This is a genomic window from Curtobacterium sp. MMLR14_010, assembly GCF_001865015.1.
Lineage (GTDB): Bacteria > Actinomycetota > Actinomycetes > Actinomycetales > Microbacteriaceae > Curtobacterium.
Genome location: NZ_MJGV01000026.1, coordinates 125,219 through 175,934, shown reverse-complemented (window position 1 = coordinate 175,934; position 50,716 = coordinate 125,219). Strand labels below are relative to the sequence as shown.

The window sequence follows — 50,716 nt, the reverse complement described above, 5'->3', positions numbered from 1 at the left end:
GGATGTCCGTGGCGCGAGCCGGTTTCGGTTGTGCGACGCCACGCGACGGCGCCGCCGGGCGCCGCGTGCGGGGGCGACGTACGCGGCGACGCCGCGTGCGGCCGGCGCCAGGCGCCGGGCGCCGCGCGCTCCGCGCCCACGCCGGGCGCGCCGCGCGCGCGTCAGCCGTCGCGCCGCGCGCCCTGCGCCGCGTTCACCGTGAACACGGTCGGCTCGCGGAACCCAGCGTCCGCGAAGGCAGAGGTGACGGCCGTCGCGATCGTCTCGCGGGCCTCCCGGTCGACCAACGCGATCGCCGCCCCACCGAACCCGCCACCGGTCATCCGAGCCCCGACGGCCCCGTTCGCCATCGCGGTCGCGACCGCCAGGTCGAGCTCCGGCACGGAGATCTCGAAGTCGTCGCGCATGGACTCGTGCGATGCGATGAGCAGGTCGCCGATCGCCCGGGCGCCCTGCTCGCGGAGGGTCCGCACGGTGTCGAGGACGCGCTGGTCCTCGGTCACGATGTGCCGCACACGGCGGAAGGTCTCGTCGTCGAGGAGCTCCTGCGCCCGCGGCAGGTCGTCCACGGCGACGTCGCGCAGGGCCTCGACCCCGAGGACCTGCGCCCCCTTCTCACACGACGCCCGACGAGCGGCGTAGCCACCGGTGGCGTGCGCGTGCTCGACGCGGGTGTCGACCACCAGGACCTCGAGCCCCTCGGCCTGCAGCGCCATGTCGACCACGGCGGTGTCGAGCGTCCGGCAGTCGAGGAACACGACGGCGTCCTGCTCGCCCAACAGCGACGCGGACTGGTCCATGATCCCCGTCGGCGCACCCACCGCGTGGTTCTCCGAGTACTGCCCGACGCGCGCGAGCTGCTTGCGGTCGAGGCCGAGCTCCCACAGGTCGTTGAAGGCCAGCGCGACACCGCACTCGATCGCGGCGCTCGACGACAGGCCGGCTCCGACGGGGACGTCCGACTCGATGTAGACGTCGAGGCCGGTCGCACCGGACAGGTCAGCGCCCTGTTCCTGCAGCGCCCAGGCGATGCCGAACACGTAGGCGGACCAGCCGTCCATCGTGTCGGGCGACAGCTCGTCGAGCGACAACGACACGACGTTCTCCGGGTCGAACGCCGAGGCGACCCGCAGCGTGCGGTCAGCACGCGGAGCGATCGACGCCGTCGTGCGGCGGTCGATCGCGAAGGGGAGGACGTAGCCCTCGTTGTAGTCGGTGTGCTCACCGATCAGGTTCACGCGGCCGGGGGCGGAGTACCGCACCGCCGGCTCGTGCCCGAACACCTGCTGGAACGTCATGCTCGTTCGATCCCTCCTCGGATGAACTCGGCCGCCTTCTCGGGCACGAGGTCCCCGATCCAGGCGCCCATGGCGGCTTCACTGCCGGCCAGGAACTTCAACTTGTCCGCCGACCGTCGCGGCGACGTGATCTGCAGCATCAGCCGGACGGTGTCGCGGCCGGTGTGCACCGGCGCCTGGTGCCACGCGGCGATGTACGGGGTCGGGTCGCCGTAGAGTGCGTCGAGCCCGCGGGTGAGTCGCAGGTGCATGTGTGCGAGCTCGTCCTTCTCGGCGTCGGTCAGCCCGGCGAAGTCCGGCACGTGGCGGTGCGGCAGCAGGTGGATCTCGATCGGCCAGCGTGCGGCGAAGGGCACGAAGGCGGTGAAGTGCTCCCCGGCGAGGACGACCCGCTCGGAGGCGCGCTCGTTCGCCAGGTGCTGCTCGAACAGGTCGGGGCCGAAGCGCTCGATCGACGCCAGCAGCCGCTGCGTGCGCGGGGTGACGTAGGGGTAGGCGTAGATCTGCCCGTGCGGGTGGTGCAGCGTGACGCCGATCGCCTCGCCGCGGTTCTCGAACGGGAACACCTGCTGGATGCCGGGCATCGCGGAGAGCGCCGCGGTGCGGTCCGCCCAGGCCTCGACCACGGTGCGTGCGCGCGACTCGGAGATGGACGCGAACGAGCCGGCGGTCTCGGGGGAGAAGCAGACGACCTCGCACCGGCCGACAGAACGCAGCTGGCGGTTCAGGCCGACGTCCGACAGGGCTGCGAGCGACTCGGGGGCGTCCTCGGCCTCGAGTACGGGGCCGAACGACGGGGACCGGTTCTCGAACACGGCGACGTCGTACCGGCTGGGGACCTCCGACGGGTTCGCCGGGGTCTGCGGGGCGAGGGGGTCCTGGTCGGCCGGGGGCAGGAACACGCGGTTCTGCCGGGCGCTCGCGATCGAGACCCACTCCCCGGTGAGGACGTCCTGACGCATCCGCGCGGTCTCCGGCCGCGGGTCGAGCGTCCGTTCGTCGACGTGCCGTTCAGCGGGCAGCTGCGTGTCCGCATCGTCGAAGTAGATGAGGTCGCGGCCGTCCGCGAGCTTCGTCGCGCGCTTGGTGATCACCGACCCAGCCTAGCGAACGAACGAAGGATTGCGAAAGTGATCGGAAGCAGACGAAACTGTCCCCGTGAGCGACGATGACCTCTTCCTCGCCGGCACGATGCCGGCGCCACTGCGGCAGGACCGCATCGTCGCCATCGTCGACGGCGCCCCCGGCCTGGTCCGGACCGCGTCGCTCGCCGCCGCGCTCGGCACCAGTGAGGTGACGGTCCGGCAGGACCTCGCCGTCCTCGACCGGGAGGCTCGGGTCCGGCGGGTGCACGGCGGTGCCGTCCGCCCCGGGGTCGGCTCGCCCGAGCGTCCGTTCGAGGAGACCGCCGTCGAGCACCAGGCCGCCAAGGCGGCCATCGGCCGCGCCGCCGCCGCGCTCGTGCGGTCCGGGGAGTGCGTGGTGCTCGACGTCGGCACGACCCCGGCCGCCGTGGCGGAGGCGCTCGTCGCCCGCGAGGACCTGGTCGACGTCACTATCGTCACGAACTCCCTCACCACGGCCCTGGTCCTGGAGCGCGCGGTGCCGCGGTTCACGGTGGTCGTCACCGGTGGCACGCTCCGCCCCCTGCAGCACTCGCTCGTGGCCCCGTTCAACGGCGCGGTCCTGCCGATGATCGCCGCCGACGTCGTGTTCCTCGGCGGCACCGGCGTCGACGTCGAGCACGGCCTGACGAACGTGAACCTCCCCGAGACCGAAGCCAAGCGGATGCTCGCGGCGACGGCCCGGCGTACGGTCGTGGTGGTGGACGGCTCGAAGTTCGGCCGTGCGCACCTCGGGGTCGTCCGCGGCCTCGACGACATCGACGTCATCGTGACGGCAGAGGCCCCGTCGGACCTCGTCGAGCACGTACGAGCCGCCGGCGTCCAGGTCGTCGTCGCCGACGACACCCCACCGGGAAGGAACCACAGCGCATGACCGCAGCACCCACCGGAGGCCAGTACCACCTCCGGCACGCCGGCCCGGACGGGGTCGTCGAGGCCGTCGTGACCGAGGTCGCCGCCGGCATCCGCCAGCTCACCGTGGCCGGGTTCGACCTCACCGAGCCGTTCCCGGCGTCCCAGGCGCCGGCCGGGGCGAACGGCATCGTCCTGGTCCCGTGGCCGAACCGCGTCGCCGGCGGCGTCTGGCAGCTCGACGGTGCCGCGCAGCAGCTCGACGTGTCGGAGCCGAAGTACGGCAACGCCTCGCACGGGCTGCTCCGCTTCTCGCCGTACCGCGTGGTCGACCAGACCGAGTTCTCCGTCCTGCAGCAGGCCACCATCCACCCGCAGCACGGCTGGCCCTTCACCCTCGAGACCCGGGTGCACCACGAGCTGGTCGACGCCGGCATCCGCATCACCCACGAGATCACGAACCGCTCGGACGTGCGGGCGCCCTTCGCCGTCGGTGCCCACCCGTACCTCCGCGCCGGCGACACCCCGCCCGAGGACCTCGTCGTCACGCTCGACGCCGCCACGGCCTTCACCGTCGACGACCGGAAGATCCCGAACGGCACCCGGCCCGTCGAGGGCACCGACCAGGACCTCCGCGCCGGCCGTCGTGCCGGCGACTCGGACCTCGACACCGCCTACACCGACGTGACCCCCGGCAGCGACGGCACCCGCCGGACGACGATCCACGGCCCGGAGGGAGACGGTGTCGAGCTCTGGCAGGACGCGTCCTTCCCGTACGTGCAGGTGTTCACCTCCCGCGAGTTCCCCCGGGGCGACGGCAAGGGCCTGGCCGTCGCGGTCGAGCCGATGACCGCCCCTGCAGACGCGCTCAACTCGGGCGAGGGCCTGCGCTGGCTCGAGCCCGACGAGACCTGGACCGGCTCGTGGGGGATCCACCGCGTCTGGTCCTGACCCGCTGTCCGACGAAGGCCCCGCCGAGTGTCCGGCGGGGCCTTCGTGCGTGTCGGGGAGTCGTCAGGCGCGGCGCATGCGAAGGGCCTCGACGGCGAGCGACTCGGTGGCGTAGCGGCCGATCTCCTGCGCCCAGGCCGGGTCGTCGCCGCGCAGGGCGAGGAACTGCTTGCGCTGCCGGCACACGTACCCGAGCACGCTCGAACCCGTGGCGACCTCGACGAAGTCGGTGCGGATGTGCCTGGTCGTGACCTGCGCCCGGCGGCGGAGCGTGTCCAGCAGCAGTCGGTCGCTCACGGTGGTGTTCGTCGCTGCGGCGAGCTCGACGATGCGGCGCGCTTCCCCGGTGGTGCTGGTGTGCGTGGCGTCGATGTGCTCGATCACGGTGTACCCCGTTCGTTTCGTTCCTGGTGGTGCGGATGACCCACGAGCAGTGGATCCGGGAACGACACTAACGGCGTGCGGCCGCCAGCCCGCTGTGGATCCGCCGGTGTGCGCAGAGGGTTCACCATGAGAACGCTGGGGACGGGTTGTACCCCGGGGAACGCGGCGGGCTCAGTGCGTCACTGCCGCAGTGTCTGGCGGGGGTACTCCCCGAACCGGTTGGCGTAGGTCGAGGAGAAGCGCCCCATGTGCGCGAAGCCCCAGCGCCGGGCGACCTCGGCCACCGAGGCCGACTGCGGGTCGAGCGACTGGAGTTCCTCGTGCGCGCGGCTCAGTCGGACGTCGCGCACGTAGGCCATCGGCGTGGTGTCGAGCATCCGCTGGAAGGCGTCCTGGACCCCGCGAACGCTCAGTCCTGCGGCTCGCGCGATGTCGGCGACGGTGAGCGGTTCGTGCACGTGCTCGTGGATGAACTCGACCGCCCCGCGGAGTCGTCGGTGGGCAGGGTCGCCCGAGTCGGCACCGAGGAGCTCGGCCTGCAACGGGTACAGGTCCAGCAGTGCCCGGGCGACGTCGCGTCGTGCCTCGTGCCAGGCGAGCGACGCCTGGCCGTCCTCGCGCAGCGCGTGCACGGCGCCGGACACGGCGGTCCGCCAACGGGCGACAGCCGCGGGGTCCTGCGGCGCGGTGCGGTCGAACGACAGTGTGCCGTCGACGAGCCAGCGTTCGGCGGCGACGTCGAGGACGAGGTCACGGTCGACGTGCACCAGGCGCTGGTCCCAGTCCTCGTACTCCATCTCGAAGCGACGCCCGACGGGGAACATCGTCGGCACGCCCGGCTGCATCCGGACCTCGTCGTGACCGACGTCGACCCGGGCCCGCCCACGTTCGAGCCACTGCACGACGACCTCGCCCTCGACGGCCACGTCGCCGCGGAGGTACCCGTGCATCTGCGAGCGGCGGATGCTGAGCTGGTCGTCACCGACGCCGACGTAGCGGTACCAGAAGCGCTCGTCGACCGGCCGGGAGTACCAGGCCTTGCCCGCGTACATGCCGGCGAGGGAGCTGATCGCCGAGTCGGTGTCCTGCCCCGCGACCGACACCAGGGGCCGCGGGGCAGAGGTCGTCGCTTCGCGGGGTGCGTGCGGCTCGGTGGTCATCGCGGCCTCCTCCCAGAGGACTCGATCCACGCTATGTCGCGTTCCGCCGGACTTCAACCGTGCCGCGGTCTGTGACCTTTCCGGCGCGCCTGGGACACTTTGCGCCGACTGGCCACGACCCACTCGCGTGAGATCGCACTTCGTGTCGCCTCGCCGATCCGGGACGCGACACGAAGTGCGATCTCACCGAAGGAAGTGGGCCCCGTGGGGCTCGAACCCACGACCCTCGGATGAAAAGTCGGGTGGGCGGTTCCAGTGGGCCCCGTGGGGCTCGAACCCACGACCCTCGGATTAAAAGTCCGGTGCTCTACCGACTGAGCTAGAGGCCCTCGTGCACCAGGGTATCGGGCGACGGGATGCCCGTGTCACCGGCGCCGCCTACACTGCCCGGGTGCCTCGCGATCACCACCGTCCAGTCCACTTCACCGACGCCGAGTTCGCCGCCATCAAGGGCGGCGAGGACCCCGCGCTGGTGAACCGCGTCGCGCACGAGACCGCCAACGCGCTGCTCCACCGCGTGCGGCAGGACCCGGACCCCGCCGTGGTCGAGCGCCTCGTGACGTACACCGACGTCCACGGCATCGAAGCCGTCGCCGAGCTCTGGGCCCGCGTCGGGGCACACACCCTGCCCGGCGCCCTGTGGCGGATCTACCTCATGCGCACGGTCATCCGGCAGAACCCGGACGAGGTCGCGTACCTCTTCACCCGCGGCACGGAGCGCATCCGCACGATCGACCAGGCCGTCGCCGGCGCCGAGGCCCCGACGGGTCCCGCCGAGATCCTGGCGCTCGCGGACAGCATCCTGCACGGGCTCTACACCGGCGACTTCGCCGTGGCGCTCGACCGCGGTGCCGCCTTCTGCCGTCTCGCCGCGGCAGGAGCCACGAGCGTCGCGGACGACTCCGACGTCACGGCCGAGGAGCGCGCGAGCGTGCTGACCGTCCGCGCCTTCCGCCTGGCCGAGCTCGCTGAGGACCTGTCGGCCGCAGCGGCGCTCTGGCGCCGCGACGCCCTGGACTGAGAACCAGCCCGATCGGACCGGCCCGCCGGACAGCAGCCGAGCCTCCAGGCAGGAACGGCAGCTCCGGCGTGCAGTGAGCACGACGAACGCGACCCGCGAGAGGGCAGAGAAAGACCGGGCCGCAGAAGCGCCTCTCGGCGCGAGGCCGCTCGAAGCGGCGAATTTTGGAGCCCGGGGCTTGCTGCGGCCCGGCGAAGTCAATTGTAGGAGACGCAGGCTGTGCGCGCTGCCCTGTTCACTCACGGTGGACAGAGCAACGCTCGGGCGTGCCCGATCAGCCGATCAGCTCGCGGCGGCGCAGGACGGCGGCGCTGATCATCGCCAGCACCGCGACACCCGCGCCGCCGGCTGCCAGCGGGTGCATGAGCGGTGTGTCCGCGACCACGATGTCGAGCTCGATCGTGGTGGGCGCGGCACCGGGGACTCGCTGGGTGATGGGTACGACGTTCCTGCCGGCCTGGAGCCCCTGCACGCGCGCGCTCCAGGAACCATCTGCGGACACTTCGGCCGTGACGGCACCAGATGGCCCCTGGACCTCGATGGTGGCGCGCGGATGTCCCGTTCCCGTCAGTTCTGCTGAGCCGGCTTGCGGATCGGACGACGCGACGTCCGCCGTGACAGCGATCGGCGTGACCGAGACCTTGGTCGACACGGTCTTCTCGTCGGAGTCGAACGTCTGTTGCGCGCTCACCTCGTGGTCACCCCAGGGGACGTCCTCGAGCACCAGTCGCCAGTCGCCGTTCGCCTGGACCGCGGTGGACCCGGTGCCAGCCGAGCCGGACACCGCGATCTCCGCGTCGGGTTCACCCGATCCGGAGAGGACCACGGTGCGGGCGATCGGATCTGCCGTGGCCTCGATCGTGGGGTCGACCGTCGGGATCGTCGCCGAACGCTCCAGCTGCTGGTCCGGCACTCCTGCGACGCTCTGCGTGACCGTCAGCGGGGTGCTGCCGGTCCGGAGGTCGCGGACGGTGAGCGTCCACGAGCCGGTGACCGGGATCTCCGTCTCGACGGGGTCGGCGCCGCCGGTCACCCGCACCGTCGCGCCGGGCTGACCGGTGCCGCTCAGGGTGGCGGTTCGCGTGGCGACGTCGGTGGCGACGCTCGCCACGAGCGGCTTGGCGATGACGTGGATGCCGAACGGGGTCTCGGCGACGAGGGTCCCTGCGTCCTCGAAGCGCACGCGTCCGCCGGTGAGGTCCGCGCCCAGCGGTGCGTCCTGGTCGACGACCAAGGTGATGGTGCGCGGGTTCACCCACTGGCTCCGGTTGCAGGTGATCTGTGTCCCCGCGGGGTTGGTGGTGCATGCCGCGTCGTCGACACGGACCAGCCGCGTGCTCTGGGGCGCATCCACGATGAGGTTCGCAGAGCGGCCGGGGATGCCGGGGCTGAACCGCACCGTCGTCTGCGCGCCCTGGGTGGCATTGGTCGAAGCTGGTGGGTTCGGTGCCGCCATCGCGGTGGTCGGGGCCCCGCCGAGGAGCAGCGCGAGGACCGCGCCGCTCCCGAGCATGGCCGCCTTCACGGACTTCGTGGACATGATTCCTCCTGTGTCGGTCCACAAAATGTTACATCTTGCGAGTGTCCGTCAGCAAGTATTGACGTTATGTATTTCACATGTCATGCTTACGGCGACCCAGGAGGAAGCATGTACGGAAACGGACTCGCGCTGATGCTCGGCGCCGGCACACTCACCACGTTGCTCATCGCCGAACCGGCCTCGATCGCCATCGGGCTCGGACTGCTCGTCGTCACCGGCGCTGGGCTGGCCGCTCTCCGCATCGCCGCGGTCCGCCGCGCACGTCGCCACGGCAGCTGTCGGTGACCCGGGGAGCGGTGGCCGGGGGAGCGGCGACCGGCCGGACCATCCGGTACGCCATCGCCGGGCTCCTCCTCGCCTGCGCGGTCGCTCTCGTCGCCGGCGAGCAGATCGGTCGCTCGGTGGAGTCGTCCATCGCGCGCTGGCTCCTCCACACCGTGTCGGGCATGGAGGTGCTCGGCATGCACGCCTCCACGGTGCCGGCCGTGGTCTTCAGGTCTGGGAACCTGCGGTGGAACGTGCTCGAGATCACCCTCGAGTGCGCGATCGCCCTCACGCTCGCCGGCCTGCTCGTCATCGGTGCAGCGCTCGTGTGCACCTCGCGCTGCAGTCCCGGACGTGTCCTGCTCGCGATGGCGGCCGGTACGTCCCTGCTCGTCCTCGTGAACCAGGTCCGGATCGTGATGCTGGCACTCGTGCTGGCCCACGGCGGAGTCGGCCCGTTCGAGTGGGCGCACTCCTTCGCCGGCAGCGTCGTGTCGCTCGCCGGGCTCGCGGGCACCCTCTTCGTGGTGTTCACGCTCGTCATCCGTCCCGGTGCTGTCCCGGGCCGGGACACACGCACCCGATCCCGACAGGAGGCCCACGCGTGAGCATGTTCGTCGCAGTCGTCAACACCGTCGCCGTGATGGTGATCGCACTCTCGCTCGTCTACTTCCTCGCCGCGATGATCGCGGGCATCCACGAACTCCGTCGGGCCGGAGCCTCGCTGCGTACGCAGGGGAACGCGGTCTACGACCGTCCCTTCAGCGGGGAACCAGCGTCGTTCGACGTGTACTTCCTCATCCCGTGCCTCAACGAGGAAGCGGTCATCGGACCGACGGTGAGCGCCCTCGCCGGTGGTCGCCGTTCGACGACGATCGTCGTCGACGACGGTTCGGACGACGCGACCGCGGCCATCGCCGAGCAAGCGGGCGGGGCGACGACCACGGTCATCCGGCGGCGTCTGCCGCATGCCCGCGCTGGGAAGGGAGCCGCCCTGAACGCGGCCTTCTCCACGGTGCTGGAGCTCGTCGCGGAGCGCGCACAGGACCCGGAGCGCGTGCTCGTCTGCGTGATGGACGCCGACGGACGGCTGTCGGACGGTGCGCTCTCGCACATCCTCCCCCTCTTCGAGGACCCGGCGGTCGGGGGCTCGCAGCTCGCCGTCCGCATCCGCAACCGAGACCAGAACTTCCTCACGCGCTTCCAGGACTTCCAGTTCTGGTCGATGTCGGCGGTCACCCAGTTCGGACGTCGGAAGACCGGGACGGTCAGCCTCGGCGGCAACGGGCAGTTCACCCGCCTCACTGCGCTCCGGGAGCTCGGGACCGAACCCTGGTCGGCTTCGCTCACGGAGGACCTCGACCTCGCGATCTCCCTCATCGCCAACGGCTGGCGGCTCGAGACCACGCCAGATGCCTCGGTCGACCAGCAGGGGGTCGAGTCCTTGCGGCGACTCGTCGTCCAGCGCCGGCGGTGGTACCAGGGCCACATGACCGCCGGGAGGCGCATCGGCGAGGTCTGGTCGAACCCGGACATCCCCCACGGCCGCGCCCTCGAAGTCTCCGCGTACCTGTCCGTGCCGTGGCTCTTCGACCTGCCGTGGTCGATCCTCTGGCACTGGACGCTCGCGACACTCGTCCTCCGCGCCGACGCGCAGTTCGCCTGGGCGACCTCGCCGGTCTCCGCATTGGTCGGCGGTGCCATCTGGTACCTCGTCACCTTCGCCCCGGCGATCTTCACGACGATCGTGTACCACCGCCGCGACCGACGAGTCGGGTGGCCGACAGCAGTCCTGATGGGACACGCCTTCGTCGTCATGAACTACCTGTCCTTCGTCTGCGCCTGGGGTGCCCTCATCCGCATGGTCCGCGGACGCACGGGGTGGGACAAGACCACACGCACCGTCGAGCCCAGCGCTTCCCCGGCCTGACCGGCTCCCACGCCAGCACAGCCGCTTCCGCGAACACCCGTACCGTCACCGATCAGAAGGACGCCATGACCATCACCACCCAGGCCCGACCGAGCGAGGCGACCGGATCCATCGCCGTCGTGCTCGGCACACGTCCGGAGATCATCAAGCTCGCCGGTGTCATCCAGGAGCTCGGTCCCCGGGCGCGCGTCATCCACACCGGTCAGCACTACGACGACTCGATGTCTGGACAGTTCTTCCGGCAGCTGGGCCTGGCGGCGCCGCACTGCGTGCTCACCGGCATCGGCGGGTTCGACCGGGGGTCCCAGATCGCCACTGCCATCGCCGCGCTCACCGAGGAGTTCCAGCGCTCCCGCCCGTCGGTCGTCATCGTGCAGGGCGACACGAACGCCGTCTCAGCGGGTGCCCAGGCCGCCAACTACCTCGGGATCCCGGTCGTCCACGTCGAAGCGGGACTCCGATCCGGGGACCGCGCCATGCCCGAGGAACTCAACCGCCTCGTCGTCGGTGCGCTCGCCGACGTCCACTGCGCACCGACCAACACCAGCCGCGACAACCTGCTCCGAGAGGGCGTCTCGCCGGAGCGGGTCATCGTCACGGGGAACACGGTGGTGGAGGCGACGCTGGCGTCGATCGAGGCAGCTCGGACCGACCCCGCAGCTGCGATCGAGGACGTCCCCGACCAGCCCTTCGTGCTCGCGACGATCCACCGGCCGGAGAACACGGACAGCGAACCGGCGCTCCGCCGCGTCCTCGAAGGGCTGTCGTCGATCGGCCTGCCCGTGGTCCTGCCGCTCCACCCCAGGACGGCGGCGGCGGTGGACCGCCACGGCCTCGGTGCGCTCCTCGACGGGCTCGTCGTGCTCCCGCCGGTCGGGCACGCGTCCTTCATCTGGCTGGCGACGCGTGCGGCGCTCGTCGTCGCCGACTCCGGTGGGGTGCAGGAGGAATGCACGGTGTTGAAGCGACCGCTGGTCGTCGTCCGTCGCTCCACGGAGCGCCCCGAAGCGGTGGACGCAGGGTTCGCGCGGCTCGTCCGACCCGCCGACGACCTGGCCGCGGCCGCGCGTGGACTGCTGGAGGACACCCGACGACACCCGCTGGCGGAGGTGCCCTCACCGTACGGAGACGGCACCGCGAGCCGGCGCATCGCCGAGGTCGCACTCGCCCTCATGCGGCAAACCGCAACGAACCGGCCAATCCGACAGGGCGAGGGTGCCGAATCATCAGCGTGACCGACTTCACGGGACGTCACACGGCGAGGGTCCTGTTCGACCCGGTCCGGCTCCACCAGCTGGTCAATTCCCTGCGGATCGTGCAGGCCCCCGCCGCAACCTGAACGAAGCAACCTGAACGCAGCACGAACGCACGACACCGGAAGGAGGAAAACCTGCAATGCTTGCCCTCGTGGAACGTGACACGGACAGCTGGAGCTCGGATGAGCCAGCACCAGCGTCGCCGGACCTCCTCCTCCTCCGGGTCGCCCAAGGTGACCAACAGGCCTTCTCCGAGCTCTACGACGAGCTCTCCGGACGGGTCCTCGGTCTGATCACGCGGCTCCTCAAGGACCGCGCCCAGTCCGAGGAAGTCGCTCAAGAGGTCTTCCTCGAGGTCTGGCAGCAGGCCGCCAAGTTCGACACCAAGCGCGGCAGTGCCGCGAGCTGGGTGTTGACCATGGCGCACCGCCGGGCCGTCGACCGTGTCCGGGCTGCACAGTCCTCCCGCGACCGCGACACCAAGATCGGCATCCGCGACTTCGAGTCCGGGTTCGACCAGGTGTCGGAATCGGTCGAGATCCGCATTGAACACGAACGCGTCAGCCGTGCCCTCGGCCGGCTGACGGAGTTCCAGCGCCAGGCAGTCCAGCTGGCCTACTACGGCGGCTACTCGCACAGCGAGATGGCCGAACAACTCGGAGTGCCGATCGGCACCGTGAAGACCCGTCTGCGCGACGGGATGATCCGTCTACGCGACGAGATGGGGGTGACGTCATGACCCAACGACACGACGACCCCGCGCTCCTGACCGGCTCCTACGCTCTCGACGCCCTCAGTGACGCGGAGCGCCACGACCTCGAAGAGGCCCTCGCGGCCTTCCCGGAACTCCGCGCCGAGGCCGACTCGCTCTCCGAGACCGCCAGGGCCCTGGCCTACGCGGTCGAGCCGATCGAGCCGCCCGCGTCCCTCAAGGCATCGCTCATGGCCGCGATCCAGACCACGCCCCAGGCGTCGGCCGGACCGGCGCACGCCCGCACCGAAGAGCAGGAACCCGTCCAGGAGGCCCCCGTCGCCCCCGTCACGGACCTCGCCTCCGCCGGTGGCTCGGCCAGTGCCACGGCGCACCGGCGCTGGTTCCAGCGTCCCACCGGGTACCTGGCTTCCGTTGCCGCTGCCGGTGTGGTGTTCCTCGGCATCGGACTCGGTGCCAACACACTGTTCTTCGACGGTGGCTCGAACCCCGGCCCGAGCAGCTCGCAGGCCGCGTCCGGCCTCGACCAGATCTACGCGTCCCCCGACTTCGCCCGGAGCACCTCCGACGTCAAGGGCGGCGGGACGGCCACGGTCGTCTGGTCGGACCAGCTCGGCAAGTCGGCCGTCATCCTCGACGGCGTGAAGGCCGCACCGAAGGACAAGACCTACGAACTCTGGTACATCGGTTCCGCGGAGTCCGGCGGCACCATCGAGTCCGCTGGCCTCATGAACGACGTCGACGGCGGTGTCCGTTCGGCGGTGCTGAGCGGCGCGAAGTCGCAGGGCGCCACCGTGGGCATCACGGTCGAGCCGGCCGGTGGGTCGAAGCAGCCGACGACGACGCCCATCGTCGCGGTCCCGACCGAGTCCGCGTAGTCGCCCCGTCCCGACTCGCCCCGTCCCGACTCAAAACGACAACGTTGCTGTCGTACGACAGCGACGTTGTCGTTCCAGGTCGAGAACGCAGGGGACGGCGACGCAACGCGAAGAGGCCCGGTGCCGTCCTGTGGGACGTGCACCGGGCCTCCTTCGCGTCCCCTGTCAGGAGACGGACGCGCAGCCGATCAACCGAAGCGACCCGAGACGTAGTCCTCGGTCGACTTGACGGACGGGTTCGAGAAGATCGTCGCCGTGTCGTCGTACTCGATGAGGTGACCGGGCTTGCCGGTGCCCGCGATGTTGAAGAACGCGGTCTTGTCGCTGACGCGCGAGGCCTGCTGCATGTTGTGGGTCACGATCACGATCGTGAACTCCTTCTTGAGCTCGCCGATCAGGTCCTCGATGGCGAGGGTCGAGATCGGGTCGAGCGCGGAGCACGGCTCGTCCATGAGCAGGACGTCGGGCTGCACGGCGATGGCGCGCGCGATGCAGAGACGCTGCTGCTGGCCACCGGACAGGCCCATGCCGGGCTTGTCGAGGCGGTCCTTGACCTCGTTCCACAGGTTCGCGCCCTGCAGGGAGCGCTCGACGATGTCGTCGGCCTCCGAGCGGCTGACGCGCTTGTTGTTGAGCTTCACACCGGCCAGCACGTTGTCCTTGATGGACATCGTCGGGAACGGGTTCGGCCGCTGGAACACCATGCCGACCTGGCGTCGGACGATGACCGGGTCGACGCCGGGGGCGTACAGGTCGTCGCCGTCCACCTTGACCGAGCCCTCGACGTAGGCGCCGGGGATGACCTCGTGCATGCGGTTGAGCGTGCGGAGGAACGTGGACTTGCCGCAGCCGGACGGGCCGATGAAGGCGGTGACGGTGCGGGGCTCGATCGTCATGTCGACGCCCTCGACCGCCTTGAACTTCGAGTAGTAGACGTTGAGGCCGTCGACCTCGATGCGCTTGGACACAGTGTGACCTTCCGGGGGGCTAGCGGGAGAGCTTGGGGGCGAAGAGACGCGTGACGAACCGGGCGAGCAGGTTCAGCAGCATCACGATGAGGATCAGGACCAGTGCTGCGGTCCAGGCCCGGTCGACGAACGGCACCGGGTTGGCGCCCTGCTGCGAGTACTGCGTGTACGCGAACACCGGCAGGGTCATCATCGGGTTGCCGAACAGGTCGTAGTTCATGCTCGACGTGTAGCCCGCCGTCACCAGCAGGGGAGCGGTCTCGCCGATGACGCGGGCGATCGCGAGCATGACGCCCGTCGTGATGCCGGCGAGCGACGTGGGGAGCACGACCTTGACGATCGTCAGCCACTTCGGGACGCCGAGGGCGTACGAGGCCTCGCGGAGTTCCATCGGGACGATCTTCAGGACCTCCTCGGTGGAGCGGACGATGATCGGGATCATCAGGACCGCGAGCGCGATCGAGCCGACCAGGCCGAACCGCGCGCCCGGGCCGAGGAACAGCGCGAACAGCGAGTAGGCGAAGAGCCCGGCGACGATCGAGGGGATGCCCGTCATGACGTCGACGAAGAACGTGATGCCGCGCGCGAGCGGGCCGCGGCCGTACTCGACGAGGTAGATCGAGGTGAGCAGCCCGATCGGGACGCTGATGACGGCGGCGAACAGGGTGATCTCGAGCGTCCCGATCAGGGCGTGCAGGGCACCACCACCGACCGAGATGACGCCGCGCATCGAGTACGAGAAGAACGCGACGTCGAACCGTGCCAGACCGTCCGCGAGGACCGTCCAGAGCAGCGACACCAGCGGGAGCACGGCGATGACGAACGCGGTGATGACGAGCGAGGTGACGAGGCGGTCGATCGCCTTGCGGCCGCCCTCGACGATCCGGGAGACGACCACGATGAGGACGTCGAACAGGACCGTGCCGAGGAACAGCGCCGCGACGACGTTGAAGTCCTTGACGGCGCCGCCGGCGTTGAGCAGGGCGAAGACGAGGGCCAGGGCGACCCAGCTGCCGGCGAGGAGCAGCCACGGCACGGAGGTGTGCAGCTTGCCGTTGGCGAAGACGTTGCCGCCGGTCGGACGGAGTGCGAGGGACATCGGGGTGCGACCTCTCAGCTGACGCGCTGGCGCACGACGTAGCGCGCGAGCATGTTGATGACCAGGGTGATGACGAAGAGGATCAGGCCTGTCGCGATGAGCGCGTTCAGGGCCGTTCCGGACGCCTCGGCGAACTGCAGGGCGATGTTCGCCGCGATGGTCGACGGGTTGAGGGACGTGAGCAGCTTGAACGTGATGTTCGTCGACACCGACAGCACCAGGGCGATCGCCATCGTTTCGCCGAGCGCGCGGCCGAGACCGAGCATGATCGCGGACACGATGCCGGACTTGGCGAACGGCAGGACCGACAGGCGGATCATCTCCCACCGGGTCGCCCCGAGCGCCAGCGCCGCCTCTTCGTTCAGCGTGGGCGCCTGCAGGAAGATCTCACGCATGATCGCCGTCATGATCGGGATCGTCATGACGGCGAGGACGATCGACGCCGTGAGGATCGTGCGACCGGTGCCGGACACCTGCCCGGAGAAGAGCGGGATCCAGCCGAAGTGCTCGTTGAGGAACGCGTAGAAGGGCTTCACGAACTGCGACAGCACGACGATGCCCCACAGGCCGTAGACGACCGAGGGGACCGCGGCGAGCAGGTCGATGACGTAGCCGAGCAGCGGGGCGATGCGCCGCGGTGCGAAGTGCGAGATGAAGAGCGCGATCCCGAGGGCGAGCGGGACGGCCATGACGAGCGCGAGGAGCGCCGACCAGATGGTGCCGAAGACGAGCGGCCCGACGTAGTCCCAGAAGTTCGCGGCCTGGTTGGGCAGCTCGCCGACCTTGGCGGAGAACGCGGGGATGCTCTGCCAGATCAGGAAGGCGGCGACCAGCGCGAGCACGACCAGGATGAGGCCGCCGGAGATGACGGAGGCGGCGGAGAAGACGCGGTCGCCGACGCGGACGACGGCCTTGGGCTTCGCCGGTGCGAGGGAGGCGCCTTGCTGGACGGGTGCGGAGGTCATGGGGCGTGGGACTCCTGTCGGGAGACGGGGAAGTGCCCGGGTGCCGGTCCGTTGGAGGACCGGCACCCGGGCTCTCGGTGAGGAGTTGTTACTTGATCGAGGCGACCGCGTCAGCGGCCTTCTTGCCGAGGTCGGTCGAGAGGGCGGCCGACTTGGCCTCCGACGCGGCGGCCTTCTGGGCCTCGTCCGACACGACGTAGGTCAGGTAGGACTTGACCAGGTCGGCCTTGTCCGAGTCCTTGTACTCCTGGCACGCGATGGCGTAGGAGACGAGCACGAGCGGCCAGGCACCGTCAGCGGTGTCCTTGCGGTTGATGTCGATCGCGAGGTCGTTGTCCTCGCGGCCGGAGACCGTCTCGGAGTCCGCGACGACCTTGGCGGCACCGTCAGCGGAGAGCTCGGTGGCCTTGTCGCCGACCATGAGCTTGGCCTTGTCGAGGTCGCCCGCACCGGAGTCGTCGATGTAGGTGATCGCGTTGGTCGCGCCCTGCATGGCCGAGGCCACGCCGGAGCCCTTCGCAGCGCCGTCGCCGACCTGGTACGGGAAGGTCTGGCTGGGCTCTTCGGTCCAGACGTCGCCGGCGTTCGCCGACAGGTACTCGGAGAAGTTCTGCGTGGTGCCCGAGTCGTCCGAACGGTGCACGACGGTGATGTTCGCGCTCGGGAGCTTGGCGTCCTTGTTCAGGGCGGCGATCTCGGGGTCGTCCCACTTCATGATCTTGCCGGAGAAGATGCCCGCGATGGTCTTCGCGTCGAGCGTCAGGTCCTTGACGCCGTCGACCTTGTAGGCGATGGCGATCGGGGAGATGTAGACCGGGATGTCGATGGCCTTGGAGTCCGCCGCGCAGTTCGCGAAGGTGCCCGAGAGCTCCTCGTCGGAGAGCGCTGCGTCCGAGCCGGCGAAGTCCGCCGCGCCGGACATGAAGTTCTTGCGGCCGGCGCCGGAGCCGTCCGGCGAGTAGTTGACCGTGACGCCGGAGGCCTGGTCCTGGAAGCCGGTGCCCCAGACGGTCTCGGCGGTCTGCTGTGCGGAGGAGCCCGACGCGGTGAGCGTGCCGGAGAGCTTCGAGTAGTCGACACCCGAGGCGGAGGCCGACGAGGTGCTGCCCGCGCCGCCTTCGTTCGCCGCGCACGAGGAGAGCACGACTGCGCCGGCGATCGCGATTGCTGCGATCGAACCGATTCGCTTGATGTTCACAGGGGTCCCTTCGGGGATGTGGAGTGCAGGTGGGACTGCTGATGCGTCCCGTGGGCCGGTGCCGACCCGCGAGCGACTGTAGGGACGCGAAGTGACCGGGATGACGCCCGCCGGTGAACGGGAGGTGAACGAGGGGGTGTCACGGCGCGGAACGCGGGCACGGGAGCGGTTCCGGGGGCAGGCTCGGGAACAGCGTGCCCGGTGGCGGACGGGAGGCTCGGCCTGGTTCCGGCGCACCACGACACCCCGCCAGGTGGCTGGCTCTCCAGCCGTGGCGCGCTCCGTGCTCCGCGGTGACGGCGCGGGGGTCGCGCCTGCCGCGCGCGGCGTGCTCGGCGCTACGCGGTGACGGTGTTGCGGTGCGTCTCGACGGCGACGAGCGTGTCGTCGGCGATGTGCAGCACGGTGAAGTCGCCCACCGACAGCATCGCGGCGCGGCGCAGGTCGAAGCGGTCGGTGTCGTCGGCGGTGTCCGTGGCGATGCGCGCGATGATGTCGGGCAGCACCGGGCCGTGCGAGCAGAAGACGGTGGACTTGCGCTTGGCGAGGCGCTTGCGCACGGCGCCCTTGACGTCGGCGGAGCCCTGCTCGTGGGCGTCCTGGCTGATGTCGGGCGTGCTCGAGACGCCGAGCTTGACCCGGTCGGACAGGGGTTCGACGGTCGCCAGGCACCGCGCGGCCGTGCTGCTGATGATCTTCTTCGGGCCGAACGCCGCGATCGGGGCGGCAGCGGCCTTCGCCTGCGCACGACCGACGGACAGGAGCGGCCGGGTGGCGTCGGGGCCGTGCCAGTCGGAGCCGGGCGTGGTCTTGGCGTGCCGCAGGGCGATGAGCGCGAAGGTGCGGTGCTGGCCGGTGGCCGTGCGCTCGGCGAAGCGCTCGAGGATCTCGACGTCGCGGGCGTAGGTCAGCCGGGCGCGGGCGTCGTCGATCGTCACCCACTCGATCGCGGCGACCTCGTGGTTCGGGCGGAACGTGCCGGCGCGCTCGAGCTCCTTCGAGGACACGCGGGCCGCCCAGTAGTGCACGACCTTGTCGCGGCGGTTCGGCAGGACGTACTCCGCGGTGCCGAGCGGGGCGCCGAGGTGGACGCGGTGGCCGGTCTCCTCGAGGACCTCTCGCACGGCGGCGGTGGGGACCGCTTCGCCCGGGTCGACCTTGCCCTTCGGGAAGGAGACGTCCTTGTGGTGCTCGCGGTGGACCAGGAGCACGAGCGGTTCGCCGTCCTGCTCGCGCCACACGACTGCCCCGGCCGCCAGCACGGGGCCTGCGGAGACGCCGCTCACCGCGTGGAACGCTTCCGCGCCGAGATCTTCCGCATGATCACATTCTGCACGTCGTCGAACGGGCGGCCGTCCTCGTCGGTGGAGTGGCGCGTCCACTCGCCGTCGGACTGGAGGTGCCACGAGCTGGTGGTCTCGGCCATGGCGAGGTCGAACACCTCGGTGACCTCGGCCACGTGAGCCGGGTCGGACAGGCGCACCAGGGCCTCGACGCGGCGGTCGAGGTTGCGGTGCATCATGTCGGCGCTGCCGATGAACACGAACGGGTCGCCGTCGTTGTGGAAGGCGAACGCGCGGGAGTGCTCGAGGTACCGCCCGACGACGCTGCGCACGCGGATGGTCTCGCTGACGCCCTCGAGCCCGGGCTTGAGCGAGCAGATGCCGCGGACCAGGACGTCGATCGGCACCCCGGCCTGGCTGGCGAGGTAGAGCGCGTCGATGATCTGCTCGTCGACCATCGAGTTGACCTTGATCCGGATGCCGGAGGGCAGCCCGGCGCGGGCGTTGTCGGCCTCGACCTGGATGCGCTTGAGCAGGCCCTTCCGCAGGTGCAGCGGGGCGACCAGGAGCCGCTTGAACTTCTTCTCGATCGCGTACCCGGAGAGCTCGTTGAACAGGCGGGTGAGGTCCTTGCCCACGACGTCGTCCCCGGTGAACAACCCCATGTCCTCGTAGATGCGCGAGGTCTTCGGGTTGTAGTTGCCGGTGCCGATGTGGCTGTAGTGCTTGAGCGTGCCGCCCTCTTGCCGGATGACGAGCACGAGCTTGGAGTGCGTCTTCAGCCCGACCAGGCCGTAGACCACGTGCACGCCGGCCTTCTCGAGCTTGCGTGCCCAGGTGATGTTGTTCTGCTCGTCGAAGCGCGCCTTGATCTCCACCAGTGCCAGCACCTGCTTGCCCGCGGCGGCGGCGTCGATGAGGGCCTCGACGATGGGGGAGTCGCCCGAGGTGCGGTACAGCGTCTGCTTGATCGCCAGCACGTTCGGGTCGGCGGCTGCCTGCTCGAGGAAGGCCTGCACGCTCGTCGCGAAGGACTCGTACGGGTGGTGCACCAGGACGTCCCTGGCCGCGATGGCACGGAACAGGTCGGGCTTGGTGTTCGGCTCGCCCGGCTGGAACTGCACCGGGGTGGTCGGCACGTGCTTCGGGTAGTGCAGGTCGGGCCGGTTGATCTTCGAGATCTCGAACAGGCAGCCGAGGTCGAGCGGGGACGGCAGCCGGTAGACCTCCTGTTCCGTGATGTCGAGCTCACGGACGAGCAGGTCGAGCGTCACCGGGTCCATGTCCTCGGTGATCTCGAGGCGGATGGGCGGACCGAAGCGGCGACGCAGCAGTTCGCGTTCGAGGGCCTGGATGAGGTTCTCGGCCTCGTCCTCCTCGATCTCGACGTCCTCGTTCCTGGTGACACGGAACACGTGGTGCTCGAGGACCTCCATCCCCGGGAACAGGTCGCCGAGGTGGTTCGCGATGAGGTCTTCGAGCGGGATGAAGCGCATGCGCCCGGAGTTGTCGTCGGGCAGCTTGATCAGTCGCGAGAAGTTCTGCGGGACCTTGAGGCGCGCGAACTCCTGCCGCTGCGACTTCGGGTTGCGCACGCGCACCGCGAGGTTGAGCGACAGCCCGGAGATGTACGGGAACGGGTGCGCCGGGTCCACCGCGAGGGGCATCAGGACCGGGAAGATCTGCTCGGCGAAGTACTCGCGCATCCGGGCACGGTCGTCCTCGCCCAGGTCGGACCAGTGCTCGATGTGCAGGCCGGCGGCGTCGAGGTCGGGCTTCAGCGAGCCGATGAACGCCTGCGCGTGGCGGTCCTGCAGCTCGTGGGCCTTCTTCGCGATGTCCCGGAGGACGTCACTCGGTGCGCGCCCGACGTTGGTCGGGACGGCGATGCCGGTGTCGATGCGGCGCTTGAGCCCCGCGACGCGGACCATGAAGAACTCGTCGAGGTTCGACGCGAAGATCGCCAGGAAGTTGGCGCGCTCGAGCAGCGGGACCGTGCGGTCCTCACCGAGCTCGAGCACCCGCTGGTTGAACCGGAGCCAGCTGATCTCGCGGTCGAAGTAGCGGTCCGACGGCAGCGACTCGTGCTCGACCTCGACGACCTCGTCGAAGTCGTCGAGGTCGTTCGAGACGGAGTCGCCGTCGAGCTGCGGTTCGGTGTCCATGCGCTCATCCTGCCACCCGCGTGCTGCCGTCGGAGGTCGCGTGGCGGCCCCTGTGGGAACCGGAGGTGAACGGGGTGGCTGTGGAGGAGGTCAGGCCGGGGCGGCGTACTGCACGTCGATCGCGTGCTGCGTGAACCCGGACCGCCGGTACAGCGCCAGCGCGGGCTCGTTGTCGCCCTCGACGTAGAGCGCCTGGGCGTCGAGGCCCCGTCCGACCAACCGGGCGGACCCCGCGCGCATGAGCACGCCCCCGAGGCCCTGCCCCTGCAGGTCCGGGCGCACGGCGACGGCGTAGAACTCCCCGATGCCGTCCTCGACCTTGAGCCAGCACGACCCCGCGAGTGCCCCGGAGGCGTCGCGCAGCAGGAGCAGGTCGTCGGCGTCGAACCACGGCTCGGCCTGCCGCGCGAGCAGGTCGTCCATCGTCATCGACCCCTGCTCCGGGTGCGACGCGAAGGCCGCGGCGTTCAGCGCGAGCCAGTCCGCCTCGTCGGTCCCGGGCCGGAAGGCGGCCAGCGAGTACCCGGACGGGAGGCCGAGCTCGTGGGGAGGCTCGGCACCGGCGGTTGGCACCGGCGCGCGGAGCTGCAGCAGGGTCCTCGTGGGTGCCCAGCCGTACCGGGTGGCGATCGCCCGCGCTGCCGGGCTGTCCCCGTGCGCCCAGGCCAGCCGCGGAGCGGCCCCGCCGCCCAGCGCGAGCGCCTGCTCGACGAGCCGTGTCCCGGTGCCGCGACCACGGGCCTCCCGGCGGACCACGAGTTCCAGCTGACCGTCACGGACCACCGCGACCCCGTCGGGTTCCTCGAGCACGACGGCGCGGCCGGCGCGCACGTCGACCAGGGTCTGGTCGGAGAAGGGCGGCGGTTCGCCGGGGACCACGAACGCGCCGAGGTCGGACACGGCTACTGGCCCACCAGGCGGTCGGCGTCGTCCTCGTACACGTTGAAGCGGTACCCGACGTTGCGGACCGTACCGATGAGCGACTCGAGGTCGCCGAGCTTGGCGCGGAGACGGCGGACGTGCACGTCGACCGTGCGGGTGCCGCCGAAGTAGTCGTACCCCCAGACCTCGCTGAGGAGCTGCTCGCGGGTGAAGACCCGCGACGGGTGCGTGGCGAAGAACCGCAGGAGCTCGAACTCCTTGAAGGTGAGGTCGAGCGGCTTGCCGCGGACCTTCGCGGAGTAGCTGGCCTCGTCGATGACGACCCCGGAGGCCTGGATCTTCGAGCCCGTCTGGTTCTTGGCGGCCCGGCCGGAGCTCAGGCGGATGCGGGCGTCCACCTCGGCGGGGCCGGCGGTCTCGAGCACGACGTCGTCGACGTTCCACTCGCTCGTGACCGCTGTCAGGCCGCCCTCGGTCACGACGAGCACGATGGGCGTCGTCGAGCCGGACGTGGCGAGGATCTTGCACAGGGCCTTCGCGCTGACCAGGTCGGTACGGGCGTCCACGAACATCAGGTCGCTCTGCGGGGCGTTGACCAGGTGCGAGGCCTCGGCCGGCACGTGGCGGATCCGGTGGCTCAGGAGGCCGAGGGCCGGCAGGACGTCGCCGGGCGCAGCCGAAGTGAGTACCAGGAGCTGTGCCACAGGACCTCCAGAGCGGGAAGACGTCGTGGACACATCCTAGTGATGCTCGACACGCCGCCCTGACCGCGCCTGACATGATGGGGACGTGACCGAGCCCGTCCCGCCCGCCGACCAGCGCCGCCTGCAGCTGACGTCGGTGCTGCCCGTCTGGCTGCTGTCGATCGTCGGCGCCGTGCTCGTCCTGACGCTGAGCGAGCGGGACTCCTTCGCCTGGCTGCTGCTGGTCTTCGTGGCGTCCGTGATGGTCAGCTTCGTGCTGCAGCTCATCACCGCGACGAAGGACGGCCTGGTCGAGCGGATCAGCATCGCGTCCTCCGGCTCGTTCGTCGTCGTGCTCGTGACCGCCGTGGTGCTCCTGGCACGTTGAGCCTGGCCGCGTAGACTCCTGGCATGGATTCGCTGCTTGCGCTCGAGCTCTTCTACGTCGGCCTCCTCGGCCTGGCGTCGCTCGCGATCGCGTTCATCTCGGTGACCGTCGTCGTGAAGCTGTTCAAGGGTCAGCGTTGATCGAACTGCCGGAGGGCCTGACCGCCGAGCTCGTCCCGCTCTCCTGGCTCGTCGGGGTCTGGGAGGGCACCGGCGTGGTCGAGTACCCGATCGGCGCTCCCGCCTCCTCCGACGGCAACGGTGACGACGTCGAGCCCGACGTCCGCTCGTACGAGTTCGGCCAGCGCGTGAGCTTCAGCCACGACGGCCTGCCGTACCTCAACTACACGTCGACCACGTGGCTCCTCGACGAGCAGCACACCCCGCTCGCCGCCGAGATGGGCTACTGGCGCCTGGACCGTCCGTCCGAGCCCGGTGACCGCGGCCCGGCGATGCTCATGGGCGAGGGCAACGCGCCGTTCACGACCACGCAGAGCGTCGAGGCGCTCCGCAACGCGAACGACGGCTTCGACGTCGAGGCCATGATCATCCACCCGACGGGCGTCAACGAGCTCTACGTCGGGCAGGTCCGCAAGGGCCGCATCGACCTGGCCACCGACGCCGTGATGCGCTCCGCCAACGCCAAGGAGTACTCCGCGGCCACCCGCTTGTACGGGCTGGTCGAGGGCAAGCTCTTCTGGGCGTGGGACATCGCCGCCCTCGGGCAGGGACTCACCTCGCACGCCTCGGGGCAGCTCGCGAAGGTCGACTGATGGCCGTCTTCGCCGCACGTGACGGCTTCGTCGCGTCCGCGGACGGTCCCGCCGCCCACTTCGGCAACCCCCTCGGAGAGCAGCGACTGCTGGCGCGGGGGACCGCCGTGGTCGAGCTCGGACTCGGTGTCGTCATCGTCGCCGGCCCGGACCGCCTGTCCTGGCTCAACTCGATCACCTCGCAGCTGCTCCTCGGCCTGGCGCCGGGTGTCAGCACCGAGACGCTCGTGCTCGACGCCTCTGGCCGGGTCGAGCACGCCGCCCGGGTCGTGGACGACGGCGAGACCACCTGGCTCCTCACCGAGCCCGCCGACGCTGCCCCGCTCGCCGCGTGGCTGACGTCGATGCGGTTCATGCTCCGCGTCGAGGTCGCCGACCGCAGCGCCGAGTTCGTCACCGTCGGGTCCTTCACCGACACCGGTGCCGTCGACGACGCGGTCATCGAGTGGGTCGACCCGTGGAGCGTCGTCGCGCCCGGCGGATGGGGCTACGCCAGCCTGGAGGCCCACCCCGGCTCCGACTGGACGCTGCGGATCGCGGTGCTCACCACGGACGCCGCGGCCGCCCTGGCCACGTCAGACCGGCCCGTCGCGGGGCTCCTCGCGATCGAGGCCCTGCGCATCGCCGCCTGGCGCCCCTCGCTCACCGACGTCGACGAGCGGACGATCCCGCACGAGCTCGACTGGCTCCGCTCGGCTGTGCACCTGAGCAAAGGGTGCTACCGCGGGCAGGAGACCGTCGCCAAGGTCCACAACCTCGGGCATCCGCCCCGCCGGGTCGTGATGCTGCACCTCGACGGGTCGGACGCCGTGCTGCCCGCTCCCGGTACCCCGGTGACGCTCGACGGCACCGAGGTCGGTCGGCTCGCGGCCTCGGCGGTGCACCACGAGCTCGGCCCGGTCGGGCTCGCGGTCGTCAAGCGCTCGCTCGACCCGACCGCCGTGCTCACCCTCACCGCGGACGACGTCGTGGTGACGGCCGCGCAGCAGACCATCGTCCCGCCCGGCGCAGGTGCCACGGCGAACGTGCCTCGGCTGCCCCGGCTCGGCGCGGTCAAGCGCTCCTAGCGTCGTCCTCCGGCGTCGCGCGGTCGCCGCGGCGGTCGAGCAGGTGCATCCAGATCGCCGCAGCGGTCATCATCACGAACACCATGGCGGCACCCGGGCCGTGCGCGACCACGAACGCCAGGGTCACCGCGACGACGGCGACGAGGACCTCGCGCAGCAGCGACAGCACCGACGTCCTGCCGCGCAGCTTCGGCGTGATCACGAAGCGGGCACGGCCACCGGCGGCGACCCGCACCATCGACGACAGCGTGAGCCAGAGCGTCGACGTGTAGAGCGCGCTCGCCTGCACGAAGAACACGACGGCGCGGAGGAACCCCCGGCGGCGGAACGTCCGCACGGCCTCGGGGAGCAGCGGCGCAGCACCGCAGAAGCCGAGCGCGATGGCCTCCTGCTGCGGCAGGAACCCGAGCCCGTAGGGCCCCGTCGGCAGGAGGTTCACCAGGAACAGCGCGATCGCCAGGCCGCTGCTGACCGGGGTCGCCAGGCAGTCGAGGAGCAGGTCGACCTTCTCGCGGACCCGGATCGGGCTGACGAGGACCCGGCCGAGGTACCGGCGGAGGAACTCGGCGCTGCCCTGGGCGAACTTGCTCTGCTGCTTCCGGAAGGCCGCGTAGTCGATCGGGTAGTCCTCGCTGCAGAGCGCCTCGGGGGCCCACACGATGTGCTGTCCGGCGCGGCGGGCCTCGACGCTGAACGCCAGGTCCTCCATGACCACCTCGGGGAACCGGCCGACGGCGGTGACGCACGCCGCCGTGATCAGCGCACCGCGCCCCATGAACATCGAGAACCCGAACCGCGAGCGCGAGGCCTGCGTGACGGCGATGTGCGTCCGCAGCAGCCCGCCGAAGCGCCGGGCGAAGGCGCTCGTGTCGTCGTGGATGAGCTGCCGGCCCTGCACGATGCCCACCGACGGTGACGTCAGCCGCGCGAGTGCCCGCTCGACGAAGTCCGGACGGAGCACCTGGTCGGCGTCGACGACGACGTAGGCGTCGTGGTCGATGCCGAGCGAGAAGAAGTGGTTGAGGTTCCCGGCCTTGAAACCGGTCCGCTCCGGGCGTCGGACGACCGTCGCGCCGGACTCCGCTGCGAACCGGTCGACCCGGGCGCGCACCTCGGGGTCGGTCGAGTCGTCGAGGACGAACGTCTCGACGTCGGGGTGGGTCTGCTGCATGGTGCGCGCGAGCCGGTCGGGAGCGAAGTCGTTCGCGGTGCAGAGCAGGATCGCGACGCGGGCGGGCACCGCGACGGTGTCGCCCGGGATCGTGGCGGTGCGCCGTGTCGCCTGTCGCTGCTCCACGCGCCGGAGCACCGGGTAGGCGAGTGCGATCGAGAGCGCTCGGATGCCGCCGAGCAGGACGAAGCCGAGGACCGCGGCGAGCACGACGCCGACGACGATCTCGAGCGGGGTCCCCGGTTCGCGGATGAGCCAGATGTGGCCCGCTGCCCAGAGGGTGATGGTCGTCCAGGCCGCTGCGACCACGAGCAGGGCGACGACGCCGGACGCCACGGCGGCGGCACCCGGCTCGCGGTGGTCATCCCGCCCGGCGACGGTCATCGGCGCCGCTCGGCGTGGTTCATCGAGTCGGAGCGGATCCGCCCGTGGTCGATGTGGACCGTGCGGTCGCAGCCGGCGGCCACCACGGGGTCGTGCGTGACGACGACCAGGCTGCCGCCGTTCCCGACGACCGCGGTGCGCAGGGCGTGCATGACCTCGAGCGACGTCGTCGGGTCGAGCGCGCCGGTCGGCTCGTCCGCGAACACGACGTCGGGGGCGGTCACCTGGGCCCGGGCGATGGCGACCCGCTGGACCTGCCCGCCCGAGAGCTGGCCGAGTCGGCGGTCCTCGAGTCCGGCGAGTCCGAGCGCGCGGAGCCACTCCCCGGCGGCCCGTTCGGCGTCCCGACGGGACCGTCCGGCCAGGAGCAACGGCAGCGCGGCGTTCTCGACCGCGGTGAGTTCGGGAATGAGCAGCCCCTGCTGGAAGACGAACCCGAAGCGCGTGCGGCGGAGCCTCGACCGTCGCTCGCTGCGCATCGTCGCGATGTCCTTCCGGCCGCGGTCGGTCGCGAGCATCACCGTGCCGGCGTCCGGGGTGTCGATCCCGGCCAGGCAGTGCAGCAGCGTGCTCTTGCCCGAGCCGGACGTCCCGGTGATCGCGAGGGACTCGCCGGGCCTGATCGCGATGCTGACGTCGTCGAGTGCGGCGGTGTCGCCGTAGCGACGGGTGAGTCGGGTGGCGAGGATGGTCGGTGCGGCGGTGCTCACGAGGTGGCTCCGTTCGGTTCGGTCGTGCGGTGGGCAGGGGGAGCGGGGTCTCGGGGCAGGAGTCGGCCGGCGAGGGCGACACCGACGAGGGCGATGCCGACCCCGACGGACACCGAGACACCGAGCGTGACGACCGACGGACCCGAGAGGGCTCCGACGCCGAGCACGAGCGGACCGACGAGCATCGTGGCCGAGAGCAGGGCGAGGGCGGACATCGACACGAGCGGGAGCCCGACGCCGCGCAGCCGTGCCATGTCGAGCACGGAGCGTGGCGTACCGACGTGGTGCAGGCCGAGGTACAGGGCCTGGCGGTCGAGCACCGCGCTGACCTCGTCGAGCGTGACGGTGGCGGCGGTGAGCAGCGTCGAGCACGCCAGGGTGATGACCGTCGTGACGGTGACGTCGTGGACGACGGTGGGCTCGGTGACAGGAGCGAGCAGTGCCATGCCGCCCGCGGCGACGACGGCGACGAAGGTCGTCATCGTCACACCGCTGACACGGCGCCATGCGGCGAACGGGGCCTCCATCGCGGTCCGGGCGGCGATGAGGGCTGCGGCGCTGCCGGCCCGGCGATGCGCACGCGTCGCCAGCCCGCCGACGACGACGGGGCCGATCAGGCGGAGGGTCGTCATCGCGGTGACGATCCCGACGAGGATCAGGACGACGCCGATCATCGACATCTGGGCGCCGAACACGATCCCACCAGCCGTGGTCAGCCCGAGGACGACGAGACCGCGACGAAGTGCACGAGGATCGACCGGTTCCGGCTGCTCCCGGCGGCGGACCCCCAGCGGCTCGATCAGCACCTGACGGAGCCCGAGCGCCCCTCGCCACATCGCGAGCAGGGTGACCAGGACGACGGTGCCCCCGACGCCGAGCAGGCCGAGGGGTGCTCCGGCGACGGTGTTCGCGGCACCGGTGAGGCCCGGTTGTCCCACGAGGAGGGCCACCACGGTCCCGACTGCGGCCCCGACGGCGCTGCCGGTCGCGGCGAGGACGGCTGACTCGATGACCGGGAGCCGCCGGACCAGGCGGGACGAGGCACCGAGCAGCCGGAGCGTCGCGAGCCGGTCGTTGCGGTCCGACGCGGTCGCCGTCACCGCCGACTCGACGAGCATCAGGACGGGAGCAGCGAGCATGGCCGTGGCGGTCCAGGACATCAGACCGTAGAGCGTGGAGACCGGACCGTCGGCGGACGCGTAGGCGACGAAGGCGTTGCCGAGGGCGGAGAGCACCGCGCCCACGACGGCGAACGCCGACAGCGCTGCGATCCGCGTGGCGGGCCGAGCAGTCCTCGGGCCGAAGAGCAGGACCAGGAGGCGGAGGGAGGTCATGCGGCGACTATTTCACATATCACCTACACGGACATCGCTCAGCAGGATGACTTCGGGTGAGAACGACCCCCGAGGTGCGCCGGGGCCGCGACGGCAATCAGGCGGGCGCGACCGCCGACCAGGGGACGCTGAGCTCCCCGAGCCGCCACCGGGTCGTGCCGTGCAGCACCGGCCAGCCGCGGTCGCGCATGCCGGCGACCGCGGCGAGCCAACGCTGCCTGGGCCCGTACGTCCCGAGCGGTGCGGCGACCGCCCACGCCAGGTCCAGGTCGCGCAGGAACGCGTGCACGCGCTCGCCGGGGACGTTCCGGTGGATGAGGGCCTTCGGCAGCCGTTCGGCGACGATGCTCGGCACGTCGAGACCGGCCAGCCGCAGGGACGCCGTGAAGGTCCGCGGCTCGAGCTCGTCGAGCGTCACCCAGGACGCCACGCGGCCGACCTCGTTGCAGGTGCCCTCGACGAGCGCCCCGCCCGGCTGCAGTCGGTCCTGCATGATCCGCCACGAGGCCACGACCTGGGACTCGTCGTACTGCCGCAGGACGTTGAACGCCCGGATCACCGCGGGCCGCCGACCGCCTGGTGTGGGGGTCTCGAAGCCGCCGAGCCGGAACGTCACGCCGTCGCGGGTGCCGGCGTTCGCCAGGGCCACGCGGGACGGCTCGATCTCGATGCCGGTGACCTCGACGTCCGGTCGGACGGCCACCAGACGGTCGCGCAGCTCCAGGGTGGTCGTCGGGCTCGCGCCGTAGCCGACGTCCGCGACCAGGGGGTCGGTGCTCCGACGAAGTGCCGGGAGCGTCGCGATCCAGCGGTCGACACGACGGAGCCGGTTGTACCCGGTCGTGCCGCGCGTGACGTTCCCGATGGGCATGCCACCAGGGTACGGGGACGGCCACGCTCGGTAGGATCGGAGCATGACCTCCACGCTCGTCCTGCTCCGTCACGGCAACAGTGACTGGAACCAGAAGAACCTGTTCACCGGTTGGGTCGACGTCCGGCTCTCCGAGCTGGGCGAGAAGGAGGCGAAGCGCGCCGGCGAGCTCATCGCCGAGTCCGGCATCGTCCCCGACGTCCTGTACACCTCGCTCCTGACCCGGGCGATCCAGACCGCGGACATCGCCCTGCTCGAGGCCGACCTCGCCTGGCTGCCCGTCAAGCGCGACTGGCGCCTGAACGAGCGGCACTACGGCGACCTGCAGGGCAAGGACAAGGCCCAGACGCTCGAGGAGTACGGCGAGCAGAAGTTCATGGAGTGGCGCCGCTCGTTCGACGTCCCGCCGCCCCCCATCGCCGACGACGCCGAGTGGTCCCAGCACGGTGACCGCCGCTACGCCGACCTCGGGGACGCACTGCCCCGCACCGAGTCGCTCAAGCTCGTGATCGACCGCCTGCTGCCGTACTGGGAGTCGGACATCACGAAGGACCTCGCCGCCGGCAAGACCGTCCTGGTCACCGCGCACGGCAACTCGCTCCGGGCGCTCGTGAAGCACCTCGACGGCATCTCCGACGAAGACATCGCCGGGCTGAACATCCCGACGGGCATCCCGCTCGTGTACGAGCTCGACGACGAGCACCGTCCGACCGGCCCCTCGCGCTACCTCGACCCCGAGGCCGCCGCTGCTGGTGCCGCCGCGGTCGCCGCCCAGGGCGCCAAGAAGTAGCCCGACACCGACACGACGACGAACGCCCCGCCTGGGTCAGGCGGGGCGTTCGGCCGTCCGGCGCCGGGGCCGGGGCCGGGGCGGACGCCGGAGTGCTGGCGCTCAGGCGAAGTGGTCGGCGATCTCCTGCACGAGCGCGCCGACGTCGTACGGCTTCGTGGTGTCGACGGTGACGACGGGGAGCAGTCCAGTCGGACCGGCGTCGGCGCCGTGCTCGTCCCAGAACGCCAGGACGTCCGTCAGGTCGCCGTGGACCTCGTGGCGCACGGGCGAACCGGGGTCGTACCGGTCGGCCAGCCGCTCCCTGGCGGTCTCCACGTCGACGTGACACCACACCTCGACAGCGCGCGGTGACCCTGCGGAGGCGAGCCCGGCCTCCAGGAAGGACCGGTCACGAGCACGAAGCCAGACGGCGTCGACGACGACCCCGTTCTCGACCGCCCCGGCCATCGCCCAGACGGTGTCCATCGCGATGCCGCCGAGTGGTCGTGAGTCGATCATCGGACCGACGATGTCCGCCAGCGGCTCCTTGACGCGGTCCTTCGAGAGGAACGGGCAGCCGAGCACCTCGGCGAGTGCTGCTCCGATGGTGGACTTGCCCGAGCCGGGCATGCCGTTGACGATGATCGCGACCTGGGCCATGCCGTCGATCCTCCCAGACCGGAGGTGGCCCGCGGACGCAGGAACGGCCGACCCCGTGGGGCCGGCCGTTCCTGCAGCTGACTCAGACCGTGGTGCTGGTGCTGGTGCTCGCGCCGGTCCAGTCGCCCGTCGCCAGGTACTGCACCTTCTTCGCGATCGACACGGCGTGGTCGGCGAAGCGCTCGTGGTAGCGGGACGCGAGGGTGGCGTCGACCGTGTCGACCGGGCCGCCCTTCCAGGCCTCGCCGAGCACGAAGTCGAAGACGCTCGCGTGCAGCTCGTCGACGGCGTCGTCCTCGTCGCGGATCTCCTCGGCGAGCTGGATGTCCTCGGTGGCGAGCAGACGCGTGAGCTTCTGGGCCATCGCGACGTCGTGCTGGCCCATCTTCTTGAAGGTGCCGCGCAGGCCCTTCGGCACGACCTTCTCGGGGAAGCGCTGACGAGCGAGCTGGGCGATGTGCTCGGCCATGTCGCCCATGCGCTCGAGCGACGAGCTGACCCGGAGGGCCGTGACGACCACGCGGAGGTCGCGGGCGACGGGGGCCTGGCGCGCCAGGATGTCGATGGCGACCTCGTCGAGGTTCTGCGCGGCCTCGTCGATCTTCGCGTCGTCGGCGATCACCTCTTCGGCGAGTGCGACGTCAGACTCGGTGAACGCCTCCGTGGCTCGGGTGATGGCGGACTCGACGAGTCCGGCGATCTCGGTCAGACGCTCTTGGACGTCCTGGAGCTCCTGCTGGAACACTTCGCGCATGGGGGAAGACCTCTCTGATGCGTACCGGTGGAGTGTCGTCAGCCCAGGTGAACGAACGGTGACCTGGGACTGAACGCTTCGCGATCCTGCGCGTGAAGGCCAGCGAACAGCGGTGAACGGTGTCGGAACCGTGCATGACCACTCCTACACTGACGGCATGGACAACGCGTGGCTCGTGCCACTGTCGATGCTCCTCGGCGGGGTGTTCGGCGCGGGAGTCGTCGGACTGATCATCACCGCCGAGCGCACGGCACGGGCAGCCGACGTCGCCGAGCGCACCCTGCCGGACGGTGTCGCGGCCGTCATCGCCACCATGCACAACCCGGCCGTGGTCGTCGACCCGTCGAACACGGTGGTCGCCGCCTCGCCGCAGGCACTCACCGTCGGCCTGGTCGTCCGCCGACGACTCGTGCACCGCGAACTCCTCGACCTGGTCGACCGCGTGCGCGCCAGCGGTGAGATGGGAGCAGAGGACATGGAGCTCCCGCGCGGCCGTCGTGGGGAGCTCGTCGGCTACCTCAGCTTCCGGGCCGCCCAGCTCGGGAACCGCTACGTGCTCGTGACCGCGGACGACCTGACCGAGTCCCGGCGCATCGACGAGGTCCGTCGTGACTTCGTCGCGAACATCTCGCACGAGCTGAAGACCCCCATCGGCGCGATCGGCCTGCTGTCGGAGACGCTCATCGCCGCCTCCGACGACCCGGTGCACGTGCGGAAGTTCGCGGGACAGCTCCTCACCGAGGCCGAGCGGCTCGGGGCCCTGACGAAGGACATCATCGAGCTGTCCCGGCTGCAGTCCGTCGACACGCTCGAGGCCAGCGAGGAGACCTCCATCGACAAGGTCGTGCAGGCGGCGATCGACGGCAACGAGGTCGTGGCCCGGGCCAGGGGCATCGAACTGGTCCGCGCGAAGAAGTCGAAGCTCCGGGTGATGGGCAGCCCGGCGCTCCTGCAGGTCGCGGTATCGAACCTCATCGCCAACGCCGTCAAGTACTCCCCGGACAACACCCGCGTCGGCGTCGGCGTCCGGAGCACCAAGGGGTTCGTCGAGATCGCGGTGACCGACCAGGGCGTCGGGATCCCCGAGGCGGACCTCGACCGGGTGTTCGAACGTTTCTACCGCGTCGACCCCGCACGATCGCGCGCCACCGGAGGCACCGGCCTCGGGCTCGCGATCGTGAAGCACGTCATCGGCAACCACGGCGGTGACGTGCGTGTGTGGTCGCAGCCCGGCAAGGGCTCGACCTTCACGATCCGCCTGCCCGAGGCGGACACCGAACTGACCTCAGCACTCGAAGAGCAACTGGAAGAGCAGCCATCGTGACCAAGATCCTCATCGTCGACGACGAGCCGGCCCTGAGCGAACCCCTGGAGTTCCTGCTCCAGCGCGAAGGGTACGAGACCGCCGTCGCCGCGGACGGCGTGACCGCGCTGTCGAAGTTCGACGCGGAGAACCCCGACCTCGTGCTCCTCGACCTCATGCTGCCGGGCCTGTCCGGCACCGAGGTCTGCCGACAGATCCGCACCAGGTCGAACGCGCCCATCATCATGCTGACCGCGAAGGACTCGGAGGTGGACATCGTCGTCGGGCTCGAGCTCGGTGCCGACGACTACGTGACGAAGCCGTACTCGACGCGGGAGCTCCTCGCGCGGATGCGGGCGGTCCTCCGTCGTCGCACCGAGGACGACCCCGCCGAGAGCGGGATCCTGCAGGTCGGCGGCATCCGGATGGACGTCGAACGCCACACGGTGTCGGTCGACGGCTCCGAGACCCCGATGCCCCTCAAGGAGTTCGAGCTCCTCGAGCTGCTGCTCCGCAACGCCGGTCGGGTGCTGACCCGCGGGCAGCTCATCGACCGCGTGTGGGGCTCCGACTACTTCGGCGACACGAAGACCCTCGACGTGCACATCAAGCGCATCCGCTCGAAGATCGAGCGGGTGCCGTCGGCCCCCGAGGTCCTGGTGACCGTCCGCGGTCTCGGGTACCGGATCGAGGCCTGAGCCAGAACGCACCGGAGGCCCGGTGCCGGTCCCTGGGACCGGCACCGGGCCTCCAGTGCGTTGCGTGACGAGCGCGGCGTGAGCCGGACTCGTCGGCGTCACTTGGTGCCGTTGTCGCCCTCGGACGAGTCGGTCTGCGAGTCGGTGGGCTGGGTGCCGGGGACGGCGGCTTCGCCGTCGGAGGTGGCACCGCTGTCGGACGGCGACGTCGACGTGGCCGACGGGGTGGAGCTGGGGCTCGGGCTGGGCGCGAGGGTCTGGTACTCCTCCTGCGCGCTGGTGAGCACGGGAACGCTCGCCGAGACGCCCTCGGTGCCGGGGGAGGAGAAGTAGACCTTCACGAGCGAGCCGGGCGTGGCCTTGGCACCGGAGAAGACGACCGCCTCCGCGTCGACGACCTGCGTGCCCTGGGTGTCCTCGCCGGTCTGGACGCTCGACTCGGCCTCGTCGGTGTCGGTGGACGACTGGGCGAGGTCGACGCGGCTGTTGGCCGGGACCTCGACGGTCTGGGTGTCGCCACCGAGCTCCATCGAGACGGTGATGTCCTTGGAGTCGCTGTTGTTGACGAGCGTGCCGACGAAGCGGGCGTCGTCACCGCTGTCCGAGATGAGCAGCGCGTTGCGGACATCGATCTTGCCCGCGGTGACGTTCACCCCGTCGGTGATCTGCTTGATCGTCTTGGTGTCCTGCGGCGTGAAGAACGCGCAGCCGGTGGCCCCGATCGCGATGGTTGCCGCAACGGCGACGGACACGAGTACCCGAGCTCGCAAGAGATTCCTCCGAAGATCACGATGCGTCGGCCGATCGGCCCGACGCCGGTCCATCCTACCGGGGAGCCGCAGTGCTCGCCGTTCGGTGCCTCTTACCCGAGAACCCCTTGTGGTAAACTGTGCGTTGCGGAACGGAGCTTGATACATGCAATTCGAGGTCGGCGAGACCGTCGTCTATCCCCATCACGGGGCGGCAACCATCTCTGAAGTCAAGACGCGAGTCATCAAGGGCGAGGAAAAGGTCTACCTGAAACTGCGTGTCACGCAGGGTGACCTGACGATCGAGGTGCCGGCAGACAATGTCGACCTGGTCGGCGTCCGCGATGTGATCGGCAAGGAAGGCCTCGACAAGGTCTTCGAAGTGCTGCGTGCACCGTTCACGGAAGAGCCCACCAACTGGTCTCGCCGCTACAAGGCGAACCTCGAGAAGCTCGCTTCCGGTGACGTCATCAAGGTGTCAGAGGTCGTTCGTGACCTGTGGCGCCGCGACCAGGACCGCGGTCTCTCGGCGGGTGAGAAGCGGATGCTCGCCAAGGCTCGTCAGATCCTGATCTCCGAGCTCGCGCTCGCAGAGAAGACCGACGAGGACAAGGCATCGACCGTCCTCGACGAGGTCCTCGCGTCCTGACGACGCGGTGACCTGACGTCCCAGTGACACAGCACGCCACGACGACCGCCCGGACTGATGCAGTCCGGGCGGTCGTCGTCGTTGCGGCGGGGTCCGGCACCCGGCTCGGCCTCGGCACGGCGAAGGCGTTCGTGCCCGTCGCCGGGCGGGTGATGCTGGCGCGGGCACTCGAGCCGCTCTTCACGCTCGCCGAGCCGGTGTTCGTGGTCGTCGTCGCGCCTGACGCCCTGCTGGAGCAGTGCCGTGACGTCGTCGCGGCGACCGCGGGCGTGGCCGTCGGGTACACCGCGGTCGTCGCGGGCGGGGACGACCGGCACGCCTCCGTGCAGGCCGGACTCGCCGCGCTGCCGCCCTCGGTCGAGACCGTGCTCGTGCACGACGCAGCCCGCTGCCTGACGCCCGCGTCGCAGTTCCAGGCCGTGTTCGACGCCGTGCAACAGCACGGGTGCGGGATCGTCCCGGCGCTGCCGGTCACGGACACCGTCAAGCGGGTCGAGGACGACGTCGTGGTCGAGACCGTCGACCGCTCGTCGCTGGTCGGGGTGCAGACACCGCAGGGCTTCCCGTTGTCCGAGCTGCGGGCGGCCTACGCGACGTCGACGCAGTCCGAGACCGACGACGCCGGGGTGTTCCAGGCCTCCGGCGGCACGGTGCGGTTCGTCGCCGGGGACGCGGACGCGTTCAAGATCACGACGGCGTGGGACCTGCGGCGGGCGGAGGCGGTCGTCGCTGGCTCTGCTGGTGCTTCGTCCGTGGCTGGTTCTCCGTCTGGTTCTTCGTCTGGTCCTGGTTCGTCGTCTGGTTCTGGCTCGTCCTCCGCCGCGGCTGACGTCCGTGTCGGGCTCGGCATGGACGTGCACGCGTTCGACGCCGCTGCGCCCTGCCGCGTCGGTCTGCTCGACTTCCCGGGGGAGCCTGGCCTGGCCGGCCACAGTGACGGCGACGCGGTCGCGCACGCGGTGTGCGACGCGCTGCTCTCCGCCGGCGGGCTCGGCGACATCGGCAGTCGGTTCGGCACGTCCGACCCGGCGTACGCGGGCGCGACCGGCGACGTCTTCGTCCGCGGTGCCGTGCAGGCGTTGGCGTCCGTGGGCCTGCGCCCCGAGCGCGTCACCGTGCAGGTCATCGGGAACCGCCCGCGCATCGGTGCCCGCCGCGACGAGATGCAGGACGCGCTCGCAGCGGTCGTCGGCGCCCCCGTCGCGGTGTCCGGCACGACGACGGATGGCCTCGGGTTCGCCGGTCGGGGCGAGGGGCTGGCCGCGATCGCGACCGCAGTCGTCCACAGGGCCTGAAACGCCACCGCGCTGCCGATTAGGGTTGTGCCGTGACCGTTCGCCTCTACGACTCCCGTGCCGCAGACGTCGTCGACCTCGTCCCCCTCGTCGACGGACAGGTCAGCATGTACGTCTGCGGTCCGACGGTGCAGTCGTCGCCGCACGTCGGACACCTGCGTTCCGCCTTGGTCTACGACATCTGGCGCCGCTGGCTGACGCACCGCGGGTACCGCGTGACGCTCGTCCGCAACGTCACGGACATCGACGACAAGGTGCTCGACCTGGCCGCCGGCACCGACGAGCCCTGGTGGGCGCGGGCGTACCGCGTCGAGCTCGAGTTCAGCGCCGGGTACGCCGCGCTCGGCATCCTCCCGCCGACGTACGAACCACGAGCCACCGCCAGCATCCCGGAGATGCAGGACATCATCGCGCGGCTCATCAAGCGCGGCCACGCCTACCCAGCGGCCGACGACTCCGGCGACGTCTACTTCGACACCGGCAGTTGGGCGTCCTACGGCGACCTGACCCGGCAGCGCCGCGAGGACATGGTCGACGCCACCGACGCCGACCCCCGCGGCAAGCGCGACGCCCGGGACTTCGCCCTGTGGAAGGGTGCCAAGGCCGGCGAGCCCGCCACCGCGTCGTGGGACTCCCCGTGGGGCGCCGGCCGTCCCGGGTGGCACATCGAGTGCTCCGCGATGTCGCGGCGCTACCTCGGGCCGGCGTTCGACATCCACGGCGGCGGCCTCGACCTGCGCTTCCCGCACCACGAGAACGAGCTCGCGCAGTCGACTGCCGCCGGTGACCCGTTCGCGTCGTACTGGCTGCACAACGGACTCGTGTCGGTCGGCGGGCAGAAGATGTCGAAGTCGCTCGGCAACTCGGTCTTCGCCGCCGACCTGCTCGCCTCCGCGCCCGCCGTCGTCGTGCGGTACGCCCTCGGTGCCGCCCACTACCGCTCCACGATCGACCACAGCGACGGCTCCCTCGCCGAGGCCGAGGCCGCGCTCGACCGCATCGCCGGGTTCCTCGACCGGGCAGCGACGCGCCTCGAGGGCGTCACGCTCCGGGACGCCCCCGGGGTCCCCGAGGCCTTCGCCGACGCGATGGACGACGACCTCGCAGTGCCCCAGGCCCTGGCCGTCCTGCACGAGACCGTCCGCGCCGGGAATGCCGCGCTCGACACCGACGATGCAGATGCGCTCGGGACCGCGTACCATCAGGTGGCTGCGATGGTGGAGGTGCTCGGCATCGACCCGCGAGCGTCTCACTGGTCCGGCGCCGGTCAGGACACCTCTGCCGCACCGCTCGCCGCCCTCGTCGAACGTCTCGTGCAGGAGCGTTCGGATGCCAGGGCAGCGCGGGACTTCGCCACGGCCGACCGCGTGCGCGACGACCTCGCCGCTGCGGGCATCACGATCGAGGACACGTCGTCCGGAACACGTTGGAGCATCGCCTAGCGACGCACCGCCGCCACGAGCGGCACCGAAGTCGCTAGCGCGGCACCGAAGTCGCTCAGGCGGCGCTGAAGGAGCAGACCATGAAGAACGTCTCGGGGAACAAGAAGGGGCGACCCGGTGCCGTGCGCTCCGGGCGCAAGGGCAACAAGCAGGTCGGTTCCGGCGGTCAGGGCGCCCAGGCACTCGAGGGCCGCAAGCCGACGCCCAAGGCCGAGGACCGCCCGTACCACCCCGCCGGCAAGCGGAAGGCCGCGAAGGACCGCTTCGAAGCCGCCCGTGGCCGTCACGGCGCGTCCAGCACGCCGCAGGGTCGCACCGGCCGTCCGCCGCAGCGCAAGACCGACGACTCCGAGCTGGTCACCGGCCGCAACTCGGTGCTCGAGGCCCTGCGCACCAAGACCCCGTCGACGACGCTCTACGTCGCCGCCCGCATCGAGGTCGACGACCGCGTCAAGGAGATCCTGACGCTCGCCAACCACCGCGGCGTGCCGATCATGGAGATCATGCGTCCGGAGCTCGACCGCATCACGGGGCACGACAGCGTGCACCAGGGCGTCGCGCTCAAGGTCCCCGCGTACGAGTACGCCGTCGCCGAGGACATCGTCGAGCGCGCGTTCTCCCGCGACCAGGTCCCGCTGCTCGTCGCCCTCGACGGCATCACCGACCCGCGCAACCTCGGCGCGATCATCCGGTCCACCGCTGCCTTCGGCGGCCACGGTGTCGTCGTCCCGCAGCGTCGGTCGGTCGGCGTGACCGCGTCGGCGTGGAAGACCTCCGCCGGTGCCGCTGCCCGCACCCCGGTCGCGATGGCACCGAACCTGACGCAGACCCTGAAGTCGCTGAAGTCGATGGGGCTCTTCGTGCTCGGTCTGGACGGCGACGGGGACGTGGAGCTCGACGCCCTGCAGCTCGCCGACCGCCCGATCGTCATCGTCGTCGGGTCCGAGGGCAAGGGCCTGTCGCGCCTGGTCACCGAGACCTGCGACGCGATCGTCTCCATCCCGATCTCGTCCGCCACGGAGTCGCTCAACGCCGGCATCGCCGCGAGCGTCACCCTGTGGGAGGTCGCCCGCCGCCGTCGCCACGGCTAGGCCGCGCACCACCTCCGTCAGATCGCACTTCGTGTCGCCAACCCGTTCGGGGAGGCGATGCGGAGTGCGATCTCACGTTGGGGGTGGGGTCGGGTGGGGGTGGGCCGAGCGGTCGCGACTCCCCGTCGGCGTTCCGCCGAGCGGCCGGGGATCGTCGCTGCGCGGGGCCCCGGCCGACGACGCGCGACCGCTCGGCGGACGTGAGCGGGGCGTCGTGACCGGTCGCGGCCAGGTACCGGGGTGGACGCGACCGTCTGGAGGCCCGGTGCCAGTCCACGGGACCGGCACCGGGCCTCCAGTCGGTCGCCGTCACCCCGCAGGCCGAGCGGTCAGGACTCCCCGTCGGCGTTCCGCCGACCGGCCGCGGATCGTCGCTGCGCGACTCCCCGGCCGACGACGCGTGACCGCTCGGCAGACGTGAGCGGGGCGTCATGACCGGTCGACGACGCGTGACCGCTCGGCGGACGTGAGCGGGGCGTCGTGACCGGTCGACGTCGACGACGCGTGACCGCTCACGGCGTTCGTCGACCGGTGAAGTCGCACTTGGTGTCGCCAGACCGGCCGGGGAGGCGACACGGAGTGCGACCCGACCGACCGTCCGTCGCCGCGGGTCGTCGCTGCGCGACGCCCCGGCCGACCAAGCGTGACCGGTCAGACGGTGGCGCGCCAGTCCTCGGCCTCGTCGTCCTCGTCAACGTCACCGTCGGCGTCCACGAGCGGGATCGGCACGGTGATGGACGACGTCGGCGGGTTGATCAGCAGGCGCTCGTCGCGGCGGTGCCGGAGCACGTCGTTGATGTACGCGGTCGTGGCCTCGGGCAGGGAGACGGACCGCTCCTCTTGTTGGGACATGAACCAGCGGTGCTCGAGCAGCTCGTGGAAGACCTCGGCGGGCTCGAGTCGACCGCGGAGGTCGCGCGGGATCGCCCGGACGACGGGCTCGAACACGCGCGAGACCCACTCGTGCGCGACCATCTCCTCGTCGAGCTCCCCGCGGCCGTTGCGTGCCCGGTAGGAGTCGAGGTCGTTGAGCAGGCGTCGGGCCTGGTTCTCGCCGGCGTCGAGCCCGGTGAGGCGGAGCAAGCGTCGCTGGTGGTGGCCCGCGTCGACGACCTTCGGCTGGATGCGCACCTGGTCACCGCCGGCGGCCGTGTTGATCGAGAGCTCCTCGATGTCGAACCCGAGGGCGTTGAGGCGTTCGACGCGGTCGTTGATGCGCCACCGCTCCTTGGCGTCGAACTGCTCGGTGCCGGTGAGCTCCTTCCAGAGCGTCCGGTACTGCGCGACGATGCGGTTCGAGACGTCGACCGCGTCGGCGTTCTCGTCGAGCCGGCCGCCGGCCTCGAGGTCGAGGAGCTCGCCGGCGATGTTGACGCGTGCGACCTCGAGGTCGTTCTCGCGCTGCCCGTTCGACAGGCCACCCGGGTAGAGCTTGCCAGTCTCCGCGTCGACGAGGTAGGCGGCGAACGAGCCCGCGTCGCGGCGGAACAGGGTGTTCGACAGGGAGACGTCGCCCCAGTAGAAGCCGATGATGTGCAGACGGACCAGCAGCAGCGCGAGGGCGTCGACGAGTCGGGTCGCGGTCTCCGGCCGGAGCGTCTGCGAGTACAGCGCACGGTAGGGGAGCGAGAAGCGCAGGTGCCGGGTGACGAGCGCGGGGTGCAGGGGCTCGCCGTCCGCGCTGACCCGGTTCGTGATGACGGCGACGGGGTCCACGCACGGCACGTCCATGCGCTGCAGGGTGCGGAGCATCTCGTACTCGGAGCGGGCGATCTCCTCGCCGGTCTCCTTCACCGCGACGACGTACCCGCTGAGGTGCACGAAGCGGACCAGGTGCCGTGAGATGCCCTTCGGCAGCGCGACGATCGTGTCGTCGGGCCAGGTGTCGAGCGGCAGGTCCCACGGCAGGTCGAGGAGTCCTGGGTCGACGGTGGCTGCGGTGATGGACAACGAGTCGGGCACGGTGGGTCCTTCGGGTGCTCGGAGGGGAGGCACGGTGCGCGTCAAAAGGGTCTGCGTGCGTCCCGGGGACGGAACGACGGGAGCCCGCCACCCGCCCTTGTGAGGCGGGCGCGGGCTCCCGGGGTGGTGCTGTGGATCAGGCGCTGACGACGGCCTTGTCGTCGAGGCGGTCGCCCGACTCGGAGTCGAACATGTGGACGTGGCCCTGCTTCGGGCTGATGACGATCGTGTCGCCGATCGACGGGTGGTTGCGGCCGTCGACGCGGGTGACGATGTCGGTGCGCGTGCCGTTGACGTCAGCGTGACCGTAGAGGTAGCCGTCGGCGCCGAGCTCTTCGATGACGTCGACCGTGACCGGGAGGCCTTCGCCACCGTGCGAGACGACGACGTCTTCGGGACGGACACCCACGGTGATCTGCTTCGAGCGCGCGTTGCCGAGCGTGTCGCGGTCGACCGGGTGGTTGAGCGAACCGAAGCTGATGCCGCCTTCGAGCACGTTGGCGGGGAGCAGGTTCATCGCGGGCGAACCGATGAAGCCGGCGACGAAGACGTTGTTCGGCTTCTCGTAGAGGTCACGCGGGGTGCCGACCTGCTGCAGGATGCCGTCCTTGAGCACCGCGATGCGGTCGCCCATGGTCAGTGCCTCGGTCTGGTCGTGCGTGACGTAGACCGTCGTGACGCCGAGACGACGCTGCAGCGAGGCGATCTGGGTACGCGTCTGGACGCGGAGCTTGGCGTCGAGGTTCGACAGCGGCTCGTCCATGAGGAACACCTGCGGCTGACGGACGATCGCACGGCCCATCGCGACGCGCTGACGCTGACCACCGGAGAGCGCCTTCGGCTTGCGGCCGAGGTACTGCTCGAGGTCGAGGAGCTTGGCGGCCTCCTGCACGCGGGTGGCGCGCTCTTCCTTGCCGATGCCGGCGATCTTGAGCGCGAAGCCCATGTTCTCCGCGACGGTCATGTGGGGGTACAGCGCGTAGTTCTGGAAGACCATCGCGATGTCGCGGTCCTTCGGCGGGACGTCCGTGACGTCGCGGTCGCCGATGCGGATCGCGCCGGAGTTCACTTCCTCGAGACCCGCGAGCATGCGGAGCGAGGTGGACTTGCCACAGCCCGAGGGGCCGACGAGGACGAGGAACTCGCCGTCGGCGACGTCCAGGTCGAGGGAGTCCACCGCGGGGCGGTTGCCTCCGGGGTACAGACGGGTTGCCTTGTCATAGGTGACGGACGCCATGAGCGTTCGGTCCTTTCTCCACCGGCAGGTACGTGCCGGACGATCCGAGTGAAGCGGTACGCCCGTGAGGGCCCCGGATGGTCGTCGTCGACCATCGCGCTCATACAAGCACGAGTTCAGACCCCCGCGCCACCCTTTCGGGGCGCACCGGCACACTCCCAGGGCTGATTGGGTGGTTCCCAGAGCACGCCACTACGATCGACGGGTCTGTCCGCCGTGCGGGGGTGTGCGCGTGCGGACCCCGATCAGGAGGAACCTCTCGTCATGACGAACCGCCCCGAGGGTGCTGCCCGCGCCGAGCGGAACCAGCGCCGAGCAGCCGCCCGGGAACGAGCGGCGAAGGCCCGTCTCCAGCAGAAGCGACGCCAGCGCGGACTCCGTCTCGGGCTGCAGGTCGGCCTCGGCGTCGTGTTACTCGCTGCGGCGACGGTCGTGACGCTCGTGCTCGTCGACTCCACCAAGCCGGCCGGCCCCGGCCCGTCGTCCATGCCCCAGGGCGGGATCACCATCAGCCAGGGCATGACGCCGGAGTCAGGGGCCGCCGGTTCGACGGCGTCCTCGTCGCCCAGCGGGTCGGCCAGTGCATCGGCGGGGGCGGAGCCCGTCCGCATCACCATGTACGTCGACTACCTCTGCCCGTTCTGCGGCCAGTTCGAGAAGGCGAACAGCGACTACATCGAGGGCCTGGTCGAGTCGGGCGTCGCGACGGTCGACATCCACCCGATCGCCATCCTCGCCAACCGGTCGCAGGGCACGAAGTACTCGCTCCGCGCCGCAAACGCTGCCGCGTGCGTCGCGCAGTCGTCACCAGACCAGTTCTTCGCCGTCAACCGTGCGCTCTTCGCCGCCCAGCCGGAGGAGAACACCCCCGGGCTCACCGACGCGCAGCTCAAGAAGGTCGTCGGTGGGGTCGCCGGCATCTCGGCAAAGTCGACGATCGCGTCGTGCATCGACGACCAGCGCTACGGCAAGTGGGTCGACGAGCGCACCACCGCCGTGTCGGGTGGCGACATCCCCGGGTCCTCGTTGAAGGACTTCCCGGGTACGCCGCTCGTGCTCGTGAACGGGCAGCAGTACGAGTACTCGCAGCCGTTCACGAACGAGGAGTTCCGCACCTTCGTGATCACCGTCGCCGGTTCCGGCGAGCAGACGCCGACGCCGACTCCGACTCCGACTCCCACGTCGACGCCGTCGGCTTCCGCTTCGGCTTCCTGACCGGTCACGACACCCCGTCGGGCGCTCGTCGATCGGTCACGGGCCGTCGCTGCGCGCCGGTCCGGCCGACGGCTGTTGACCGCTCGGCGGACGTGAGCGGGGAGTCCGGACCGCTCGGCGGTGCGGTGAGCCGTCCGCGGCATGGACGCGTCTGCCTGGTACCGCGGCGTGCGGTGGGCACGACCGCCTGGTGACGCCGCGTGCGGTGGGCACGTCTGCCTGGTACCGCCGGCGTGCGGTGGACGCGACCGCCTGGTGACGCCGCGTGCGGTGCGCGCGTCTGCCTGGTGGCGCCGCGTGCGGTGGACGCGACCGCCTGGAGGCCCGGTGCCGGTCTGGCGGACGGGTGGCGGGCCTCCAGGCGGTTCCGTCCAGTGCCCCGCCGAGCGGTCACGACACCCCGTCAGGTGGGCGCCGAGTGGCCACCAACCGTCGCTGCGCGCCGACCCGGCCGACGGTCTGCGACCGGTCGGCGGACCTGAGCGGGGTGTTGCGACCGGTGACGCCACGACGAGTGGCGACCGGTCGGCGGACGTGAGCGGGGTGTTGCGACCGGCGAGCCCGGCTACAGGGACGAGCCGGGGATGCTCAGCGTGTCGCAGGTCACCGCGCCCTGCTCGTAGCCGCGCTCGAACCAGCGCTGCCGCTGCTCGCTCGACCCGTGCGTGAAGGAGTCCGGGTCGACGTGGCCGCTCGAGCGCTCCTGGATGCTGTCGTCGCCCACGGCGCTGGCGGCGGAGAGCGCGTCGGAGATCTGCGCTCGGGTGAAGGGCTCGAAGAAGGTCTCCCCGTTCGCGGACTTCGTCGTCGCGGCGTCGCCCACCCAGGCGCCGGCGTAGCAGTCGGCCTGCAGCTCGACCCGGACGCTGCCCGAGGAGGCCCCGGTGCCGCTGCGGTCGGTGTCGGCGAAGGTGCCCTGGAGCTGCTGCACGTGGTGGCCCCACTCGTGTGCGACGACGTACATCTGGGCGAGCGGGCCGCCCGAGGAGCCGTACGTCGCCTGCAGATCGTCGTAGAACGCGGTGTCGAGGTAGATCGCGCGGTCCGGCGGGCAGTAGAACGGGCCGGTCGACGCCGAGGCCGTGCCGCACGCGGTGTCCGTCGACCCGTCGAACAGGGAGAAGTCCGGGGTCGTGTAGGCGATGCCGAGCTGCCGGCTCTCGGTCGTCCAGTAGGCGTCGAGGGACTCGGCGGCACCCTCCATGCGGCAGTCGACGCTCGCGTTGGCATCACGCCCGGTGCGGCACTCGGTGACGGGTTCTGCCGTCGTGCCGCCGCCCTGGATCTGCGTCAGGCCGCCGCCGCCCCCGGTGACCCCGCTGAGGTCGAAGCCGGTGAACTGTGCGATGAGGAAGACGAGGATCGCGACGCCGACCCCGCCGCCGGCCACTGCCGTCGTCGTCCGGCCGCGGCGCTTGACCTTGCCGCCCTGCAGCTGCGAGTCGTCGTTGAACGTCATGCTGACGAATGTACGGATCACCGGGCGTTGTGGTGCGCCGCGTACCGTCGGCGGTGTCGGGAGCAGCCGACACCTGTCGCACAACGACAGGTCCCTGCGACGGAAGGAACAGCCATGGCCACCCCCATCACCACCGTGATGAGCCCCGCCCGCTACGTGCAGGGACGCGGCGCGATCACCCGCGTCGGCGAGTTCGTCGCCCCGATCGGCTCCCGTCCGCTCATCGTCGCCGACGACGTCGTGTGGGGCATCGTCGAGGCCGCGGTCACCGAGAGCTTCCAGGCCGCCGGCCTCCCGGTCGAGCGCGTCGGCTTCGGCCGGTTCGCGACTCCCGGCGCCGTGGACGAGCTGGTCGAGCGCATCCGTGCCACCGAGTCGGACGTCATCGTGGGCCTCGGCGGCGGGTCGGCGATCGACGCGGCCAAGGCCTCTGGACACCTCGCCGGCATCCGCTGGGCGAGCGTCCCGACGGCGGCCTCGACCGACGCCCCGACCTCGGCGCTCGCGGTGATCTACTCCGAGGAGGGCGAGTTCATCGAGTACCGCTTCTTCCCGCACAACCCGGACCTCGTGCTCATCGACACGCAGCTCGTCGCGAACGCCCCGGTCCAGTTCCTCGTCGCCGGGATCGGTGACGCCCTGGCCACCTGGGTCGAGGCCCGGGCCGCCAAGCGCGCGAACGCCGACACCATGGCGGGCGGACGGCAGACCGAGACGGGCGTCGCCCTCGCGCAGCTGTCCTGGGACCTGCTGCACGACAACGCCCTGCAGGCGATCGAGGCCGTGAAGGCGAAGGTCGTCACGCCCGCGCTCGAGAAGGTCGTCGAGGCGAACACCCTGCTGTCCGGCCTCGGCTTCGAGTCCGGCGGGCTGGCGGCCGCGCACGCGATCCACAACGGTCTGACCGCCGCCCCGCAGGCGCACGGCCTGGCCCACGGACAGAAGGTCAACATCGGGACGCTCGCGCAGCTCGTGATGGAGGGCGCTCCCGCCGCGGAGATCGAGGACTTCGTCGTCTTCACGACCCGGGTCGGCCTGCCGAACACGCTCACCGAGATCGGGCTGACGGTCGACGACACCGACGTGCTCCGCGAGGTCGCCGACGCCGCCACCGTGGAGAGCGAGACCATCCACAACATGCCGTTCCCGGTCACCCCGGAGCTCGTCGTCGATGCCCTCGTCGCGATCGAGGGGCTCAGCCGGAGCATCCGCGCCGCGCACGGGCTGCCCGAGCCCGAGCGGTACGTCGCGAAGCACTGACGGAACGGGGAGTAGGACGGGACCATGCCGAAGCTCGATGAACGTCACCCCCTGTTCCTGCTCGCGATGGACCAGCGCTCGTCGCTGCTCGAGCACACCTACGACGAGTCCAGCGGTGAGCCGGCCGACGAGGCCGAGGCCGCACGGGTCCGCGCGGGCAAGCAGCTCGTCTACCGCGGGGTCCTGACGGCACTCGCCGCCGGGGCGTCCCGCGAGCGGACGGGCGTCCTCGTCGACGAGCTCTACGGGGCCGACGTCGCCCGTCTGGTCAAGGAGGCCGGGCTGCAGCTCGCGATGCCGATCGAGCGGTCAGGGCGGGAGTGGTTCGAGCTCGAGTACGGCGACGACTGGATGGCGCACGTCGACTCCTTCGACCCGGACTGGGTGAAGGTGCTCGTCCGCGACAACCCGGCGTACGAGGCTGACAAGCGCGCGCAGCAGGCCGCGGACCTCGCCGAGGTGGCCACCGCGCTGCGCGACGCCGGCCGCCCGTTCCTCGTCGAACTGCTCGTCCCCGGCACCGACGAGCAGCAGGCATCGGTGGAGGACTACGACCGCGACCTCCGCCCGGACCTCGTCGTGCAGGTGCTCGAGTACCTGCAGGACCACGGGGTCGAGGCCGACGTGTGGAAGCTCGAGGGCCTCGACCGCACCGAGGACGCCGAGCGCGTCGTCGCCACCGCCCGCCGCGACGGCCGGGACTCGGTGCAGTGCATCGTCCTCGGCCGCGACGCCCCCGAGGAGCAGCTCGACCACTGGCTGCGCACCGCGGCACCGGTCGACGGCTTCGTCGGGTTCGCGATCGGCCGGAGCAACTGGGAGGAGCCGCTCGAGGACGTGGTCCGCGAGGGCCTCGACACCGAGGCGGCGGAGGGCCTCATCGCGGCCAACTACCGCCACTTCGTCGACACCTGGCTCGAAGCCCGCGGTGACGTCGAGGACGGGGTGGACGCCGGCGGCATCTGACCCGCGGGCAGGCCTGGCGACGAGTCCGTCGGGAGGCCTGGCGACGAGGCCGTCGGTCAGGTCCGGATGAGCGGTTCCATGCCCGCGAGGTCGGCCGCGATCCCCACGTCGACGAGCTCGATCCGTCCGGCGAGGGTCGCGGCCGGCCCGCGCAGCAGCCCGGCCTTCACGCCGCCGAACGTCACCGTGACGTCGGCGTGCAGGACGTGGTCGTCCGCGATGCCGCCGGCGTCGACGTCGATGCCGCTCGGCACGTCCACCGCGACGACGAACGGCGCCCGCTGGTCGCGTGCGAGTTCCCGGATGGCGTGCACGCACTCCCGCGCGGGGGAGCGGAGCGCGGACGGTCCGGACACCCCGATGCCGAGGATCGCGTCGAGCACCAGGTCGGCGCGGAGCGCCGCCTCGGTCGTGACCGCCGCCAGACGGTCGGCATCCGTCGGCACCGCAGCCCGCAGGATGTCCGAGGCACCGGCACCGGAGGCGCCCGTCTCGGGTCCGGATGGCTCGCCCAGGAGGCTGCACCCGGCCTCCAGGGCGGCAGCCAGCCCCGCCTCGTGCACCCGACTGCCGACCCGGACCACCTCGACGGTCCGGCCGGCGGCCGCGAGCCGCGCGCCGGCGAAGAGGGCGTCGCCGCCGTTGTCGCCGCTGCCGACGAGGAGCAGGACCGTGCCGGGTCCGTCGCCGGGCCGTTCGGCCGGGTCGTCGAGCAGTGCGCCGACGATGGTGGCCAAGCCGTCGGCCGCCCGCTGCATGAGCGGTTCCCCCGCGTCGAGGTGAGGCCGCTCGGCCGCCCGGATCTGATCGCCGCCGTAGCCGTCCATGCGGTCCACAGTGCCCGGATACCCTGGGAAGCCATGTCACTCGTCCCCGCCGCTCCCCGACCCCGCGCCGTGATGTCGCCGGACGGTCGATCGATCGCCACGTACGACTTCGGCGACCAGGACGCGCCCGTCGTCGTGGCCGTGCACGGGTTCGCCTCCGGGGCCGTGCTGAACTGGCACGCGTCCGGGTGGACCCGCGACCTCGTCCGGGCCGGGTACCGCGTCGTCGCGCTCGACCAGCGCGGGCACGGGGCGTCGTCGAAGCCGCACGAGCCGAGCGCCTACTCGATGGACCTGCTCGTGGCGGACGTCATCGCGGTGATCGACACGTACCTGCTCGACGACGTCGCCTTCCTCGGCTACTCGCTCGGCGCCCGCGTCGGCTGGCACACCGCCGAACGCCTGCCCGACCGGATCAGCCGAGCCGTCTTCGGCGGCATCCCGGACGCCGACCCGATGCGGCGCGTGCGGGTCGACCAGGCACGGGCGTTCATCACCGACGGCACCCCGGTCGAGGACCGCGTGACGAACGGCTACCTCACGATGGCGGCCGGCGTCGAGGGCAACGACCTCGGGGCCCTCGTGGCGATGGTCGAGGGCATGCGGAACAGCATCGAACCGACGCCGGCGAACGCCCCCGCGCAGCCGATCCTGATGGCGGCGGGCAGCGAGGACGGCATCCGGGACAGCGCCGTGCGCCTGGCTGAGGCCGCGCCGAACGCCTCGTTCTTCGAGATCCCGGGGCGCAACCACTTCAATGCCCCGACGTCGCGGCCGTTCCGCGAGGCGGCGATCGCGTTCCTCGGACAGGGGCTGTGACGGGTACTGCCAGGCCCTCTCGACTGCCGGGCACCCGGGCGTAGCGTCCGCGCCATGGAATTCAGAACCCTCGGGAACAGCGGGACAGCGGTGTCCACCCTGACCCTCGGCACCATGACCTTCGGCAGCGAAGCCGACGAAGCCACCTCACACGCCATCCTCGACGCGTTCGTCGCGGCCGGCGGCACCCTGGTCGACACGGCGGACGTGTACTCCGGCAACGAGTCGGAGCGCATCATCGGGCGCTGGCTGTCGTCGCACCCGACCGAGGCCGCGCAGGTGGTCCTCGCCACGAAGGGCCGGTTCCCCCAGGGCGACGGTCCGAACGACCTCGGGCTCTCGCGCCGCCACCTCCGCCTGGCACTCGACGCCTCGCTGGACCGGCTCGGCGTCGAGCACATCGACCTCTACCAGATGCACGCGTGGGACGCCCTGACCCCGATCGAGGAGACCCTGCGCTTCCTCGACGACGCCGTCTCCGCGGGCAAGATCGGCTCCTACGGGTTCTCGAACTACCTCGGGTACCAGGTCACGAAGGCCGTCTACGAAGCGAAGGCCCACCACTTCGCGCCGCCCGTGACGCTGCAGCCGCAGTACAACCTGCTGGTCCGCGACATCGAGCACGAGGTCGTGCCCGCCTGCCTCGACGCCGGCATCGGCCTGCTGCCGTGGTCCCCGCTCGCCGGCGGCTGGCTGTCCGGCAAGTACCAGCGCGACGAGGCCCCGACCGGTGCGACCCGCCTCGGCGAGAACCCCGAGCGCGGCATGGAGGCCTGGCAGGCCCGGAACTCCGACGAGCGCACGTGGGAGGTGCTCGACGTCCTCTCCAGGGTGGCGGACGCGCACGAGGCCTCGCGCTCGCAGGTCGCCCTCGCCTGGCTGCTCGCCCGTCCGGCCGTGACGAGCGTCATCCTCGGCGTCCGCACGCTCGACCAGCTCGCCGACAACCTCGGCGCTGCCGACCTGGTGCTCGATGACGCGGAGCTCCAGGCGCTCACGGACGCCAGCGCACCGCGCATCGACGACTACCCGTACGGCACCGCCGGTGTCGCACAGCGCGAGCGGAAGATCGCCGGCGGACGCTGACCCGCCACCGCCGATCCCGCAGTCGACGCTGGACGCCGGCTGCGGGATCGGTGCGGGAAGCCGCGAGGTCGCCTCGGACGTCTTCACAAGCCCCTCGGTGCAGTGTCATCATCCTGGTACGGCCGGCTGGTTACCGCGCCGAGCGCCGGAACGCCCCCTGATCCGTGTTCCACCTGCGCCGAAGGCCCGAGCGACATGTCGCTCGGGCCTTCGCTTCGCTCCCGTAGGATCTCGGAGTGCAGACCCGCGACCTCCAGGGCCCCTTCCAGCGGGCCTGGGTCCGTGGTACCGCGCTCGTGCTCCTCGCGATCGCCACCGCCTACCAGTGCTTCTGGCGGATCAGCGCGGAGAACGTCGGCGGCGACGAGGCCACCTACGTCAAGGCGGGCCTGGCCTACGTGCACGGGGCGTTCGACCAGAACCGTGAGCACCCGCCGACCGCGAAGTACCTCTTCGGCCTGGCCCAGCTCGTGTTCGGCGAGGGAGCCACCGCCCCACGAGTCCTCGTCGGCGTGCTGGTCGTGCTCGGCGCGGGCGTCCTGTTCCTCTGGCTGCGCACGGAGATCGGCTTCTGGGCCGGCTACGGCGCCGCGGCCCTCTGGACGCTGACCCCACGCGGTGGCGCCGGTGCGCGCATCGACCGCGTCGCGCTGCTCGACCCGGTGATGGTCTTCTTCGCGCTCGCCGCGCTGTTCGCGGTCTGGATGTGGGTGCGGACCGACCGCTCCTGGTGGCTGCCGCTGTCCGCGGTGCTGATGGCGGCGTCGGTCACGTCGAAGGCATCGACGCTCGTGCTCCTGCCGGCGTTCCTGCTCGCCCCCGTGCTGTTCGGCCGGTGGCGGGCACTCGTGGTGGGCGGGGCGGTCTGGCTCGCGGTGTTCGTGGTCACCGTGGTCGCGCTGTACGCGCCGATGGGCATCCGGTCCGCGGTCACGTACATGCTCGAGTTCCAGGAGGGGCAGAACCGCAACGGCCACCTGGCGCAGATCGACGGGCGGACGTACCAGTTCGCACCGTGGTGGGCGAACGCCTGGTACCTCGAGCACGGCGTCGGCGCACCCGTGCTCGTCGTCCTCGGCATCGGGGTGCTGCTCGCGGTGGTCCTGCGACCGGGACGCCTCGTGGTGTTCGTCGCGGTGCCGCTCGTGCTGCTCGCGGTGTT

The 50,716-nt window shown here is 71.0% G+C and carries 49 protein-coding genes and 1 tRNA gene (1 of these 50 only partly in view); 25 read left to right on the top strand and 25 right to left on the bottom strand.

Annotated features, from left to right (window positions below):
* Positions 1 to 161: 161 nt before the first annotated feature.
* Both galK and galT read right to left on the bottom strand, forming a co-directional pair.
* Entirely contained in the window at positions 162 to 1,298 is a 1,137-nt protein-coding gene (gene galK, locus BIU98_RS06575) for a galactokinase (protein ID WP_071273512.1), read from the bottom strand.
* Complete coding sequence (galT, locus tag BIU98_RS06570) at positions 1,295 to 2,392, bottom strand: galactose-1-phosphate uridylyltransferase (protein WP_071273509.1); 1,098 nt, start codon at positions 2,390 to 2,392, stop codon at positions 1,295 to 1,297. The genes galK and galT overlap by 4 nt, the downstream gene beginning before the upstream one ends.
* Positions 2,393 to 2,456: 64 nt before the next feature.
* Between galT and BIU98_RS06565 the strand changes: the two genes are divergently transcribed.
* Together BIU98_RS06565 and BIU98_RS06560 are read left to right on the top strand one after the other, a co-directional pair.
* Positions 2,457 to 3,296 (top strand): DeoR/GlpR family DNA-binding transcription regulator, encoded by an 840-nt coding sequence (locus tag BIU98_RS06565; protein WP_175481302.1) that lies wholly within the window; start codon positions 2,457 to 2,459, stop codon positions 3,294 to 3,296.
* Positions 3,293 to 4,225: an aldose 1-epimerase family protein gene (locus BIU98_RS06560; RefSeq protein WP_071273506.1), complete on the top strand. Its 933-nt coding sequence runs from the start codon at positions 3,293 to 3,295 to the stop codon at positions 4,223 to 4,225. Before BIU98_RS06565 ends, BIU98_RS06560 begins: the two co-directional genes overlap by 4 nt.
* Positions 4,226 to 4,288: 63 nt before the next feature.
* Here the strand turns inward: BIU98_RS06560 and BIU98_RS06555 are convergent, their stop codons facing one another.
* From BIU98_RS06555 to BIU98_RS06545, 3 genes are all read right to left on the bottom strand, one after another.
* Positions 4,289 to 4,609, bottom strand: a complete 321-nt coding sequence (locus tag BIU98_RS06555) for a hypothetical protein (RefSeq protein ID WP_071273503.1) — start codon at positions 4,607 to 4,609, stop codon at positions 4,289 to 4,291.
* Positions 4,610 to 4,788: 179 nt separating this feature from the next.
* Positions 4,789 to 5,769, bottom strand: a complete 981-nt coding sequence (locus BIU98_RS06550) for an AraC family transcriptional regulator (protein ID WP_071273500.1) — start codon at positions 5,767 to 5,769, stop codon at positions 4,789 to 4,791.
* Positions 5,770 to 6,025: 256 nt separating this feature from the next.
* Positions 6,026 to 6,098, bottom strand: a tRNA-Lys gene (locus BIU98_RS06545).
* A 62-nt stretch (positions 6,099 to 6,160) separates the two neighbouring features.
* Here BIU98_RS06545 and BIU98_RS06540 point away from each other — a divergent pair.
* Positions 6,161 to 6,790 (top strand): DNA-directed RNA polymerase subunit beta, encoded by a 630-nt coding sequence (locus BIU98_RS06540; protein WP_071273497.1) that lies wholly within the window; start codon positions 6,161 to 6,163, stop codon positions 6,788 to 6,790.
* A 274-nt stretch (positions 6,791 to 7,064) separates the two neighbouring features.
* Here the strand turns inward: BIU98_RS06540 and BIU98_RS06535 are convergent, their stop codons facing one another.
* The gene (locus BIU98_RS06535; protein WP_071273494.1) at positions 7,065 to 8,330 is read right to left on the bottom strand and encodes a hypothetical protein; all 1,266 of its coding nucleotides are present in this window, start codon (positions 8,328 to 8,330) and stop codon (positions 7,065 to 7,067) included.
* Positions 8,331 to 8,438: 108 nt separating this feature from the next.
* Here BIU98_RS06535 and BIU98_RS19315 point away from each other — a divergent pair, with 108 nt between their 5' ends.
* The 6 genes from BIU98_RS19315 to BIU98_RS06510 all read left to right on the top strand — a co-directional run bounded on the left by BIU98_RS19315 (position 8,439) and on the right by BIU98_RS06510 (position 13,370).
* On the top strand, positions 8,439 to 8,615 hold the full coding sequence (locus BIU98_RS19315; RefSeq protein ID WP_175481301.1) for a hypothetical protein: 177 nt from the start codon (positions 8,439 to 8,441) through the stop codon (positions 8,613 to 8,615).
* Positions 8,612 to 9,202: an exosortase/archaeosortase family protein gene (locus tag BIU98_RS06530; protein ID WP_139200593.1), complete on the top strand. Its 591-nt coding sequence runs from the start codon at positions 8,612 to 8,614 to the stop codon at positions 9,200 to 9,202. Before BIU98_RS19315 ends, BIU98_RS06530 begins: the two co-directional genes overlap by 4 nt.
* Before the next feature lie 2 nt (positions 9,203 to 9,204).
* Positions 9,205 to 10,524, top strand: coding sequence for a glycosyltransferase (locus tag BIU98_RS06525; protein ID WP_071273488.1), 1,320 nt, complete (start codon positions 9,205 to 9,207; stop codon positions 10,522 to 10,524).
* Positions 10,525 to 10,589: 65 nt separating this feature from the next.
* The gene (gene wecB, locus BIU98_RS06520; RefSeq protein ID WP_083393027.1) at positions 10,590 to 11,759 is read left to right on the top strand and encodes a non-hydrolyzing UDP-N-acetylglucosamine 2-epimerase; all 1,170 of its coding nucleotides are present in this window, start codon (positions 10,590 to 10,592) and stop codon (positions 11,757 to 11,759) included.
* 160 nt (positions 11,760 to 11,919) lie between these two features.
* Positions 11,920 to 12,519, top strand: a complete 600-nt coding sequence (locus BIU98_RS06515) for a sigma-70 family RNA polymerase sigma factor (protein ID WP_071273485.1) — start codon at positions 11,920 to 11,922, stop codon at positions 12,517 to 12,519.
* Complete coding sequence (locus BIU98_RS06510) at positions 12,516 to 13,370, top strand: anti-sigma factor (RefSeq protein ID WP_071273482.1); 855 nt, start codon at positions 12,516 to 12,518, stop codon at positions 13,368 to 13,370. The genes BIU98_RS06515 and BIU98_RS06510 overlap by 4 nt, the downstream gene beginning before the upstream one ends.
* A gap of 188 nt (positions 13,371 to 13,558) precedes the next feature.
* On the opposite strand, the gene pstB is transcribed toward BIU98_RS06510, so the two are convergent.
* The 8 genes from pstB to BIU98_RS06470 all read right to left on the bottom strand — a co-directional run bounded on the left by pstB (position 13,559) and on the right by BIU98_RS06470 (position 22,634).
* Positions 13,559 to 14,338: a phosphate ABC transporter ATP-binding protein PstB gene (pstB, locus tag BIU98_RS06505; protein WP_071273479.1), complete on the bottom strand. Its 780-nt coding sequence runs from the start codon at positions 14,336 to 14,338 to the stop codon at positions 13,559 to 13,561.
* A gap of 19 nt (positions 14,339 to 14,357) precedes the next feature.
* Entirely contained in the window at positions 14,358 to 15,437 is a 1,080-nt protein-coding gene (gene pstA, locus BIU98_RS06500) for a phosphate ABC transporter permease PstA (protein WP_071273477.1), read from the bottom strand.
* Positions 15,438 to 15,451: 14 nt separating this feature from the next.
* Positions 15,452 to 16,402: a phosphate ABC transporter permease subunit PstC gene (gene pstC, locus BIU98_RS06495; RefSeq protein ID WP_071273474.1), complete on the bottom strand. Its 951-nt coding sequence runs from the start codon at positions 16,400 to 16,402 to the stop codon at positions 15,452 to 15,454.
* A gap of 88 nt (positions 16,403 to 16,490) precedes the next feature.
* Positions 16,491 to 17,600: a phosphate ABC transporter substrate-binding protein PstS gene (locus BIU98_RS06490; protein WP_071273471.1), complete on the bottom strand. Its 1,110-nt coding sequence runs from the start codon at positions 17,598 to 17,600 to the stop codon at positions 16,491 to 16,493.
* Between the two features lie 338 nt (positions 17,601 to 17,938).
* Positions 17,939 to 18,886 carry an NUDIX domain-containing protein gene (locus tag BIU98_RS06485; RefSeq protein WP_071273468.1) on the bottom strand — a complete coding sequence of 316 codons (948 nt, stop codon included), beginning with the start codon at positions 18,884 to 18,886 and terminating at the stop codon, positions 17,939 to 17,941.
* Entirely contained in the window at positions 18,883 to 21,048 is a 2,166-nt protein-coding gene (locus BIU98_RS06480) for an RNA degradosome polyphosphate kinase (protein WP_071273465.1), read from the bottom strand. The genes BIU98_RS06485 and BIU98_RS06480 overlap by 4 nt, the downstream gene beginning before the upstream one ends.
* Positions 21,049 to 21,138: 90 nt before the next feature.
* On the bottom strand, positions 21,139 to 21,948 hold the full coding sequence (mshD, locus tag BIU98_RS06475) for a mycothiol synthase (RefSeq protein WP_083393026.1): 810 nt from the start codon (positions 21,946 to 21,948) through the stop codon (positions 21,139 to 21,141).
* Positions 21,949 to 21,950: 2 nt separating this feature from the next.
* Positions 21,951 to 22,634 carry a response regulator transcription factor gene (locus BIU98_RS06470; protein WP_071273463.1) on the bottom strand — a complete coding sequence of 228 codons (684 nt, stop codon included), beginning with the start codon at positions 22,632 to 22,634 and terminating at the stop codon, positions 21,951 to 21,953.
* Positions 22,635 to 22,719: 85 nt separating this feature from the next.
* On the opposite strand from BIU98_RS06470, the gene BIU98_RS06465 reads away from it, so the two are divergent.
* The 3 genes from BIU98_RS06465 to BIU98_RS06455 all read left to right on the top strand — a co-directional run bounded on the left by BIU98_RS06465 (position 22,720) and on the right by BIU98_RS06455 (position 24,840).
* Positions 22,720 to 23,001, top strand: coding sequence for a hypothetical protein (locus tag BIU98_RS06465; RefSeq protein WP_071273460.1), 282 nt, complete (start codon positions 22,720 to 22,722; stop codon positions 22,999 to 23,001).
* A 136-nt stretch (positions 23,002 to 23,137) separates the two neighbouring features.
* On the top strand, positions 23,138 to 23,773 hold the full coding sequence (locus tag BIU98_RS06460; RefSeq protein ID WP_071273458.1) for an FABP family protein: 636 nt from the start codon (positions 23,138 to 23,140) through the stop codon (positions 23,771 to 23,773).
* Positions 23,773 to 24,840 (top strand): folate-binding protein YgfZ, encoded by a 1,068-nt coding sequence (locus tag BIU98_RS06455; protein WP_071273455.1) that lies wholly within the window; start codon positions 23,773 to 23,775, stop codon positions 24,838 to 24,840. The genes BIU98_RS06460 and BIU98_RS06455 overlap by 1 nt, the downstream gene beginning before the upstream one ends.
* On the opposite strand, the gene BIU98_RS06450 is transcribed toward BIU98_RS06455, so the two are convergent.
* The 4 genes from BIU98_RS06450 to BIU98_RS06435 form a co-directional block, all read right to left on the bottom strand.
* Positions 24,827 to 26,395: a glycosyltransferase gene (locus BIU98_RS06450; protein WP_071273452.1), complete on the bottom strand. Its 1,569-nt coding sequence runs from the start codon at positions 26,393 to 26,395 to the stop codon at positions 24,827 to 24,829. The two genes, BIU98_RS06455 and BIU98_RS06450, sit on opposite strands and share 14 nt — an antisense overlap.
* Entirely contained in the window at positions 26,392 to 27,105 is a 714-nt protein-coding gene (locus tag BIU98_RS19830; protein ID WP_071273449.1) for an ABC transporter ATP-binding protein, read from the bottom strand. The genes BIU98_RS06450 and BIU98_RS19830 overlap by 4 nt, the downstream gene beginning before the upstream one ends.
* Positions 27,102 to 28,439, bottom strand: coding sequence for an FtsX-like permease family protein (locus BIU98_RS19825; protein WP_071273446.1), 1,338 nt, complete (start codon positions 28,437 to 28,439; stop codon positions 27,102 to 27,104). The genes BIU98_RS19830 and BIU98_RS19825 overlap by 4 nt, the downstream gene beginning before the upstream one ends.
* A gap of 97 nt (positions 28,440 to 28,536) precedes the next feature.
* Positions 28,537 to 29,310: an SAM-dependent methyltransferase gene (locus BIU98_RS06435; protein ID WP_071273566.1), complete on the bottom strand. Its 774-nt coding sequence runs from the start codon at positions 29,308 to 29,310 to the stop codon at positions 28,537 to 28,539.
* Between the two features lie 43 nt (positions 29,311 to 29,353).
* Between BIU98_RS06435 and BIU98_RS06430 the strand changes: the two genes are divergently transcribed.
* Positions 29,354 to 30,100, top strand: coding sequence for a phosphoglyceromutase (locus BIU98_RS06430; protein WP_071273444.1), 747 nt, complete (start codon positions 29,354 to 29,356; stop codon positions 30,098 to 30,100).
* 102 nt (positions 30,101 to 30,202) lie between these two features.
* Here the strand turns inward: BIU98_RS06430 and BIU98_RS06425 are convergent, their stop codons facing one another.
* On the bottom strand, positions 30,203 to 30,742 hold the full coding sequence (locus BIU98_RS06425) for an AAA family ATPase (RefSeq protein ID WP_083393025.1): 540 nt from the start codon (positions 30,740 to 30,742) through the stop codon (positions 30,203 to 30,205).
* A gap of 82 nt (positions 30,743 to 30,824) precedes the next feature.
* Positions 30,825 to 31,496: a phosphate signaling complex protein PhoU gene (gene phoU, locus BIU98_RS06420; protein WP_071273441.1), complete on the bottom strand. Its 672-nt coding sequence runs from the start codon at positions 31,494 to 31,496 to the stop codon at positions 30,825 to 30,827.
* Between the two features lie 157 nt (positions 31,497 to 31,653).
* Here phoU and BIU98_RS06415 point away from each other — a divergent pair, with 157 nt between their 5' ends.
* Both BIU98_RS06415 and BIU98_RS06410 read left to right on the top strand, forming a co-directional pair.
* Entirely contained in the window at positions 31,654 to 32,820 is a 1,167-nt protein-coding gene (locus tag BIU98_RS06415) for a cell wall metabolism sensor histidine kinase WalK (RefSeq protein ID WP_071273438.1), read from the top strand.
* Positions 32,817 to 33,497 (top strand): response regulator transcription factor, encoded by a 681-nt coding sequence (locus tag BIU98_RS06410; protein ID WP_071273435.1) that lies wholly within the window; start codon positions 32,817 to 32,819, stop codon positions 33,495 to 33,497. Before BIU98_RS06415 ends, BIU98_RS06410 begins: the two co-directional genes overlap by 4 nt.
* 98 nt (positions 33,498 to 33,595) lie before the next feature.
* Here the strand turns inward: BIU98_RS06410 and BIU98_RS06405 are convergent, their stop codons facing one another.
* Positions 33,596 to 34,249 (bottom strand): hypothetical protein, encoded by a 654-nt coding sequence (locus tag BIU98_RS06405; protein ID WP_071273433.1) that lies wholly within the window; start codon positions 34,247 to 34,249, stop codon positions 33,596 to 33,598.
* A 163-nt stretch (positions 34,250 to 34,412) separates the two neighbouring features.
* Here BIU98_RS06405 and BIU98_RS06400 point away from each other — a divergent pair, with 163 nt between their 5' ends.
* The 4 genes from BIU98_RS06400 (at position 34,413) to rlmB (ending at position 38,723) form a co-directional block, all read left to right on the top strand.
* Positions 34,413 to 34,895, top strand: coding sequence for a CarD family transcriptional regulator (locus BIU98_RS06400; RefSeq protein ID WP_017888066.1), 483 nt, complete (start codon positions 34,413 to 34,415; stop codon positions 34,893 to 34,895).
* A 23-nt stretch (positions 34,896 to 34,918) separates the two neighbouring features.
* Positions 34,919 to 36,190, top strand: coding sequence for a 2-C-methyl-D-erythritol 4-phosphate cytidylyltransferase (ispD, locus tag BIU98_RS06395; RefSeq protein WP_071273430.1), 1,272 nt, complete (start codon positions 34,919 to 34,921; stop codon positions 36,188 to 36,190).
* 32 nt (positions 36,191 to 36,222) lie between these two features.
* Positions 36,223 to 37,632 carry a cysteine--tRNA ligase gene (cysS, locus tag BIU98_RS06390; RefSeq protein ID WP_071273427.1) on the top strand — a complete coding sequence of 470 codons (1,410 nt, stop codon included), beginning with the start codon at positions 36,223 to 36,225 and terminating at the stop codon, positions 37,630 to 37,632.
* Between the two features lie 80 nt (positions 37,633 to 37,712).
* On the top strand, positions 37,713 to 38,723 hold the full coding sequence (rlmB, locus tag BIU98_RS06385) for a 23S rRNA (guanosine(2251)-2'-O)-methyltransferase RlmB (protein WP_071273424.1): 1,011 nt from the start codon (positions 37,713 to 37,715) through the stop codon (positions 38,721 to 38,723).
* A 651-nt stretch (positions 38,724 to 39,374) separates the two neighbouring features.
* Here the strand turns inward: rlmB and BIU98_RS06380 are convergent.
* Positions 39,375 to 40,685, bottom strand: coding sequence for a DUF4032 domain-containing protein (locus BIU98_RS06380; protein WP_071273421.1), 1,311 nt, complete (start codon positions 40,683 to 40,685; stop codon positions 39,375 to 39,377).
* A gap of 136 nt (positions 40,686 to 40,821) precedes the next feature.
* Positions 40,822 to 41,922 carry an ABC transporter ATP-binding protein gene (locus BIU98_RS06375; protein ID WP_071273418.1) on the bottom strand — a complete coding sequence of 367 codons (1,101 nt, stop codon included), beginning with the start codon at positions 41,920 to 41,922 and terminating at the stop codon, positions 40,822 to 40,824.
* Between the two features lie 264 nt (positions 41,923 to 42,186).
* Between BIU98_RS06375 and BIU98_RS06370 the strand changes: the two genes are divergently transcribed.
* Positions 42,187 to 43,137 (top strand): thioredoxin domain-containing protein, encoded by a 951-nt coding sequence (locus BIU98_RS06370; RefSeq protein WP_071273415.1) that lies wholly within the window; start codon positions 42,187 to 42,189, stop codon positions 43,135 to 43,137.
* A gap of 565 nt (positions 43,138 to 43,702) precedes the next feature.
* Here BIU98_RS06370 and BIU98_RS06365 read toward each other — a convergent pair.
* Positions 43,703 to 44,596: a neutral zinc metallopeptidase gene (locus tag BIU98_RS06365; protein ID WP_071273412.1), complete on the bottom strand. Its 894-nt coding sequence runs from the start codon at positions 44,594 to 44,596 to the stop codon at positions 43,703 to 43,705.
* A gap of 114 nt (positions 44,597 to 44,710) precedes the next feature.
* Here BIU98_RS06365 and BIU98_RS06360 point away from each other — a divergent pair, with 114 nt between their 5' ends.
* Positions 44,711 to 45,856, top strand: coding sequence for a glycerol dehydrogenase (locus BIU98_RS06360; protein ID WP_071273409.1), 1,146 nt, complete (start codon positions 44,711 to 44,713; stop codon positions 45,854 to 45,856).
* Positions 45,857 to 45,880: 24 nt separating this feature from the next.
* Positions 45,881 to 46,822, top strand: a complete 942-nt coding sequence (locus BIU98_RS06355; protein ID WP_071273406.1) for a 2-deoxy-5-keto-D-gluconate 6-phosphate aldolase domain-containing protein — start codon at positions 45,881 to 45,883, stop codon at positions 46,820 to 46,822.
* Between the two features lie 56 nt (positions 46,823 to 46,878).
* Here BIU98_RS06355 and BIU98_RS06350 read toward each other — a convergent pair whose 3' ends face one another.
* Entirely contained in the window at positions 46,879 to 47,649 is a 771-nt protein-coding gene (locus BIU98_RS06350; protein ID WP_071273403.1) for an NAD(P)H-hydrate epimerase, read from the bottom strand.
* A gap of 33 nt (positions 47,650 to 47,682) precedes the next feature.
* Here BIU98_RS06350 and BIU98_RS06345 point away from each other — a divergent pair, with 33 nt between their 5' ends.
* The 3 genes from BIU98_RS06345 to BIU98_RS06335 all read left to right on the top strand — a co-directional run.
* On the top strand, positions 47,683 to 48,468 hold the full coding sequence (locus tag BIU98_RS06345; RefSeq protein WP_071273400.1) for an alpha/beta fold hydrolase: 786 nt from the start codon (positions 47,683 to 47,685) through the stop codon (positions 48,466 to 48,468).
* 54 nt (positions 48,469 to 48,522) lie between these two features.
* A complete protein-coding gene (locus BIU98_RS06340; RefSeq protein WP_071273397.1) occupies positions 48,523 to 49,554 on the top strand; it encodes an aldo/keto reductase in 1,032 nt (343 codons plus the stop codon).
* A gap of 236 nt (positions 49,555 to 49,790) precedes the next feature.
* Positions 49,791 to 50,716: the 5' portion of a glycosyltransferase family 39 protein gene (locus tag BIU98_RS06335; protein WP_071273394.1), read on the top strand. It continues 514 nt past the right edge of the window; only the first 926 of its 1,440 coding nucleotides appear in the window; its start codon is at positions 49,791 to 49,793; the stop codon falls past the right edge of the window.

Coding starts and splice junctions, on each gene's coding strand:
- BIU98_RS06355 (WP_071273406.1), top strand. CDS start 45,881: ATGCCGAAGCTCGATGAACGTCACCCCCTGTTCCTGCTCGCGATGGAC.
- BIU98_RS06425 (WP_083393025.1), bottom strand. CDS start 30,742: ATGGCCCAGGTCGCGATCATCGTCAACGGCATGCCCGGCTCGGGCAAG.
- wecB (WP_083393027.1), top strand. CDS start 10,590: ATGACCATCACCACCCAGGCCCGACCGAGCGAGGCGACCGGATCCATC.
- BIU98_RS06375 (WP_071273418.1), bottom strand. CDS start 41,922: ATGGCGTCCGTCACCTATGACAAGGCAACCCGTCTGTACCCCGGAGGC.
- BIU98_RS06515 (WP_071273485.1), top strand. CDS start 11,920: ATGCTTGCCCTCGTGGAACGTGACACGGACAGCTGGAGCTCGGATGAG.
- pstA (WP_071273477.1), bottom strand. CDS start 15,437: ATGTCCCTCGCACTCCGTCCGACCGGCGGCAACGTCTTCGCCAACGGC.
- BIU98_RS06435 (WP_071273566.1), bottom strand. CDS start 29,310: ATGCCCATCGGGAACGTCACGCGCGGCACGACCGGGTACAACCGGCTC.
- BIU98_RS06480 (WP_071273465.1), bottom strand. CDS start 21,048: ATGGACACCGAACCGCAGCTCGACGGCGACTCCGTCTCGAACGACCTC.
- BIU98_RS06340 (WP_071273397.1), top strand. CDS start 48,523: ATGGAATTCAGAACCCTCGGGAACAGCGGGACAGCGGTGTCCACCCTG.
- BIU98_RS06550 (WP_071273500.1), bottom strand. CDS start 5,769: ATGACCACCGAGCCGCACGCACCCCGCGAAGCGACGACCTCTGCCCCG.
- BIU98_RS06535 (WP_071273494.1), bottom strand. CDS start 8,330: ATGTCCACGAAGTCCGTGAAGGCGGCCATGCTCGGGAGCGGCGCGGTC.
- BIU98_RS06510 (WP_071273482.1), top strand. CDS start 12,516: ATGACCCAACGACACGACGACCCCGCGCTCCTGACCGGCTCCTACGCT.
- BIU98_RS06455 (WP_071273455.1), top strand. CDS start 23,773: ATGGCCGTCTTCGCCGCACGTGACGGCTTCGTCGCGTCCGCGGACGGT.
- BIU98_RS06400 (WP_017888066.1), top strand. CDS start 34,413: ATGCAATTCGAGGTCGGCGAGACCGTCGTCTATCCCCATCACGGGGCG.
- BIU98_RS06370 (WP_071273415.1), top strand. CDS start 42,187: ATGACGAACCGCCCCGAGGGTGCTGCCCGCGCCGAGCGGAACCAGCGC.
- BIU98_RS19825 (WP_071273446.1), bottom strand. CDS start 28,439: ATGACCTCCCTCCGCCTCCTGGTCCTGCTCTTCGGCCCGAGGACTGCT.
- galK (WP_071273512.1), bottom strand. CDS start 1,298: ATGACGTTCCAGCAGGTGTTCGGGCACGAGCCGGCGGTGCGGTACTCC.
- BIU98_RS06450 (WP_071273452.1), bottom strand. CDS start 26,395: ATGACCGTCGCCGGGCGGGATGACCACCGCGAGCCGGGTGCCGCCGCC.
- BIU98_RS06525 (WP_071273488.1), top strand. CDS start 9,205: ATGTTCGTCGCAGTCGTCAACACCGTCGCCGTGATGGTGATCGCACTC.
- BIU98_RS06365 (WP_071273412.1), bottom strand. CDS start 44,596: ATGACGTTCAACGACGACTCGCAGCTGCAGGGCGGCAAGGTCAAGCGC.
- BIU98_RS06560 (WP_071273506.1), top strand. CDS start 3,293: ATGACCGCAGCACCCACCGGAGGCCAGTACCACCTCCGGCACGCCGGC.
- BIU98_RS06430 (WP_071273444.1), top strand. CDS start 29,354: ATGACCTCCACGCTCGTCCTGCTCCGTCACGGCAACAGTGACTGGAAC.
- pstC (WP_071273474.1), bottom strand. CDS start 16,402: ATGACCTCCGCACCCGTCCAGCAAGGCGCCTCCCTCGCACCGGCGAAG.
- BIU98_RS06350 (WP_071273403.1), bottom strand. CDS start 47,649: ATGGACGGCTACGGCGGCGATCAGATCCGGGCGGCCGAGCGGCCTCAC.
- BIU98_RS06360 (WP_071273409.1), top strand. CDS start 44,711: ATGGCCACCCCCATCACCACCGTGATGAGCCCCGCCCGCTACGTGCAG.
- phoU (WP_071273441.1), bottom strand. CDS start 31,496: ATGCGCGAAGTGTTCCAGCAGGAGCTCCAGGACGTCCAAGAGCGTCTG.
- BIU98_RS19315 (WP_175481301.1), top strand. CDS start 8,439: ATGTACGGAAACGGACTCGCGCTGATGCTCGGCGCCGGCACACTCACC.
- BIU98_RS06345 (WP_071273400.1), top strand. CDS start 47,683: ATGTCACTCGTCCCCGCCGCTCCCCGACCCCGCGCCGTGATGTCGCCG.
- BIU98_RS06415 (WP_071273438.1), top strand. CDS start 31,654: ATGGACAACGCGTGGCTCGTGCCACTGTCGATGCTCCTCGGCGGGGTG.
- rlmB (WP_071273424.1), top strand. CDS start 37,713: ATGAAGAACGTCTCGGGGAACAAGAAGGGGCGACCCGGTGCCGTGCGC.